The sequence below is a fragment of the Streptomyces sp. NPDC048417 genome, assembly GCF_040651615.1.
Classification (GTDB): Bacteria; Actinomycetota; Actinomycetes; order Streptomycetales; family Streptomycetaceae; genus Streptomyces.
This window is the reverse complement of sequence record NZ_JBEZKI010000012.1, coordinates 230,687-287,959: the sequence shown is the minus strand read 5'-3', so window position 1 is coordinate 287,959 and position 57,273 is coordinate 230,687. Positions and strand designations below refer to the sequence as shown.

The 57,273-nt window shown below is 70.7% G+C and carries 49 protein-coding genes and 3 pseudogenes (1 of these 52 running past the window's edge); 30 read left to right on the top strand and 22 right to left on the bottom strand.

All coding sequences use genetic code 11. The features are described from left to right. Positions 1–18, top strand: partial view of a hypothetical protein gene (locus tag AB0D59_RS20860; protein ID WP_362567164.1) — the final stretch only. Its footprint begins 123 nt before the window's first position; only the last 18 of its 141 coding nucleotides appear in the window; its start codon lies off the left edge, out of view; its stop codon occupies positions 16–18. A gap of 173 nt (positions 19–191) precedes the next feature. On the opposite strand, the gene AB0D59_RS20855 is transcribed toward AB0D59_RS20860, so the two are convergent. From AB0D59_RS20855 to AB0D59_RS20845, 3 genes and pseudogenes are all read right to left on the bottom strand, one after another. After that, positions 192–605 (bottom strand): cytidine deaminase, encoded by a 414-nt coding sequence (locus AB0D59_RS20855; protein WP_362567162.1) that lies wholly within the window; start codon positions 603–605, stop codon positions 192–194. Positions 606–626: 21 nt separating this feature from the next. Continuing rightward, positions 627–1,398: pseudogene (locus tag AB0D59_RS20850) on the bottom strand (transposase); the annotation flags it as partial. A gap of 74 nt (positions 1,399–1,472) precedes the next feature. Then, on the bottom strand, positions 1,473–2,288 hold the full coding sequence (locus tag AB0D59_RS20845) for a class I SAM-dependent methyltransferase (RefSeq protein ID WP_362567229.1): 816 nt from the start codon (positions 2,286–2,288) through the stop codon (positions 1,473–1,475). A gap of 148 nt (positions 2,289–2,436) precedes the next feature. Between AB0D59_RS20845 and AB0D59_RS20840 the strand changes: the two are divergent. Beyond that, positions 2,437–3,517: pseudogene (locus tag AB0D59_RS20840) on the top strand (transposase). Positions 3,518–3,915: 398 nt separating this feature from the next. Here the strand turns inward: AB0D59_RS20840 and AB0D59_RS20835 are convergent. Further along, positions 3,916–4,566 carry a hypothetical protein gene (locus AB0D59_RS20835; RefSeq protein ID WP_362567159.1) on the bottom strand — a complete coding sequence of 217 codons (651 nt, stop codon included), beginning with the start codon at positions 4,564–4,566 and terminating at the stop codon, positions 3,916–3,918. A gap of 79 nt (positions 4,567–4,645) precedes the next feature. Further along, positions 4,646–4,891 carry a hypothetical protein gene (locus AB0D59_RS20830; protein ID WP_362567156.1) on the bottom strand — a complete coding sequence of 82 codons (246 nt, stop codon included), beginning with the start codon at positions 4,889–4,891 and terminating at the stop codon, positions 4,646–4,648. A gap of 602 nt (positions 4,892–5,493) precedes the next feature. Here AB0D59_RS20830 and AB0D59_RS20825 point away from each other — a divergent pair. Together AB0D59_RS20825 and AB0D59_RS20820 are read left to right on the top strand one after the other, a co-directional pair. Then, positions 5,494–6,114, top strand: coding sequence for an RNA polymerase sigma factor (locus tag AB0D59_RS20825; protein ID WP_362567153.1), 621 nt, complete (start codon positions 5,494–5,496; stop codon positions 6,112–6,114). Continuing rightward, positions 6,111–7,079, top strand: a complete 969-nt coding sequence (locus AB0D59_RS20820; RefSeq protein WP_362567150.1) for a hypothetical protein — start codon at positions 6,111–6,113, stop codon at positions 7,077–7,079. The genes AB0D59_RS20825 and AB0D59_RS20820 overlap by 4 nt, the downstream gene beginning before the upstream one ends. 348 nt (positions 7,080–7,427) lie before the next feature. Here AB0D59_RS20820 and AB0D59_RS20815 read toward each other — a convergent pair whose 3' ends face one another. From AB0D59_RS20815 to AB0D59_RS20800, 4 genes are all read right to left on the bottom strand, one after another. Then, positions 7,428–7,622, bottom strand: a complete 195-nt coding sequence (locus AB0D59_RS20815) for a hypothetical protein (protein ID WP_362567147.1) — start codon at positions 7,620–7,622, stop codon at positions 7,428–7,430. A gap of 158 nt (positions 7,623–7,780) precedes the next feature. After that, on the bottom strand, positions 7,781–9,019 hold the full coding sequence (locus tag AB0D59_RS20810; RefSeq protein WP_362567144.1) for a 4-hydroxybenzoate 3-monooxygenase: 1,239 nt from the start codon (positions 9,017–9,019) through the stop codon (positions 7,781–7,783). 619 nt (positions 9,020–9,638) lie between these two features. Next, positions 9,639–10,193, bottom strand: a complete 555-nt coding sequence (locus AB0D59_RS20805) for a cupin domain-containing protein (protein ID WP_362567141.1) — start codon at positions 10,191–10,193, stop codon at positions 9,639–9,641. Between the two features lie 74 nt (positions 10,194–10,267). Beyond that, positions 10,268–11,035: an MBL fold metallo-hydrolase gene (locus AB0D59_RS20800; protein WP_362567138.1), complete on the bottom strand. Its 768-nt coding sequence runs from the start codon at positions 11,033–11,035 to the stop codon at positions 10,268–10,270. A 65-nt stretch (positions 11,036–11,100) separates the two neighbouring features. Between AB0D59_RS20800 and AB0D59_RS20795 the strand changes: the two genes are divergently transcribed. Further along, complete coding sequence (locus AB0D59_RS20795) at positions 11,101–11,754, top strand: TetR/AcrR family transcriptional regulator (protein ID WP_362567136.1); 654 nt, start codon at positions 11,101–11,103, stop codon at positions 11,752–11,754. A gap of 36 nt (positions 11,755–11,790) precedes the next feature. On the opposite strand, the gene AB0D59_RS20790 is transcribed toward AB0D59_RS20795, so the two are convergent. The 3 genes from AB0D59_RS20790 to AB0D59_RS20780 form a co-directional block, all read right to left on the bottom strand. Next, positions 11,791–12,036, bottom strand: coding sequence for a DUF5133 domain-containing protein (locus tag AB0D59_RS20790; RefSeq protein WP_362567134.1), 246 nt, complete (start codon positions 12,034–12,036; stop codon positions 11,791–11,793). Between the two features lie 186 nt (positions 12,037–12,222). Then, entirely contained in the window at positions 12,223–12,399 is a 177-nt protein-coding gene (locus AB0D59_RS20785) for a hypothetical protein (protein WP_362567131.1), read from the bottom strand. 261 nt (positions 12,400–12,660) lie between these two features. Continuing rightward, positions 12,661–13,206, bottom strand: coding sequence for an EF-hand domain-containing protein (locus AB0D59_RS20780; protein ID WP_362567128.1), 546 nt, complete (start codon positions 13,204–13,206; stop codon positions 12,661–12,663). A gap of 542 nt (positions 13,207–13,748) precedes the next feature. On the opposite strand from AB0D59_RS20780, the pseudogene AB0D59_RS20775 reads away from it, so the two are divergent. The 5 genes and pseudogenes from AB0D59_RS20775 to mgrA form a co-directional block, all read left to right on the top strand. Beyond that, a pseudogene (locus tag AB0D59_RS20775) lies at positions 13,749–14,093 on the top strand (ricin-type beta-trefoil lectin domain protein); the annotation flags it as partial. Positions 14,094–14,162: 69 nt separating this feature from the next. Beyond that, positions 14,163–14,438: a septal ring lytic transglycosylase RlpA family protein gene (locus AB0D59_RS20770; protein ID WP_362567227.1), complete on the top strand. Its 276-nt coding sequence runs from the start codon at positions 14,163–14,165 to the stop codon at positions 14,436–14,438. 67 nt (positions 14,439–14,505) lie between these two features. Continuing rightward, positions 14,506–15,651: a glycoside hydrolase family 19 protein gene (locus AB0D59_RS20765; RefSeq protein WP_362567126.1), complete on the top strand. Its 1,146-nt coding sequence runs from the start codon at positions 14,506–14,508 to the stop codon at positions 15,649–15,651. Between the two features lie 470 nt (positions 15,652–16,121). Then, positions 16,122–19,898, top strand: coding sequence for a family 78 glycoside hydrolase catalytic domain (locus AB0D59_RS20760; RefSeq protein ID WP_362567123.1), 3,777 nt, complete (start codon positions 16,122–16,124; stop codon positions 19,896–19,898). A gap of 200 nt (positions 19,899–20,098) precedes the next feature. Beyond that, positions 20,099–21,142, top strand: a complete 1,044-nt coding sequence (gene mgrA, locus AB0D59_RS20755) for an L-glyceraldehyde 3-phosphate reductase (protein ID WP_362567120.1) — start codon at positions 20,099–20,101, stop codon at positions 21,140–21,142. Positions 21,143–21,217: 75 nt separating this feature from the next. Here mgrA and AB0D59_RS20750 read toward each other — a convergent pair whose 3' ends face one another. Continuing rightward, positions 21,218–22,270, bottom strand: coding sequence for a serine hydrolase domain-containing protein (locus tag AB0D59_RS20750; protein ID WP_362567117.1), 1,053 nt, complete (start codon positions 22,268–22,270; stop codon positions 21,218–21,220). Positions 22,271–22,522: 252 nt separating this feature from the next. Here AB0D59_RS20750 and AB0D59_RS20745 point away from each other — a divergent pair, with 252 nt between their 5' ends. The 3 genes from AB0D59_RS20745 (at position 22,523) to AB0D59_RS20735 (ending at position 25,073) form a co-directional block, all read left to right on the top strand. After that, positions 22,523–23,191, top strand: a complete 669-nt coding sequence (locus AB0D59_RS20745) for a response regulator transcription factor (RefSeq protein WP_362567114.1) — start codon at positions 22,523–22,525, stop codon at positions 23,189–23,191. Beyond that, positions 23,188–24,300, top strand: a complete 1,113-nt coding sequence (locus tag AB0D59_RS20740) for a histidine kinase (RefSeq protein WP_362567111.1) — start codon at positions 23,188–23,190, stop codon at positions 24,298–24,300. Before AB0D59_RS20745 ends, AB0D59_RS20740 begins: the two co-directional genes overlap by 4 nt. A 152-nt stretch (positions 24,301–24,452) precedes the next feature. After that, entirely contained in the window at positions 24,453–25,073 is a 621-nt protein-coding gene (locus tag AB0D59_RS20735; protein WP_362567108.1) for a histidine phosphatase family protein, read from the top strand. Positions 25,074–25,194: 121 nt separating this feature from the next. On the opposite strand, the gene AB0D59_RS20730 is transcribed toward AB0D59_RS20735, so the two are convergent. After that, on the bottom strand, positions 25,195–27,951 hold the full coding sequence (locus AB0D59_RS20730) for a lectin (RefSeq protein ID WP_362567105.1): 2,757 nt from the start codon (positions 27,949–27,951) through the stop codon (positions 25,195–25,197). A gap of 442 nt (positions 27,952–28,393) precedes the next feature. Here AB0D59_RS20730 and AB0D59_RS20725 point away from each other — a divergent pair, with 442 nt between their 5' ends. After that, positions 28,394–29,881 carry an FGGY-family carbohydrate kinase gene (locus tag AB0D59_RS20725; RefSeq protein ID WP_362567102.1) on the top strand — a complete coding sequence of 496 codons (1,488 nt, stop codon included), beginning with the start codon at positions 28,394–28,396 and terminating at the stop codon, positions 29,879–29,881. Positions 29,882–29,988: 107 nt separating this feature from the next. Here AB0D59_RS20725 and AB0D59_RS20720 read toward each other — a convergent pair whose 3' ends face one another. Both AB0D59_RS20720 and AB0D59_RS20715 read right to left on the bottom strand, forming a co-directional pair. Beyond that, positions 29,989–31,143, bottom strand: coding sequence for a DUF3103 family protein (locus AB0D59_RS20720; RefSeq protein WP_362567100.1), 1,155 nt, complete (start codon positions 31,141–31,143; stop codon positions 29,989–29,991). Positions 31,144–31,425: 282 nt separating this feature from the next. Next, the gene (locus tag AB0D59_RS20715) at positions 31,426–32,154 is read right to left on the bottom strand and encodes a GntR family transcriptional regulator (RefSeq protein ID WP_362567097.1); all 729 of its coding nucleotides are present in this window, start codon (positions 32,152–32,154) and stop codon (positions 31,426–31,428) included. Between the two features lie 309 nt (positions 32,155–32,463). Between AB0D59_RS20715 and AB0D59_RS20710 the strand changes: the two genes are divergently transcribed. After that, positions 32,464–32,628, top strand: coding sequence for a hypothetical protein (locus tag AB0D59_RS20710; protein WP_362567094.1), 165 nt, complete (start codon positions 32,464–32,466; stop codon positions 32,626–32,628). Between the two features lie 26 nt (positions 32,629–32,654). On the opposite strand, the gene AB0D59_RS20705 is transcribed toward AB0D59_RS20710, so the two are convergent. Beyond that, positions 32,655–33,053: a VOC family protein gene (locus AB0D59_RS20705; protein ID WP_362567091.1), complete on the bottom strand. Its 399-nt coding sequence runs from the start codon at positions 33,051–33,053 to the stop codon at positions 32,655–32,657. Positions 33,054–33,287: 234 nt separating this feature from the next. Further along, on the bottom strand, positions 33,288–33,863 hold the full coding sequence (locus tag AB0D59_RS20700) for a TetR/AcrR family transcriptional regulator (RefSeq protein WP_362567088.1): 576 nt from the start codon (positions 33,861–33,863) through the stop codon (positions 33,288–33,290). Between the two features lie 105 nt (positions 33,864–33,968). Here AB0D59_RS20700 and AB0D59_RS20695 point away from each other — a divergent pair, with 105 nt between their 5' ends. The 6 genes from AB0D59_RS20695 (at position 33,969) to AB0D59_RS20670 (ending at position 41,681) form a co-directional block, all read left to right on the top strand. Then, entirely contained in the window at positions 33,969–35,510 is a 1,542-nt protein-coding gene (locus AB0D59_RS20695) for an FAD-dependent monooxygenase (protein ID WP_362567086.1), read from the top strand. Positions 35,511–35,543: 33 nt separating this feature from the next. Further along, on the top strand, positions 35,544–36,197 hold the full coding sequence (locus AB0D59_RS20690) for a CatB-related O-acetyltransferase (protein WP_362567083.1): 654 nt from the start codon (positions 35,544–35,546) through the stop codon (positions 36,195–36,197). A 16-nt stretch (positions 36,198–36,213) separates the two neighbouring features. Beyond that, a complete protein-coding gene (locus AB0D59_RS20685; protein WP_362567082.1) occupies positions 36,214–37,491 on the top strand; it encodes an erythromycin esterase family protein in 1,278 nt (425 codons plus the stop codon). A gap of 441 nt (positions 37,492–37,932) precedes the next feature. Further along, positions 37,933–39,726 carry an FAD-dependent monooxygenase gene (locus AB0D59_RS20680; protein WP_362567080.1) on the top strand — a complete coding sequence of 598 codons (1,794 nt, stop codon included), beginning with the start codon at positions 37,933–37,935 and terminating at the stop codon, positions 39,724–39,726. Positions 39,727–39,729: 3 nt separating this feature from the next. Further along, positions 39,730–40,776 (top strand): maleylacetate reductase, encoded by a 1,047-nt coding sequence (locus AB0D59_RS20675; RefSeq protein WP_362567077.1) that lies wholly within the window; start codon positions 39,730–39,732, stop codon positions 40,774–40,776. Beyond that, positions 40,773–41,681, top strand: coding sequence for an intradiol ring-cleavage dioxygenase (locus AB0D59_RS20670; RefSeq protein ID WP_362567074.1), 909 nt, complete (start codon positions 40,773–40,775; stop codon positions 41,679–41,681). The genes AB0D59_RS20675 and AB0D59_RS20670 overlap by 4 nt, the downstream gene beginning before the upstream one ends. 12 nt (positions 41,682–41,693) lie before the next feature. On the opposite strand, the gene AB0D59_RS20665 is transcribed toward AB0D59_RS20670, so the two are convergent. Beyond that, on the bottom strand, positions 41,694–42,638 hold the full coding sequence (locus AB0D59_RS20665) for an AraC family transcriptional regulator (protein ID WP_362567071.1): 945 nt from the start codon (positions 42,636–42,638) through the stop codon (positions 41,694–41,696). Then, the gene (locus AB0D59_RS20660) at positions 42,635–43,552 is read right to left on the bottom strand and encodes a LysR substrate-binding domain-containing protein (RefSeq protein ID WP_362567068.1); all 918 of its coding nucleotides are present in this window, start codon (positions 43,550–43,552) and stop codon (positions 42,635–42,637) included. Before AB0D59_RS20660 ends, AB0D59_RS20665 begins: the two co-directional genes overlap by 4 nt. 83 nt (positions 43,553–43,635) lie before the next feature. Between AB0D59_RS20660 and AB0D59_RS20655 the strand changes: the two genes are divergently transcribed. The 4 genes from AB0D59_RS20655 to AB0D59_RS20640 all read left to right on the top strand — a co-directional run bounded on the left by AB0D59_RS20655 (position 43,636) and on the right by AB0D59_RS20640 (position 48,537). Next, on the top strand, positions 43,636–44,838 hold the full coding sequence (locus AB0D59_RS20655) for a thiolase family protein (protein WP_362567066.1): 1,203 nt from the start codon (positions 43,636–43,638) through the stop codon (positions 44,836–44,838). Next, positions 44,835–45,506 carry a 3-oxoacid CoA-transferase subunit A gene (locus AB0D59_RS20650; RefSeq protein WP_362567063.1) on the top strand — a complete coding sequence of 224 codons (672 nt, stop codon included), beginning with the start codon at positions 44,835–44,837 and terminating at the stop codon, positions 45,504–45,506. The genes AB0D59_RS20655 and AB0D59_RS20650 overlap by 4 nt, the downstream gene beginning before the upstream one ends. Beyond that, the gene (locus tag AB0D59_RS20645; RefSeq protein ID WP_362567061.1) at positions 45,503–46,186 is read left to right on the top strand and encodes a 3-oxoacid CoA-transferase subunit B; all 684 of its coding nucleotides are present in this window, start codon (positions 45,503–45,505) and stop codon (positions 46,184–46,186) included. The genes AB0D59_RS20650 and AB0D59_RS20645 overlap by 4 nt, the downstream gene beginning before the upstream one ends. Positions 46,187–46,386: 200 nt before the next feature. Beyond that, positions 46,387–48,537: a SpoIIE family protein phosphatase gene (locus AB0D59_RS20640; protein WP_362567058.1), complete on the top strand. Its 2,151-nt coding sequence runs from the start codon at positions 46,387–46,389 to the stop codon at positions 48,535–48,537. Positions 48,538–48,600: 63 nt separating this feature from the next. On the opposite strand, the gene AB0D59_RS20635 is transcribed toward AB0D59_RS20640, so the two are convergent. Next, positions 48,601–49,785, bottom strand: coding sequence for a type III polyketide synthase (locus AB0D59_RS20635; protein ID WP_362567056.1), 1,185 nt, complete (start codon positions 49,783–49,785; stop codon positions 48,601–48,603). Positions 49,786–50,116: 331 nt separating this feature from the next. On the opposite strand from AB0D59_RS20635, the gene nhaA reads away from it, so the two are divergent. From nhaA to AB0D59_RS20615, 4 genes are all read left to right on the top strand, one after another. Beyond that, positions 50,117–52,027, top strand: a complete 1,911-nt coding sequence (gene nhaA, locus AB0D59_RS20630; RefSeq protein WP_362567053.1) for a Na+/H+ antiporter NhaA — start codon at positions 50,117–50,119, stop codon at positions 52,025–52,027. A gap of 288 nt (positions 52,028–52,315) precedes the next feature. Further along, positions 52,316–53,824: an adenosine deaminase gene (locus AB0D59_RS20625; RefSeq protein ID WP_362567225.1), complete on the top strand. Its 1,509-nt coding sequence runs from the start codon at positions 52,316–52,318 to the stop codon at positions 53,822–53,824. Positions 53,825–54,029: 205 nt separating this feature from the next. After that, positions 54,030–55,343, top strand: a complete 1,314-nt coding sequence (gene secY, locus AB0D59_RS20620) for a preprotein translocase subunit SecY (RefSeq protein ID WP_362567051.1) — start codon at positions 54,030–54,032, stop codon at positions 55,341–55,343. A gap of 130 nt (positions 55,344–55,473) precedes the next feature. Continuing rightward, complete coding sequence (locus AB0D59_RS20615) at positions 55,474–55,935, top strand: GreA/GreB family elongation factor (protein ID WP_362567049.1); 462 nt, start codon at positions 55,474–55,476, stop codon at positions 55,933–55,935. Positions 55,936–56,073: 138 nt separating this feature from the next. On the opposite strand, the gene AB0D59_RS20610 is transcribed toward AB0D59_RS20615, so the two are convergent. Next, on the bottom strand, positions 56,074–56,568 hold the full coding sequence (locus AB0D59_RS20610; RefSeq protein ID WP_362567048.1) for a DUF3566 domain-containing protein: 495 nt from the start codon (positions 56,566–56,568) through the stop codon (positions 56,074–56,076). Between AB0D59_RS20610 and AB0D59_RS20605 the strand changes: the two genes are divergently transcribed. Next, positions 56,567–56,983 (top strand): hypothetical protein, encoded by a 417-nt coding sequence (locus tag AB0D59_RS20605; RefSeq protein ID WP_362567046.1) that lies wholly within the window; start codon positions 56,567–56,569, stop codon positions 56,981–56,983. The genes AB0D59_RS20610 and AB0D59_RS20605 overlap by 2 nt on opposite strands. The last annotated feature ends 290 nt before the right edge of the window (positions 56,984–57,273 follow it).

The following is a 57,273-nucleotide window of genomic DNA, read 5'->3' as shown; positions in this document are numbered from 1 at the left end:
GCCAAGCTGCCTCGGTGAGGGGCGCGCCGTCCGGCTGCCGGCAGCAAGTCCGCGCGGACCGGAACCGCATCGAGGCCGGCCACCACGCTGCCCCCCTTCCCCGGACTTACGACTGCTGGAGATCAGTCCGGTTGCACCATGACCGGCGCCTTGTCACCGTCGGTTCTGCCGACTCGTGCTGAGTGGCACGGTTACTCGGCGTCGAGCTGGTGGTCGGCCCAGACGTAGCTTTCGGGCAGCAAGTCGGTGACAGGGACGGTTCGGACGCGGTCCTCGTCGCCGACGATGACCTTGAGGGCGGGAAAGTAGTCGAGAAGGACCTGACGGCACCGGCCGCACGGGGGAACAACCCCCCGGTCGCGGTCGCCCACGGCGACGATCGTGTCCAGCTCGTAGGCGCCCTGGGCGGCTGCCGCGCCAATGACGACCAGCTCGGCGCAGGGGCCTCCCGTGAAGTGGTAGGCGTTCACGGCCGTGATGATCCGGCCGTCCCGGGTACGGGCCGCGGCCGCCATCGTGTGGTTGTCGCCGCGGCAGCGAGTGCGCGCGACGTGCGCTGCGGCCTGGATGAGTTCGTGGTCGACGGGGTGGGTCCGCGTGGTCATCTTCTCTGCCTTCGTCAGGTGTCAGGCGACGTTGACCCGAGTGACGATGGTGTGCAAGCGAATATCGGCGGTGTGCTTGTTCCACCAGATGATGCAGCGGCGGATCATGCTGCCCTGTTCCTTGTGGCTGGCGTGGTCTGTGCCGTCCACCGTGAAGTAGCGCAGGGCGGTGAACTGGGCCTCGATCCGGTTCAGCGATGAGCTGTTGGTCGGCGTGTAGGCGGGCTCGGCGTTGTTGGCCTTGGCCCAGGCGCCGACCGAGTGTCCTTCTTGGTGGTCAGGTGCGAGGAGAGGTCGTCGAGCACGATCGCGACACGGACCCTGGACGGGTGGAGCCCGCGCAGGTAGCGGCAGAACTCCGGGAACCTCGTGCGGTTCCTCCTCGGCTTGATGTGGCCGTGGAGCTTGTCCTTGCCCAGGTCCAAGGCGGCGAACAGGTGCCGGACCCCGTACCGGCGGTGTAGGTCGCTCGGGGCCGGGGTTCGCGGTCGAGGTCCCGGTGCCTGCCGCCGCGCTCGGCCCACCGCCGCCCGGGGTGGGGCTGGAGGTTGAGCGGTCCGAACTCGTCCAGGCAGAAGACGACGTCGGGCTCACCGTACTCGGGTATCGCCTCACCGTCGGCGATCGCGTAGAGGTACTCGACGCGGGCCCTCTTGGTATCACCTCGGCGATCATCCCCACAGGCATGCCCTGCGCGGACAACAGCACCGTCTGGGCCCGGCAAAGACTCTCTGATGCGGCACCCCACTAGGGCGCGTATCGAGTCGTGATCAATCTGTGGGATTCGCCCCTCTCGGTGGGGCTGGACTGGGTCCAGTGACAGTGACCTTGACCGATTGCCACTGAAGTTGGACCGCCTGGAGGTGTTTACCAGCGGACCGCCGAGATCAGTCCGCCGGGCCGCTCCTCGCGCTGCGGCGGGGTGCTGATCGGGCGGCCGTAGGCGGCAGCGCGCTCGCGCAGGGTGTGGCTGCCGGCCTCCCAGCCGTGCCCGGCCAGCCAGCCCACCGGGTCGTCGGGCGTCTCCGAGACCCACATGGACGCCGCCGATCCCGGCACGGCGTCCGCGCCGAAGCGCTCGATCACGCCACGCGAGCCCAATGTCAGCCCCATCCGACTGCCTGCCGCCGACTGCGCACTGATCCGGGCCAGCAGCAGCTCCACCGCGTCCTCGGGCAGATAGATCAGCAGTCCTTCGGCGATCCACGCGGTCGGCACGGTCGGGTCGTGCCCTGCGGCGGCCAGCGCGCCTGGCCAGTCCTCACGCAGATCCACCGCGACGGTGATCCGCTCGCAGCGTGCGACGGCCCGCTCCTGGCGCAGCACCGAAGCCTTGAAGTCCAGTGGCGCGGCGGTGTCGACCTCGAACAGTCGGGTGCCCTCGGGCCAGTCCATCCGGAAGGCCCGGCTGTCCATGCCGGCGCCGAGCAGCACGACCTGCCGGACTCCGGACGCGGAGGCCTGCTGCAACAGGTCGTCGAGGAACTTCGTCCTGATGACGATGGAGAACGACACGGCCAGTCGACGGCGTCGCGCGGCCTCGTCATCGGGCAGCGGCGGCGAGGAGGGCCACAGGCCACCGGCGGTGGCGAAGGCCTGTGCCAGTGGGTCGCGGAACAGCGCGTTCTCCCGCTCGGTCTCCAGCGCCCGCACCCTGGCCACCCCGACCGCTGTGGCCCACACTCCCGACGGCTGCACCCGCTCCTGCTCATCAGTCACCGCGCCAGCCTAGATGATCGATTCCAAGGGGGCTGATGAGTACCGGTGGTCAAAGTTCAGTGGGAATCGAACGAGATTAGCTATCACAGGACAGGCTGGTAGATCGACTTGTATGACGAGGGCGCAACTGAGTGACAGCGAATGGGAGTTCGTTGAGCCGTACTTGCCGATCGGCCAGTACCGGCCGTACCCCGAGCGGCTGCGGCAGCAGTTCGAGGGTGTGATCTGGAGGTTCAGGGTCGGCGGGCAGTGGCGTGAGATGCCGCGGGAGTTCGGAGCCTGGTCGACCGTTTCGAACCGCTTCCGGCAGTGGCGTGGCGCGGGTGTCTTCGAGGCTCTGCTGGAGGGCCTGGTCGCGGAAGCCGCGAAGCGGGGCGAGGTGGACTTGTCCTTGGTCAGCGTCGGCTCCACCACCGCGCGCGCTCACCACGACGCTGCCGGGATGCACCTGGGCCAGGACGTGCTCGCCGCTCTGGAGGAGGCCGTCGCTGAGGAGAAAAAGAACAGGTCAAAGGGGGCGACCCTGAAGGACAGAACGGACTGGACGCAGAAGTGGATCCCGAGCGGGAAGAGCGGCGGCGCATCCGGCGCCAGCAAAAACTCCGGCTGAAGGCCGCCTTCCTCGGACGCTCGCGGGGCGGGCAGACCAGCAAGGTCCACCTCGCCGCCGACCGCAAGTGCCGCCCGCTGGCGTTCGTCCTGACCGCTGGGCAGGCAGCCGACAGCCCGCAGTTCGTCCCGGTGCTGAAGAAGATCCGGGTCCGGGGCCCTGCCGCCCCCGCACCCGCCCGGACGCAGTCGCCGGGGACAAGGCCTACTCATCTCGCGGCAACCGCGCCCACCTGCGCAAACGCCACATCAAGGCAGTCATCCCGGAGAAGAAGTTGTGCGGCAAGTACCGGCTGGACCGCAGCCGTGCCCACCCGCTCATGGCGGAGCTGCCCGACGTCGTCCATCTGCCGAACCGCGCGGACAGCCACCGTGAACTGCGTGCCGCCATCGATCTGCTGGGGCATGAGCTGCTCGCCTGCGCCGGCCCCACCTCGGGGCCGCTGCTCGCCACCGTGCGGATGCGTCGCGGCAAGCGGCGTCTGGGACGCCGAAGTCGCTGCGAGCCCCGCCTACACCGCGTTGGCCAGCCGGAAGAAGGCCGACCGGGTCACGGCCCGCCTCATCGAGCGCCACGTCCATGACCTGGCCAACCCCGCTGCCGTCGGAGAGCAGGGCGATCGTTCCCCGTCCGGCGCTACCAGCCGTTCTTGACCGACTGCCCCCGCCGAGACCCTCCGGGCCGAGCGGGAACACCGCCACCACGCCGTCGTCGGGCAGGTCATCGCCGACAGCAAAGCCGCAGCCTTCGCCCACCTGCCCATCGGTCACTTCCAGGCCAACGCCGCCTGGCTGACCCTGTGGGCCATGGCCTACGACCTGCTGCGCGCCGTCGGCGCCCTGGCCTCCGCCTTCCACGCCAAGGCCACCACCGCCACCCTGCGCGCCCGCCTCGTCCACGTCCCCGCCCGCACGTCAGCCGACAGCCGACAGCCGAGACCCCGCCCAGCGAGCACTTCGAAACCACGTCGGTGGATCGAGGCTAAGGGCTCGTCGGTGGGGCGACGACCAACTCGGTGTCCGGGTCGTGGTCGATCTGCGGGGGGCCGGCGACGATCATGGTGGCTCGGGCCCACGGCTGTTCTTGCAGCATGAACGGCAGTTCCTCCAGCAGCCAGTTCGCCACGTGCTCCCGCTGCCCGGGGAAGTCACCGTCGCGGACGGCCGTCAAGCGCTCCTGCTCATCCAGGTCACCCTGCATCCACACCGAAGCGTCCAACCACGGGGCAAGCTCTTCGCGGATGATGCCAGTGCCCTCGACCCAGATGAAGTCGGCACTCGCGGGGACGGTGATCGATCCGGGCCGGTCGTGGGCGATCCAGGCAGCAGGGCGGAAGTCCACCGCCTCCCCCCGGTGCAGGGGTTGCAGGATGTTCTCGATGAGTACGGCACCCCAGCCGAAGTAGGCGTGGTTCCAGGCGATGTCGTCGGTGTGCATGATGGCGGAGCCGGGCACGACCTTGCGCAGCCGCTCGGCCAGGGTCGTCTTGCCGGCACCGCCCCGGCCGTCGATCGCGATCACCCGTGGACGTCCGAGGACGTCGGGTGACGCATCGCGCAGCTGCCGGACGGCGTCCAGCACGGTCACCACCCGCCAGCCAACGGCCTCGGTCTCGCCTGGATGCAGACGCATCGACAACCTGTCTCCGGAAATGAGGACACGGGTCCGACCTGCTTGGACGGTCCGCCGGTCGCCTGACCTTATATCTACGTCATGGTCGAGAGGTCACGTCCGTGTCGGGCGGCGACGCCCGATCCCCTTCACCGGCCATGCCGGCGAGGACGGCGTCCCAGTCCTGGTGGAGGAATCCGGCGCAACCCAGCCCGCGCCCGGGCCCGTTGGTCTCGGCCTCGCGGACCCAGGTGGCCAGGAGACGTCCTCGCCGGTCGCGGACCGGGCCGGTGAGGACGCGGGCCAGGTCGCAGGCGGTGGCGATGTCCGGGCGGGCGACGCGCACCTCGCGGGCGGGTCTTGCTCCTCACGGCTGAGCCCGTCGCGCGGTCTCGTGATCCATGAGGTGATCTTGCGCGGTGCGGGGATGGGACCTCGTGGATCTCGCGGTAGAGCTGGGCGGCGTTGGTGCAGCTGTCGGTGAACCCGAACCGCTTTGGATGTACGAACCGCTGCTGGATGTAGGGGCGGTCGGGGGCCGAGGCGATCAGCACGTCGAGATCGGTGGTCAGGTAGCGGCGGACGGTTTTGCGGTCCAGTCCGAACCGGCGGGCAATGGCGCTGATCGTCCACGCCGTCTCCCGTAATCGGAGGATCTCCGCATGCCGTCCCGTCACCCGCTGCATGAGCGGGTGGCGCAGGTGTCGCGCCCGGGCTGCGGGTTCGGAGCGCCTGCACGGGCCTCGCCGTCGGCGGCAGGCCGCGCCGTCCGTCATTCGCCGGCTCCATGGCCAACGGCCGAGCAATGATGCACGCGTTCGAGCCGCACCGACAAAGGACGAGGCCACTCCTACGGGGAGCCACTCTGGCAGGGGGTGCGAACGGATCCGCAGCTTGATGACAAGTACAGGGTGAGACCGTCGTCCGGCGGTCGGAGACGGAGATTCCGTGAAACCGGATACCCGGCAACACGAGGAGCGCTGCGACGGCGCCCCCCAAGGTGACGGCGACAGCGACGCCCAGCTGACACGGTCGGCGGCGGGGGACGCGGCGGCGTTCACCCCGCTGGTGGAGGCGTACTCGCCCGCCCTGCACGGCTACTTCGCCCGGCGCATGCCCGGCGCGGCGGACGATCTGCTGGCCGAGGCGTGGTTGCAGGCGTTCGCCGCGCGGCGCACGTTCGCCCCCTCGCGCGGCTCGGCGCGGGGCTGGCTGTTCGGGGTGGCCCGCAACGTACTGGCCCAGCACCTGCGGCGGGCGGGGCGACAGGAGGCCGTACCGGGAGTGGAGATCACCGATCCCTGGCAGGCGGTGGACCAGCGGCTCGACGCGGCCGCGCTGGCCCCGGCGCTGCGCCGGGCGCTGGCCGAACTGCCCGTCGAGGAGCGGGAGGTGCTGCTGCTCGTCAGCTGGGAGCAGCTCACCCCCGCCGAGGCGGCCGCCGCCGTGGGCATCCCGGCGGGCACCGCCCGCTCGCGGCTGCACCGGGCACGGGGTCGGCTGCGCGACCGGCTCGCAGCAACACGCCCGGCCGGACATCACCTGAGCGTGACGGGAGACGTGGCATGAGTACGTACGACGACGTGGAGCGGACCGGCATGAGTACGCAGGACGCGGAGGAGACCGGCATGACCGAGCGGGCGGTGTTGCTGGACTTCCCCGGCGCCGATGAACTGGTGGCCGCAGGACGGGTCGAGCCGCCGTCGGCACAGGCGCTGGCCAGGGCGCTGGCGGGGATCGAGGCGGCGGCGGCCGCTCAGGAGGCCGGGCATGCCGCCGGACGCAAGAAGGGCGCTGTGGTGACCGCACCGCTGCGGGGGATGTCCGGGCGCCGCCGATTCCTCGTCGGTCTGTTCACCGCCGCCGCGGTCGCGGCCGGCGTGGTGACGTACGCGAACACCGGTGAGACACCCGCGGACACGGGCACGCGGAGCGAGGCGCGCGCGGACACCGCGTCCGTCTTCCTCAACGACGTCTCCACGGTGGCCGCCGCCCGGCCGGTCTCCTCGGGGAAGTACTGGAAGACGCATCTGACGGTCGGCGACTCGTACCTCTCACAGTCCATGGACTTCTACGTCGTCAACGACGGCAAGGCCTACAGGAAAGGGCGCCAGCCCGACTGGCAGTTCGGGCCGAAGGACCTCGACTGGAAGACCCTGGACCAGCTGACCACGGACCCGGCGAAGCTCCTCCAGCTGCTCCAGACTCCGCCGAGGCCCAAGAGCATCTCCCCCTTCGACCAGGCGGTCACCCTGCTCGGCGGGTCCCCTGCGAGCCCGAAACTGCGGGCCGGGCTGTTCAAGGCGATGGCGGGGCTGAAGGGCGTCAAGCTCGTCGGGACCGTCAAGGACAGCACCGGACGCGTCGGAACCGCCCTGGAGTTCGCGGAGGCCAAGAGCGTCGGCCGGGTGATCGTCGACCCGAAGACGAGCTCCATTCTGGAGTACACCTTCACGTGGACGGCGGGAGCCAGCAAGGGCAAGGTCACCCACCAGACGTATCTGTCGACGGGCTTCACGGACAGGATCGGCTGACACCGGACTGGCGGGAAGGTACTCGAACGACCAAGGGTGCCTGGAGGCGTACAGCGCCCCCAGGCACCCCCGGTCAGTTGTTCCTGCTCCTGACGGCGGCGGCGCGCATGGTCGTCGCACTGACGAAGTCGAGTGCCGGCAGCGGACGCCGCCCGGCCAGGCGCTCGACACTGTGCGGTCGCCCCGTGGTCGACATGAACGCCGGCCCCAGGGCGGCGCCGTTGCCCGGACCGCGAGGTGAACGCGCAGGCGCGGCGCGACGCCGGCCACTCGGAGGTACCGAGATCCCGAAACAGGGCAGGCGACCTCTCCTTGGGCCGACTTCCCCACTGCGACCCACCGGCGGCCTCAGTCGACGCCGGTGTCCGGATCCGCCGTCGCCTGAGGCACTGCGCGGAGAACTGCGAGGTCTGCGAGCGAGCAGCTGTGCAGCGCCTCCTCGGCTCCCGCGGCGACCGCGGCCTCCACGCACATCGCCACGGCCGTGAGCCCCGCGCCGTCGACTCCCGCCGGGCCCCGGCGAGCCTCGCCGCCGAGCACCACTTCGGCCGCGATGAACTCGACCCCGGCCAGATCGCAACGGGCCTCGCGCGCTTGGTCCGCTACGCCGAGTTGTACCGAGATGCCCAGCGCCTGGGACGGGGCGGGCGTGGATCTCCCGCCGCGCGGGTTCTTCGCCGGTCCGCGTGTTGCCGTCGTGGTCAGCGGCTCGTGGAGGCGGGGTGGTCCTGGGCCGGGTCAAGGCCGGTCATGAGTTCCGCGAAGGCCTGTGCGGCGGTCGGGGAGGTGAAGAGGCGGTCGAGGCGGGCGCGGGCCAGCCGGCGCAGGAAGGGGCCGCAGCGGGTGTCGTCGCCGGCGTCGTGGACCGTGCGGGTCAGCCAGTGGGAGAACTCCTGGTCGCTCCAGACGCGCCGCAGGCACCGTTCGGAGTAGGTGCGCAGGCCGGTGTCGTCGTGGTCGCGGACGTGGTCGCGGATGGCGCGGGCGAGGAGATCGGCGTCGTACAGGGCGAGATTCATGCCTTTTCCGCCCATGGGAGACACGATGTGGGCGGCGTCCCCGACGAGGTACAGGCGGCCGTACTGCATGGGGTCGTGGACGAGGCTGCGCAGCCGGAAGGTCTCGCGGTCGGTGATCGGGCCGGCGGTCAGGGCGGGGTCGGCGAGCCGGGTGCGCAGCGCGTCCCAGACCCGGGTGTCGGGCCAGGAGCCGGGGTGGTCGTCGGGCGGGCACTGGAGGTAGTACCGGCTGCTGTGCGGTCCGCGGGGGAAGTGCGCGGCGAAGCCCTGCGGGCTGACGGCCAGCAGGGGGTGGGCAGGTGGCGGGGCGTCGGCGAGGACGGTGAGCCAGCCGATGCCGTGGTCGAGGGTGTGGACGGTGAGGTGGTCGTCGGGGACGGCGGTGCGGGTGACGCCGTGCTCGCCGTCGCAGCCGGCGACGAAGGCGCAGGTGATCGTGTGCATGGTGCCGTCGGCGGAGCGGTAGCGGACGGTGGGGCGGTCGCCGGTCAGGTCGTGCAGGGTGATGTCGGCCGTCTCGTAGCGCACCTCGCCGCCGTCGGCGAGGTGGGTGGCGGTGAGCTTTTGGAGCAGGACCTGCTGGGGACACAGACGCGCCCCGGGGCCCTCGGATCCGTCGCTGTCGTCGACGAGGTGGCTCTTGCCGTCGACCCGGAACTCCAGGATGCCGTCGTGGGGTGGACTGCCCAGCACCAGGTCGGCCAGCCCCCAGGACGCGAACATCCGCACCGCGCGGCTCTCCACGATGCCGGCCCGCTGCCGCTGTGCCACGTGGTGGCGGCTGCGGCGCTCGAGGACGATGCTGTCGATGCCGGATCTGCGCAGCAGACTGGCGACGGTCAGACCGGCCGGGCCCGCGCCGATCACCACGACGGTCGCGGCTTCCGGGACCTCGTCCAACTTCCGTTCATCCTGGGCCACTTGGCACCTCCGGGGCCAGCCTAGCGCCGAGCGGGGCCGGGGGTGAGGCGGCGCGCTTCGGACCGGGGCCGCGTGGTCGTGTGGGCTCCGAGTGCCCTTCGTGCCGCCGACACCCTCGGCGACGGGCCCGCGTTTCCTGCCGCTCAGGGTGGCGTCCTTCGTCGCCGCGCCGATCAGGGCTGCGCCGGCCTACCGGCTGCCGCCGCGGCTGACCAACGGCGGCGGCTTCGGGCTGACGGCGGCCGGGCCGGCGCTGGAGCCCGTCTCGACGGCGGCTCCCGGTGGACCGCCCTGTTCGCCGGCCATGTGGTCGCCGGTGCCGGGCTCTGCCAGGGCAGTGCCGCCGCCTCCCGTGCGGCACTGCACCTGGCCGAGCCCTCACACGCCGGCATGGCGACCGGCACCGTCGACACCATGTGCCGGATCGGCCTGGCCACAGAAGGAGGAGCCGGCCCGATCCGACGCGGCCCAGGAGGTCGTGCAGCAGCACGGAACCGGAACGCCTGCGGTGGGCCGGGCGGCCATCGCCCGGCCCGCGTGGTGCGCGGTGCGGTGTGCTCGGAGGTGCCCGGGCCGGCACTCGGCCGGAGCCCGAACGTCTGTGCTGTGCTGAGGTGGCTCAGGGCTTGTCGGCGGGTCCGTCGATGTCGGCTTCCTCGGGGAGGATCACCATGTCGATCTCCTTCCGGCCGAGGAGCGGGCCCAGGGCCAGGCCGCGCTCCGGCGGCCAGAACTCGGGCTTCTCACCGGGTACGGGATCGTCCCCGCCTTCCAGCCACAACCCCTCGCCTCCGCCGGGCGTGAAGAAGGACACCATGTGCGCCTGTTCGCCGGTGCGGTTGCGGAACCGGTGCCGCGTGCCCCTCGGCACGAAGACGAAGTCTCCGGCGTTCGCCACGAAGATCTGATCGCCGTTCAGGAATTCCAGCGCACCCGAGATGACGTAGAAGGACTCGTCGGCCGCCCGGTGCACATGCGCGATCGGTCCGCCGCCCGGGGGCACCCAGCAGACGGTGAGGCCCACTGCGCCGTCGGTGGACTCGGCCGGCGCCATGGTCTCGTAGACGTCACCGGACATCCACTTGACCACGCCCTTCCCGGCGGGGACGTGCAGGACGCGCGGACGGTAGTAGGCCGCCGTCTCGGCGCCGTCGGTCGACGGTATAGAACTCATGTCGTTTCCTTCGAGGTGTTGGACGTCGTTGTGCCAGGCGGGTCGCCGCCTGGAGAACTGGGGTACGGCGCGGTTCAGCGCACTCCGAAGTGGCGTGCCTGCCGGGTGGCGGCCCGGACGCCGTCGGTGAAGGGTTCGCCGTGGCCGGGCAGCAGCAGGTCCGCCGGCAGTTGGTCGAGACGGCCGAGGGCGGCGAGCGCGGCCTTGCTGTCGTGGGTGAAGCAGCGGCTCACGATCGAGGGTCCGGTGTGACCCGACAGCCCGTCCGCGGTGACCAGGGCGTCGCCGGTGAAGAGCAGCCCGCGGTCGGCGAAGTGGTAGGCGGCGCTGCCGGGGGTGTGACCGGACAGCACGACGGCCTGCGGGGCACCGGGGACGTCCTCCAGCACCTGGTCGCCGTGGAAGACCCGCGTGTTCTGGACGGCGGGAGCGGTGAAGGCTCCCGCGCGGACCAGTTGGAGAGGCATGGCGAATGCGGCCGGCCTGCGCAGGAGGTAGGGGAGCATCGAACGCTCGGGCTTGGCATGGCGATTCACGCTGCGCGGGCCGTCGTGCAGGATCGGGGCGTCCCGATCGTGGATCCAGATGTCGGCTCCGGCCTCCTGGACGGTGTGGGCCAGGCCGGTGTGATCGAGGTGGCCGTGGGTCAGGAGCACGGCACGGATGTCGGCGACGGAACGGCCGAGGCCGGCCAGCAGCCCGCGCAGCTGGTCCAGATGCGCGGGCACGCCCGCGTCGATCAGGGTGAGACCGTCGGGGCCCTCGATCAGGTAGAAGTTGATGCCGTGATCGCCAAGGCGGTGGACGCCGGGCGCCACCTGTGTGGGCGCGGGACGGGACATAAGGACCTCCAGCAACCTGCCAGAATTCAATACAGTCGACTGTATCAAATATGGAGGGTGCACCGATGCCAGGCGAGACACCACGCCGGCCCTACAACTCCGCGCGCCGGCAGGAGGCCGCCCGCCGCAATCGCGCCGCGATGTTGGCGACCTGCGCCGAGTTGCTCTTCCGGGACGGCTACCACGCCACGACCGTGCGCGCCGTGGCCGAGGGGGCGGGTGTCTCACCCGAGACCGTGTACAAGACGTTCGGCGGCAAGCCGGGCCTGGTGAAGGCCCTGTGGGACACCACGCTGGCCGGCGACGACGAGCCGGTGCCCATGGCGGACCGTCCCGAGACGCGGGCGATCCTGCGGACGAGCGAGCCGGACGCCAAGCTCCGGCTCTATGCCGCGTTCGTGCGCGGCATCCATGAGCGGATCGCCGCGCTGTTCACCCTGCTGACCCAGGCAGGGCCGGACGTCGGAGAGGTGCTGGAGATAGCCGAACGGGAACGGCTCACCGGCGTCACCTCGTTCGTCACCCACCTCGACGAGACCGGTGCGCTGGATCCGGAAGCGGATCCGGCGCACCTGGCGGACGGCCTCTGGGCGCTGGCCGGGCCGCAGCTGTACACGCAGCTCACGGCGGGGCGGGGCTGGTCGGCCGACACGTACGAGGAGTGGCTGGCCGACACGCTCATCGCCACGCTCGCGCGGTCTTCACGCCTGAAGCCGTAGGCCTTCGACGGGGCGGCTGAGCAGGAGGCGTCGTGCCTACGCGGCCAGGGTCTCGTCCTCGCGGGCGCCGCCCTCGCGGCCGGCGCGGTAGCCCCGCAACAGGCTGTCCGCCACATGCAGGGCCTGCTCCACGTGAGTCGCTCCGGTCATCACGCACAGCGTGTACGTGGCGTCCTCGAGCAGGCGGCTGGTGCGGCCGGTGGGGCGTACGTCGTGCTCGATGCGCGCGTCGGCGAACCGGGCCAGTGCGGCTCGCAGTTCCTTCTCCGCCGGAAGAATCATGATGATTCCCACTCCCCCAAGGTCAGCTCGCGGACACGTCGGTGCCACCGCGAGGCACAGGTTGCACAGGTGGCGTCCTGCGCCACCCTTCGACGCGGAACGGCGCCGGCTGAACCTCCGACTGCCCCGCAACCGGACGTCCATACCTGCATGGTTGCGGAGGGCCGCCGCGACGGGTGGACGGTGTCACGGCGCGGTCTCCTGTCCGAGGTGCCGGAGGGCGACGCCCCGGCCCGTGCGGGCGGCACTCGCCTCCGTGTCGGCGCGGGCTTCGCCGCCGGCCCCGAACAGGCGCCGGCGGAGGAACACGGCGAGGCCGTGGGCGGCGGCCGCACCGCGCACCGTCTTGCCCCAGGACGGCACGGAACCGGCCGCCCGATCGCCCCGGTCGCCTTGGTCGCCCCGGTCGCCCCGGTCGCCCCGGTCGCCCCGGTCGCCCCGGTCGCCCCGGTCGCGCGCAACGCCCCATGTTGTCGCGCGAGTTGCATGACCCCTCCGATCCCGTGCGTCCATACATGCGTTTCAGGCTCGCCGACCATCCGGACCTGTCCGGCATCGCCACCTCCATCGGCTCGGCCGGTGACGAACCTGCCGCACAGCACCGACGAAAGCCGAGGACACCTGTCAGACCCGGGGCAGTTCACCGCACGTCAGGTTGCCGGGTTCGCCGGGGTCGTCGCTGGTCCAGAACTGGGTCCACAAGGCGGCGAACTCCGGGCGGCTGAGGTAGCCGTCGCCGTCCTGGTCGAGGCGGTCGAACACATCCCCGGTCTCGATGGCCTGTCCGTGCCATGTGTCGATCAGGCGCTTGTGCTCGCCGCGGCTGATCCGCCCGTCGCCGTTCTCGTCCACCGCGTCGAAGACGGTGTCGGCCGTGGCGGTGACAGCCTCCGGGATGGAAGGCAACAGGTCGACCATGGCAAGGAGATCATCCATGTCGATCCGGCCGTCCCCGTTCGCGTCGACAGCGGCCGACAGTTGCTGCCACCACCCTCGCATCACGCTGTCCACCCGCACCGCCAGCCCCGACTCCGCTCTCACACGCGGCAGCCGGCCCCAACGGACCGCGAGCGCTTCGAAGTCCTCCTCCTCCAGGTAACCGTTGCCGTCCGCGTCGAACGCGTCGAACATCGCCCGAAGCTTGCCCCGCTGGAACTCACTGGCCATCACATGCCTCCTCACGCAACGCTGAGGAGATGCTGTCCGCAGGCACCACTCCCCCAACGGCGCACGCGATCACTGGCCCACAGGCCGATGACTCCACCAGCCGGGCAGATGCCACGAGCGCGGGTTTAGCCCCTTGCCGAAGGCAGAACTGACGAGACCGCCGACGCCCTGGTGGTGCGGCAGCCGTATGCGCGCCGTCCTCGCACCCGAATCCCCGAATCCCCGAATCCCCGAGCCCCCGAGCCCCCGAGCCCCCGCCTTCGGCAGAGTGCCCACGCCGACGACGATCGCCTGTTCCGTCGGGGCTCTTGTCCCGGCGTTTCTCGCTGGATGCCCGCGGCTGCGACACACGGTCCGGGGCCGGTGAGTGAACACCCGAATGCCGGACGAGCGGCAGTGAGGGCACCGGCCACATCTGTCATGCCCACATCTTGACGGCCTTGGTATAGACCTTTAGCTTTCCCGATGTCAGGTCGTCCCGACGTGCGTCCTGTCGGTGTCCGCCACACCTACGTGCCCACCTCGGAAAGGCTTCCCCACCCCCCATGACTGCTCGCTCTTCCTTCCTCACCACCGCGTTACGCGGTACTCCTCTCATAGCCCTGCTGGCCTTGTCGCTCAGCCCGTTGACCGCGACACCGGCGGCCGCGGCGACCGGCACGGTCACGGGCCTCGCCGGCAAGTGCCTCGACGTCGCCGGCGCCGGCTCCGCCGACGGCACCCCGGTGCAGCTCTACGACTGCAACGGCACCAGCGCCCAGCAGTGGACCCCGGGCACCGACAACACCCTGCGCGCCCTGGGCAAATGCCTCGACGTCACCGCCAACTCCACCGCTGACGGGGCCAAGGTCCAGCTGTGGTCCTGCACCGGCGCCGCCAACCAGCAGTGGAACGCTCCCGCGGAACCGGCTGGCGAACAATGCTGGGCCACGCACTACGGTCCCCAGCCGCCCGGCGCCCTGACCGCCAGCGGCGAGGTCTTCGACAACAACGCCGACACGGTCGCCACCTCCCTCTCCCGCCAGCCTCAACTGCCCTTTGGTACGCACATCCAGGTCACCAACGTCGCCAACGGCCGGTCCCTGACCGTTCGGGTCAACGACCGTGGCACGTTCGTCCAGACTCCGCAGGAGCCCAAGTGCCTTGATCTGACCGACGGCGCGTTCAGCCGGCTCGGTGGTGTCCTCGACCCCGATGCCGGACACATCGTCGTGACGCAGCAGGTCCTCGACTGAGGCGTCCGCCTCCGCAGGCCGGTCACGCACTCTCACCCCCCTCGTCCCACGTCAGGAGCAGCTCTCCATGCGCCTTCCTCTTCTCGTGTCCCGCCTCCGCGGGCGCAGCGCCCTCGGCCGGCTGACGCTGGGCGTCGTCCTCGCCGCCGTGCTGTCCGCCCTGTTCGTCGTCACCCCGGCCCAGGCGGCGACCGGCCAGATCACCGGGCTGGCCGGCAAGTGCGTCGATGTGGCCGGCGCGAGCAGTGCCAACGGCACCGCCGTCCAGCTCTACGACTGCAACGGCACCGCAGCCCAGACCTGGTCCAACTCCGGCGACGGCACCCTGCGCGCGCTCGGCAAGTGTCTGGACGTGACCAGTGGCGGCACCGCCGACGGCACCACGGTCCAGCTCTACGACTGCAACGGCACCGCAGCCCAGCAGTGGGCCGTCAGCTCGGCCAACGACATCGTGAACCCGCAGGCCAACAAGTGCCTGGACGTGACCGGCAACAACTCGGCCAACGCCACCCGGCTGCAGATCTGGACCTGCTCGGGCGCCGCGAACCAGAAGTGGAGCGCCCCCGCGAGCGGCGGTGGCGGCGGCAATCCCTCGGGCTTCGTGGTGAGTGAGGCCCAGTTCAACCAGATGTTCCCGAACCGGAACTCGTTCTACAGCTACAGCGGCCTGACCGCCGCCCTGTCGGCCTACCCGGGCTTCGCGAACACCGGCTCAGACACCGTCAAGAAGCAGGAGGCCGCCGCCTTCCTCGCCAACGTCAGCCACGAGACCGGCGGGCTGGTGTACGTCGTCGAGCAGAACACCGCCAACTACCCGACGTACTGCGACTGGAGCCAGTCCTACGGCTGCCCGGCCGGACAGGCCGCCTACTACGGCCGCGGCCCCATTCAGCTGTCCTGGAACTTCAACTACAAGGCCGCCGGCGACGCCCTGGGCATCGATCTCCTCAACAACCCCTGGCTGGTGCAGAACGACTCGGCCGTGGCCTGGAAGACCGGCCTGTGGTACTGGAACACCCAGTCCGGCCCGGGCACGATGACCCCGCACAACGCCATGGTCAACGGCGCCGGCTTCGGCCAGACCATCCGCTCCATCAACGGCTCCCTCGAGTGCGACGGCCGCAACCCTGCCCAGGTCCAGAGCCGCGTCGACGCCTACAACCGCATCACCTCGATCCTCGGCGTCTCCCCCGGCAGCAACCTGTACTGCTGATCACCTCCTGAGCTCCCCTCACAGCGGACCGGTGGAATCCCCCACCGGTCCGCTCGTGCTTCCGCGGCCGGTTCTTCGGGGGCGGCCGCGGCTGATACCCGCCCCAGGACGACCGGTACCCACACAGCGCGGGCAAGCCGGAGAACAGTTCCGGGAGCGTGGCGACGCGAGCTGTTCGACGAACGACCTTGTCGCATACGAGACATGGACGCACCGACGATCGCGCGAACTCCCCCCGACCGGCGCCTCGGGCGTGCACGGTCGCCTCGCACGGCGGCGTACGAGCGTCGATGAAACGATGCGCCAGCCTATTGACGCCGCTCATCAACTTTCATACATTTCCACCGCATTAACGTTTTGAAACGATTCAATAACCAGCTCGCCACCACGACCGGAGGGGAATTCCCCGTCCGTGTCCGCCGCCCACCGAGCCGTTCTGCTTCGCCCGACGCGCGTGAAGGAGTACTCCGTTGGCCACTCACACCACACCCCCCACCCCCGGCTCAACCGGCTCGCCCGACTCCGGCTTGCGCACGCCTCCCGAGGACTCCCCGGTCAGCCGACGCGGCTTCCTCGGTACGGCGTCAGCGCTGGCGGCGGGTGCTCTCGGCGCGGGAGCCGTCGGCACGGTCGCCGGGCGCGCGCAGGCGGCCACCGGAACATCCCCGGTCGGGCCCGTCGGGCTGTCCCCGGCTCACTGGATCTGGTACCCGGAAGGAGATCCGGGTTCCGACGCCCCTGCCGGACACCGCTACTTCCGCACGAGTTTCACTGTCGCCGAGGGCGAGGTGACCGACGCGCAGCTCGTCGTCACCGGCGACGACTCCGTCGACGTATGGCTCAACGGGAGACCCCTCGCCGGCTCCCCCAGAGTCACCCGGTCCTGGCGTGACGCCCTGTACGTGGACCTGCGCACCGCCGTGACCGCGGGGACCAACACCATCGCGCTGGCGAGCCGAAGCGAGGGTGGCGCGGCCGGCGTCATAGGACGGATCCGCGTGCTGACCACCGGTGGCACGACCGATGTCGTCACCGACGGCCGCTGGACGGCGGGCAAGGACGTGCCCTCGGGATGGGAACAGCCCGGCTTCGCCGACGACGGCTGGCCGGCCGCCCGGGATCTCGGCGCCTACGGTACGGCCCCCTGGTACTCCCGGGTCGCCGCTCCTGACCTCTCGTCCCCGTCCCCGCTGAGCGTGGCCGCCTGCACCGTGGAGCACCGCGCCCTCCCCCTGGGCGTGGACGCGGCACACCCGCGCTTCGGCTGGGTCCTCGACTCGACGGAGCGGCAGCAGCGACAGGGCGGCTATCGGATCCAGGTCTCGGCCACGGCCGACGGCTCCGGTGACCTGTGGGACAGCGGGCGTGTCGCGTCCGACCGGCAGATCGACATCGCCTACGCCGGCGGGCCCCTGAAGAGCCTGACCCGCTACTTCTGGCGGGTGCGCGTCTGGGACACGCAGGGCCGGGCGGCCGCCTGGAGCAAGCCGAAGTGGTTCGAGACCGGACTGCTGGCACCCGCGCGGGAGTGGTCCGCCGCGTTCATCGGGCGGCCTCCGGGCCCGGATCTCTCGGGGGCCACCTGGATCTGGTACCCGGAGGGCGACCCCGCGTCCCAGGCACCCGTCGCAACCCGCTGTTTCCGGCGTACTTTCACGCTGGCGGAGGCACCCGCCGCCGCGAGCCTGATCGTCACCGGGGACGACACCGCGGACGTCTGGGTCAACGGCACCCAGGTGAGCACCTCACGGCGCGTGACCGACTCGTGGAAGAGCGCCGCCACGGTCGATGTCACCGCGCATCTCAAGAGCGGCGACAACACCCTCGCGGTCGAGAGCCGGAACACGACCCTCTCTCCGGCCGGACTCATCGCCAAACTCACGGTGGCGGGCGGCGCGACCGTGGTCACCGACGATGCGTGGAGGACGCACCAGGACCCTCCCGCAGGCTGGCAGAGTCCCGGATACGACGACAGCGGCTGGCCCGCCGCACGCGCGCTAGCCGCCTACGGCAGCGGTCCCTGGGGATCGAATGTCCAGGTCGTGGGGCCCGCGCCGATGCTGCGCAAGAGCTTCAGTGTGCGGGGGCGGGTCGCCTCGGCACGGCTGCTGACCACCGCGCTCGGTCTTCACGAGACCCGGCTCAACGGCGCGAAGGTCGGCGACGACGTGCTGGCCCCCGGGTGGACCGACTACGCGAAGCGCCTTCAGTACAAGGTGTTCGACGTCACCGCGCACCTCCGGCGGGGGACCAACGTGCTCGGCGCGTGGCTCGGCAACGGCTGGTACTCCGGCAACCTGGGCTTCGCCGGCAGCCGGCACTACGGCACACAGCCGTTCTACGGCGCACAACTGCTCATCACCTACACCGACGGATCCACCCAGCTGGTGGCGACCGACCACAGCTGGAAGACGGCCACCGGCGCGATCAGGGCGGACGATCTGTACCAGGGCGAGACCTACGACGCGCGCCTGCACGTCGACGGCTGGGACTCGCCGGGCTTCGACGACAGCGGCTGGACCGCCGTCGCCGTTCACGACGGGCCCGTCCCGCGACTGGTGGCACAGGTCGACAACGGCGTCACCGTGCAGCATGAATTCCGTCCGGTGTCGGTGGCCGAGCCGCAGCCGGGGGTGTGGATCTTCGACATGGGGCAGAACTTCGCCGGCTGGAACCGCATCGCGGTCCGCGGCGACGCCGGCACCACGGTCACCGTCCGGCACGGCGAGGTCCTCAACCCCGACGGCACGCTCTACACCACCAACCTGCGCGCCGCCCAGGCCACCGACTCCTTCACCCTCGCCGGCACCGGGAGCGTGGAGACGTACGAGCCCCGGTTCACCGTCCACGGCTACCGTTACGTCGAACTCAGCGGCCTGCCGTCCGGTTTCCGGCCCGACGCCACCGCCGTCACCGGTCGCGCGGTGTGGACGGACGCCCGGCAGCCGGGCACGTTCAGCGCGTCCGAGGCGCTGCTCAACAAGCTCCAGCACAACATCGTGTGGGGCGAGCGCAGCAACATGCTCTCGATCCCGACCGACTGCCCCCAACGCGACGAGCGTCTGGGCTGGACGGGTGACATCACCGCCTTCTGCGCGACCTCCACCTTCAACCTGGACACGCACGCCCTCCTCGCCAAGTTCGTCGACGACCTGGCGGACGCCCAGCAGGCGAACGGCGCCTTCACGGATGTCGCGCCCGCGGTGATCGGCGGCTCCGGCACGGCCGGCTGGGGAGACGCGGGAGTGGTCATTCCGTACACGTTGTGGCAGCGCTTCGGCGATCTGACCGTCGCGGACCGGCACTTCACGGCGATGGCCCAGTGGGTCGACTATCTGCGCGCCACGGCCGGCGGCGACCTGATACGCGATCAGCAGACCTACGGCGACTGGCTCAACGTCAACGACAACACGGCCCAGGACCTCGTCTGCACGGCCTACTTCGCCTGGTCGGCCCGCCTGGTGTCGCGCATGGCGGCCGCCACCGGCCGCAGCGCCGAGGCCACCGCCTACGGGCAGCTCGCCGACCAGGTCGCGGCCGCCTTCCGCACCCGCTTCGTCTCGGACGACGGCACGGTCCGCGGCAACACCCAGACCGGCTATGTGCTGGCCCTGGCCTTCGAGCTGCTGCCCGCGTCCCTGGGCCGGGCCGCCGCGGACAAGCTCGCCGCAAAGGTCGCGGCCACGGACGGACACCTCAGCGTCGGCTTCCTCGGCGTGGAGAACCTCCTGCCCGTGCTGGCGGACCACGGTCATCTCGAGACGGCGTACCGGATCCTGCTGCAACGCGACTTCCCCGGCTGGGGTTACATGATCGACCACGGGGCCACCACGATCTGGGAGCGCTGGGACGGCATCCGCACCGACGGCTCGTTCAACGACCCGGGCATGAACTCCTTCAACCACTACGGCCTCGGCTCGGTCGGCGACTTCCTCTACCGCCAGGTCGGCGGCCTCGGCCCCGCGAGCCCTGGTTACGCCTCCCTGCGCATCGCGCCGCGGCCCGGCGGCGGCGTGACGTCCGCCGTCAGCTCGTACGACACCCCGTACGGAAGCGCGGCGAGCAACTGGGCTGTCTCCGGCGGCCGGCTGAGGCTGCACGTCACCGTGCCCGTCAACACCTTCGCCGACGTCACGGTGCCCACCTCACGGCCGGAGTCGGTCGTCGCCCCGGCACAGGCCGTCCCGACCGGCCCGGCGCACTACCATCTGCCGGCCGGGCACTACACCTTCACGGCGGTCGTCTGACCACGCGGAACGTGTGCGGGGACAGGCGCACCCGCCGTCCCCGCACAACCGCCACGGCTCGCTCTGCGAGACGCTCTTTGAGAAGTGACACCGATGAATGCGATGTGCGTGAGCTGTTGGACTCGGGAATCGAGCCAGGGCACAGTAGGCACGTTCGCCCCCGAACGGCATGAAACCCACTGTCACCTGCGGAGACCCCCATGAACCACGTCGCGGACCCCGAGCGGTACAACGGCACGATGCGCTACCGGCGCACCGGGCGCTCGGGCCTCGACCTGCCCGTCCTGTCCCTGGGCTACTGGCACAACTTCGGTGACGACCGTTCGTTCGAGAGCCAGCGGGACATCGCGCTGCGTGCCTTCGACCTCGGAATCACCCACCACGACCTGGCCAACAACTACGGGCCGCCCTACGGCTCGGCGGAAGTCAACTTCGGGCGACTGCTGAAGCAGGACCTCGCGCCGTACCGGGACGAGCTGGTCGTCTCCACGAAGGCCGGCTGGGACATGTGGCCCGGCCCCTACGGCCAGGGCGGTGGCTCCCGCAAGTACCTGCTGGCCTCCCTCGACCAGTCCCTGCAGCGCACGGGCCTCGACTACGTCGACATCTTCTACTCCCACCGCCTCGACGCGAGCACGCCCCTGGAGGAGACGATGGGCGCGCTGGACACCGCCGTCCGCCAGGGCAAGGCCCTGTATGTCGGAATTTCCTCCTACGACGCCGAGCGCACCCGGCAGGCCGCCGCGATCCTGCGGGAACTGGGAACGCCCCTGCTCATCCACCAGCCGTCGTACAGCATGGTGAACCGCTGGATCGAGACGGACGGACTGCTCGACGCGGCGGAGGAAGAGGGCTTCGGCGTCATCGGGTTCACGGCGCTCGCCCAGGGCCTGCTCACCGGGCGCTACCTCGACGGCATCCCGGAGGACTCGCGGGCCGCCGCCGGCACGTCGTTCGACACGGACTGGCTGTCGGACGACATGGTGAACAGGCTCCGCGCACTCAACGCCATCGCCCAGCGCCGAGGGCAGACCCTCGCGCAGATGGCACTCGCCTGGGCGCTGCGTGACGAGCGGGTCACCTCGCTGGTCATCGGCGCGTCGCGTACCGAACAGCTCGAGCAGAACGTCGCCGCGCTGGAGAACCTGGAGTTCACCGCCAAGGAGCTGGCCGAGATCGATACGTACGCCGTCGACGGCGGCGTCGACCTGTGGCACGACGCCCGGACCGGAAAGATGAACTGAGGCCACACACGCGTCGGCCGACGGCTGTGCGACGGCCGACGCGACCTTGGCGCCGGCGGCCTCGTCGGCGCGCGGTCAGGCGAAGGCGAGCGAGCGGAACGTGTCGCGGACATGGATGAGGAATCCGTAGTCGCTGGTGCAGTAACGCGTGTTGGTCAGCAGGACCGCCCAGCGGCCCTGTTCGGGGGCCAGCCATGCGCCTGCCGCGCCGGAGCCGTAGTGCTCCCAGATGTCGTCGGTCCCGGGGCCCGTGCCCGGGACCGGGCGCCAGAACAGTCCGCCGACGGGCGTGAGTTCGCCCGTCTGAATGCGCAGCGACTCCTGGATCCAGGCGGTGCCGAAGCCCGGTTGCCCGCCGTTATGTCTGGGCCGGAGCAGGTGGCGAAGGAATGCCGCGAGGTCGGGGAGGACGGAGAACACTCCTGAGGTGCCGCAGACTCCGCCGAGCAGGCGTGACGGCAGTCCATGGGCGGTACCCCGCAGGCGAGCCCCGGTGATGTCGTCGCGTTCGGTCGGCGCGCACCGGGCGGTCGCATCCCCGGGCAGAGGTCCGTAGCGGGTGCGTGTCATGCCGAGGGGCTGCCACACCTCGGTGGCCGCGAGGACGTCGAGGCTCTGGCCGGAGAGTTCCTCGGCGAGCCAGCCGAGGACGAGGGCGGCGCGGTCGGTGTACTCCACGGCCTCCCCCGGCGGGCGGCGCACGGCATCGTGGAGGACACCGTCGCGAATGTCCTGGGGGTCGGTGCCGTACAGGTTCAACAGGTCGGTCCGGGTCGGGATGCCCGCCGTATGGGTGAGCAGGTCGCGTGTGCTCACCCGGCCCAGCGGGTGGCCGCGCACCGCGGACCAGAAGTCACCCAGTTGCTCGTCGAGGTGCAGCTTGCCGACTTCGACGAGGGATCCGATGGACGACCACACCGCCAGGATCTCCGTGAGATCTTCGACGTCGAAGACGGTGTCGTGCCGCATCGGTTCGTCGGGCCGGTCGGGATCCAGGACCCCCGGGGTGCCGAAGGTCATGTTTCCGGAGGGGTCGCCGACGGCCCAGACGGCACCCGGGTAGACCTTGTCGCGGGCGCCTTCGCCGACGACACGGCGGATTCGGTCGATGTCGAGGTCGAGGGCCATGGTCTCCCGATCTGTCCTGGGCCGTGTGGTCTCCCGTCGCTCAGCGTAGTGAGGCGAGCGGGGAGGTCCTGGCTGCGCCACGGCGAGCCGGCCGCGCTGTTCGCCGAGGCTGCGCGCCTGCCGCCGGGCCGGCGCCGCCCGCCGACCGGCTGAGGTCGCGCCGCCAACCGGCGGGTTCTGCGGGCCGGTCGCCCGGCGGCCCGCTCCCTCGGGGGTAGGCATCGACCCGGGCACGCGACGAGCGGAGCGCACATGATCCGGGTACTGGTGGTCGACGACGAGGCTTTGATCCGTACGGGTTTCACGCACATCCTCCAAGCAGCCGACGACATCGAAGTCGTCGCGGCGGTACCCGGCGGCCAGGCCGTGCGCACGGTACGGGAGCTGAGCCCCGATGTCGTCCTGCTCGACATCCGGATGCCGGACGTGGACGGGCTGACGATCCTGGCCGAACTCCGCCGCATGCCGAAGGCCCCGGTGGTCGCCATACTCACCACGTTCGACACCGACGAGTACGTGACGACCGCCCTGCGTTCGGGCGCCGCCGGATTCCTGCTCAAGGACACCGATCCCGAGCAGCTTCCCTACCTGGTGCGTACCCTGGCCGAGGAAGGGACCGTGCTGTCGTCCAAGGTCACCCGACTGGTGGTGGGCGGCTACCTCGACAACAACGTTCGCGAGCCCACCGCCGTCCGGCTGACCGCTCGCCTCACCGAGCGCGAGCGGGCCGTTCTGGTCCTCATGGCCGAAGGACTCGCCAACAACGAGATCGGCGAACGGCTGCACCTGAGCACCGGCACCATCAAGGGCCATGTCACCAACGTGCTCGGCAAACTGCGGGTGAGCAGCCGTGTCCAGGCCGCTCTGATCGCCGAGCGCGCGGGCCTGCTCACTCACCCGCAGGACGAGGGCGCCCGATGAGCCTCCGCCAGCCGCGGGCCGCGCTCATGGACATCGGTCTCGTCGGGATGGCGCTGGCGGACGCATGGGCTCACGTCGACATCGAGGACCGGCCGACCACTGCCTGCGCGTTGCTCGGCGCCCTCGCCCTGGTGCTGCGTCATCGGCTGCCCTTGACGACCTTCGTCCTCACGCTCCCCACCGGCCTGGTCACCGACGCGGTGGTCGCCCCCACGGTCGCGCTGTACACACTGTCCTCCCTCAACCGCCACCGCTTCCTGTTGGGCGGCTGCGCGCTGCTCTACGCGATCATCGACTTCCTGCCCTGGCCGTGGTCGTCGCTCGATGCCACCGAGCTGTCCCAGACGAACAGCCTGTTCCACCTCAGCTACACGCTGGCCACCGCCGCCGCTCCCGTTTTCCTGGGCCAGCTCGTCCAGGCCCGACGCGAGCTTTCGCTGCGGCTCGCCGACATCTCCGAGGCCCGCAGGCAGGAACGGCTGCTGACCGCTCAGAGCGTGCTGGCGAAGGAGCGCGCCCAGCTTGCCCGGGAGATGCACGACGTGGTCTCCCACCAGGTCAGTCTCATCGCCGTACAGGCCGGAGCGCTCCAGGTGGGCGGCCGGGACGCCGAGACGCGACAGGCCGCGGCCACGATCCGCCGACTGAGCGTGCAGACCCTGGAAGAGCTGCGGCACATGGTCGGCGTGCTGCGGGCGTCCGGCAGCAGGCCCACAGAGCTCACCCCGCAGCCTTCGCTCGCCGACCTGGAGCACCTGCTGGAGGCCGGCGGCATCGAGGCGAAGCTGGAGATCGATGTGCCCGAGGAGCTTCCGCCCACGGTGCAGCGGGCGGTCTACCGGACCGTCCAGGAAGCGCTGACCAACGTCCGCAAACACGCCCCCGGCGCCGCCGTGACCGTCCGCATCGGGCTCAAGGAGGGTGTTCTCTGCGCCACGGTCACCAACACCGCCCCCACCCGGAGCGCGCTCGCCCTGCCCAGCGCCCATCACGGCCTGGCGGGTCTGGCCCAGCGGGCTGAGCTCCTCGGCGGCACCGTCACCTCCGGCCCCACGGATCAGGGTGGCTACGAGCTCCGGCTGGAGCTGCCCCATGAGCCCGACCGGTGAGCGCCGCCGGCCGGTCGGCGGGGTGGTTTCGGACACCTGGCGGATGGTGCCGCAGGGGGGCCGGCACCGACTGTGGAGCACGTGAGGCACGACGTGCCGGCAGCCGTCCACACCGTCTGGTGCCACGCCCGGCCAGGAAAGAGGTAGGTCCCATGTCGATCCACCTGACACTTCTGTGCGCGCCCGGCGGTGACCCCACTCTGGATCCGCTCCTCGGCGACGCTCATCTGAGCGAGGACAGCATGCACATGGCAGACGCTGCGAGAGCAGTGCTCTCTCCCCGCGAGCCGGCCATCCGGGCGCCTTCGATCCGTTGCTCGGAGACTGCTGACGCCATGGGTCTCGTGGCGTCGTCCGAACCCATGCTGCGCGATCTCAACGTGGGCAGGTGGTGCGGTCGCACTGTCGGCGAAGTCGCCGCGACCGACCCCGACGGGTTCACCGCCTGGCTCACGGATCCGGATGCCACGCCGCACGACGGAGAGTCCGTACGACAGCTCTGCCGCCGGTCGGCGGACTGGCTGAGCAGCGTGGCGCCGCACACGGGCCACACGGTGGCCATCACTGAGGCGGCCGTCATCCGGGCCGTGCTCATCGACGCGCTGGCCGTACCGGCAAGAGCTTTCTGGCATCTCGCGGTGCCGCCCCTGCGCGCGGTCTTCCTCACCTGGCGTGGCGGCTGCTGGGACGTCCAGTTCGGCGGCGTCTCGCCCCAGGAGCCCCGGCGTCGCCTTCTCTCTCGACGTGCGACGCTCGCGGTGGGCAGCGCCTGACCCGCGCGGTCCTTGGTTCTCGCCGGACGCGTTCCCGTGTGTCCCGGCCGATCGCTCCGGACCCCCGGGAACGCGCCACACCGAGGCATACGAGGGGGCTGTCAGCTCCCCCGCTGACGGCTCAGCTCGGCAGTTTCCAGTTCTGGGCCGCCGTGCCGTTGCAGGTGTACAGCTGAAGCTGGGTGCCGTTCGTCGTCGAGGAGTTGGGGTCGTCCAGGCACAGCTTGGACTCGGGGTTGACCAGCGACCCGTTGGTTGCGGCGGTCCACTGCTGAGCGCCGCTGCCGTTGCAGGTCCACAGCTGGATCAACGTGCCGTTGGTGGTCCCGCTGTGATCGGCGTCCAGACACTTGCCGAGGGCCCGGATCGATCCGTCGCCGGCGATGATCCAGTCCTGGGCGTACGTGTCGTCGCAGCCCCAGATCTGGACGTGGGTGCCGTCGGAGGTACCGGAGGACGCGTCGTCCACACACAGACTCGAGGCCACCGCGGAGGAGAGCGGACCGATGCGCGGCGAAGCCGGCGCCGTGGTGTCCCCCGCGTACGAGGGCGGAGCCGCGGTGGCCGCCGTCGCCCATGACGTGTTCGCGCTGGTGCCCAGCGTGAAGTCCAGCGTGCCGCCGGACGTGATCGCCGTGGTGGGAGCGTAGGCGTTGTTCCACGCCGTGCCGTTCCACGCCGCGGACTGGACGTAGGGGGCGTTGTCGGCGGCGCCGTTGCCGTTGACCGTCAGCGTCCTGCCCGAGGGAAGGGTGACCACGGCTTGGGTGAACAGCGGTGATCCCAGGGCGAGATCGGAGGTTCCGGGCGTCTCGGGGAACATGCCGAGCGCCGACCACACGTACCAGGCACTCATCGCGCCGAGATCGTCGTTGCCGTCGGCCAGGCCGCCCGGGGTGTTCGACCAGATCTGGTCCTGGATCGCCCGAACCGTGCCCTGCGTCTTGTAGGGCTGGCCCGTGTAGTCGTACTCCCACGGGAGCTCGATGCTCGGCTCGTTGCCGACCCAGGCGTAGCCGTCGGCACCGGTGTAGCTGCGCAGCACGGTGTCCAGGTAGTGGTTCATCGCCGTGTTGCCGCCCTTGGCGTGCGCCAGGCCGCCGACGTTGAAGGGAACCATTCCGGTGTAGATCCACGAGTCGGCCTCGACCATGTCGGTGCCGCTGGTGGGGTCGAAGCCGCCGGTCCACGAGCCGCCCGCGTTTCGGGGTTCCACGAAACCGGAGGCAGGGTTGAGCACGTTACGCCAGTCCTGCGCGCGGTTGGCGTAGGTCTTCTGGTTGGCCGTGTCGCCGAGCGACCCGGCCATCGCGGAGATCGCGAAGTCCGCGGTGTCGTACTCCAGGGTGGTGGCCACCGGCCCGTAGAAGTTGCAGCAGCCGTAGCTGCCGTCGTGCGGCATGTATCCCGGCGAGTTCAGGTAGGCGAGACCGGGACGGTCGTTGTTGGTCGTGCTCGCCTGCCTGACCATGTCGGCCAGGGCGGTCGTGGCGTCGAAGCCCCGGGCACCGAAGGCGTAGTAGTCGGCGAGGATGGCGTCCGCCGGGTCACCGACCATGACGTACGACTCGCCGTTGTTCTCCGACCACTTGGGGAAGATCCCGGTCTGCGTGTAGTCGTCGACCATCGACTGCGCGGTGTCCGAGGCGACCTGGGGAGCGACCAGGGCTTCGAGCTGGGCCTGCGAGCGGTAGATGTCCCAGCCGGAGTAGTTCGCGTACACCGCGCTGTGGCCGGCGTCCACGGTGTGCGTCTTCCCGTCGAAGCCGTAGTACTGACCGTTGGCGTCACTGATCACGTTCGGGTGCAGCAGCGAGTGGTAGAGCGCGGTGTAGAAGCTCTGCTGCTGCGCGGCCGTTCCGCCGGCGACCTGCACCTTGCCGAGCGCGCTGTTCCACGCGTTCTGTGCCGCGGTGCGGGTCGCGTCGAAGTCCCAACCGGTGTTCTCCGCGGTCCGGTTGACGACCGCGCCCGCGACCGACACGTAGGAGATGCCGACCTTGGCCTGCACCACCGGGTTGGACGTGGTGTTGAAGGTGACGTAGCCGTTCGAGGCGGCGGCTGTCGGGGCGGCGCTGTCCTCGTCGGGGTTCTGGCCGTGCAGGACCGGCTGGTTGGGCTTCTCGGCGGCGTTCTTCGACGCCTTGGCCGACGCCGAGGGGGTGGCGGTCGACGCCTTGGCGACCGAGCTTCCCTGCGAGGCGAACGGCTGGTCGAAGACCATGTCGAAGTACACGTTGTACGTGTTTCCCGCGCCGCAGAAGTGGCCGCTGGTCACCTGCCCGCTCACCTCGGTGCTCGACACCTTGGTGAACTGTGTGGAGGTGGCACCGTTCTGACTGCCCGTCAACTTGAAGATCAGGTTGGCCTGGCTGGTCGAGGGGAAGGTGAAGCGCGCCATACCGCTGCGCGTCGTGGTGGTCAGCTCGGTGGTCACCTGGTTGTTGAGCGCGACCTTGTACGATCCGGCGGACGCCGACTCGTTGGCGTGGGAGAACGCGTCCGACGCACCGGTGTTCACGGCCCCTGTCGTCGGCAGCACCGGAATGTCACCCGCCGCGCCGCAACCGGGCCCGGCGATGTGGGTCAGGCTGAAACCCGTGATCGACGTGTCGTTGTACTCGTAGCCCCCACCGTCGGGACGCGACGGAGTGTCCGGGCTCCACTGCACCATGCCGAACGGGACGTCGGCTCCCGGGAAGTCGTCGGCCTGGTTCGACGTTCCGATGAACGGATTGACCAGAGTCGCCGGCGAGGTGACGAGCGCGGCCTTCCCGGCCGCCCACGCAGGCGTGCACAGCCCGGCCGCGGCGAGCGCCGCAGCGGCGAGGAGACCGATCGCAGCGGTTCCGGGAGGTCTCGACAGTCGTGTGATCACGGGGATTGCTCCTCTACTCGTGAGGGGAGGTCAGACAACGTTGTCTTCGCGTCGGAAACGCGACCCCGGGTGAATGAGCGACGCGCCGAGATGTCTTGATCACCAAAGGTTGACAACGTTGTCTAACCGTGGAGACGAGGTGCCTGAGATGCGAACGCTTCGACGGGACCCTGGGCTGCGGGCGCCCGGGGAGCACGGCGGGAACTCTTCGTGAAGCTAGCCACAAGGCAGGGGCATGTCAACGACTGCTGCAAGGTGGTCCCCTGAGTGCGAGGCGACGGCCCGTTTCGCGCACGCCGTCGCATTACCGTGGGGGCGTCGTCGCACTCGCCCGAGGTACAGATGTGGTGACATCTCCGGCAGCCGTCCGGCTGAACCGCGGCCGCCCGCCGGACCGGGCGGCAACCTACGGTGGCGCACCCGGCGCCGAGGGAGGCAGTACATGATCGACGTCGTGTTCGGAGCCGACGTTGGCACCTCCAGCACCAAGGGCGTGGTGGTCGACACCGCCGGCCGCATCCTGGGCGAGGCCGTGCGCACGCACGTGGTCGACCGTCCCCGGCCGGGACACGTCGAGATGGACGCACAGGTGTGGTGGGACGAGTTCGTCTCGCTCGCGGCCGAGTTGCTCGATCGCGACGACGTCGCCGTCCGCGCCGTCGGAGTCAGCGGCATGGGCCCGTGCACCCTTCTGGTCGACGACGCGGGAGAGCCGCTGCGTCCGGCGCTGCTGTACGGGGTGGACACCCGCGCCGACGAGCAGATCACCCGGCTGAACCGGGAGTTGGGGTCCGACACGGTCTTTCGCAGGTGCGGTTCGGCGCTGTCGTCCCAGGCCGTCGGGCCGAAACTCGCCTGGATCCGCGAGCGGGAGCCCGAGGTGTGGGCACGCGCCCGCCGCCTCTTCATGCCCGCCTCGTGGCTCGCCCACCGGCTCACCGGCGCCTACGTGCTGGACCTGCATTCCGCCAGCCAGTGCACCCCGCTGTTCGACATCCACCAGCAGCGCTGGATCCCGGAGTGGGCCGAGCACATCGCACCCGGCATCGAACTCCCCCCGCTGCGCTGGCCGGGCGAGGAGGCCGGCCGGGTGAACACGCCCGTCACGGGTGTCCCGGCCGGGACGCCGGTCATCGTGGGGACGATCGACGCCTGGAGCGAGGCCATCAGCGTCGGCGGCCACGGCGTCGGCGACCTGATGCTGATGTACGGCACCACGATGTTCCTGGTGAACACCGTCGACCGGCTCGTGACCAGCCCGTCGATGTGGTCCACGGTCGGCGCCCTGCCCGGCACCCGTTGCCTGGCCGGCGGCATGGCCACCTCCGGAGCCGTCACCGACTGGCTCGGGCACCTCTTCGGCGACGCCGACCTCGGCGTGCTGTTCCACGAAGCGGCCGCCTCGCCCCCGGGTGCGAACGGCCTGGTGATGCTGCCGTACTTCGCCGGGGAACGCACACCCGTCATGGACCCCGACGCCCGGGGCGTGATCGCGGGCCTGACGCTGGGTCACACCCGGGGCGACCTGATGCGGGCTGCGCTGGAGGCCACCGCCTACGGTGTCCGGCACAACGTCGAGACGATGCTCGCGGCCGGCGCCGACATCCGGCGGGTCGTCGCGGTCGGCGGCGGCACCCGGGGCGGGCTGTGGCCTCGGATCGTCAGCGACGTCACTGGTCTCGAACAGATCGTCACCCGCACGACCATCGGCGCCAGCTACGGCGCGGCCTTTCTCGCCGCTGGGCTGATCGGCCGACCGGACATCGCGGCGTGGAATCCGGCGGAATCGTCGGTCCGGCCCGATCCCGCCACCGCGGGTGTCTACGACCGCCGGTTCACCCAGTACCGGGCCCTGTACGAGAGCACCACCGCGGTCACCCACGCCCTGGCCCACGACCAGAACACCGGCCGTGAAGAAGACGCCCCGTGACGTCGCCTCCCCCGCCCGGCCGTCCGAGCGCGCGGACGGCCGGGTCCCCGGAGCGGACCGGCCCGTCCACCGACGTACGGCGGCCGGTCGGCGCTTGCGTGCGAGGTCTAGAACTCCTCGACGAAGTAGGGCTCGACGGTCATCCAGCCGTTGCCCGAGGCGCCGTTCAGCCGGCCCGAGGAGTTCTGGGCGAGGGTGTACCAGGACTCCACGTAGTCGGGGTCGTCGGTGAACCAGCTGTCGGGGATCGCGCTCAGGACCGCGTTCACCAACGGGATGTAGGTGCCCTGGTCGGTCACGGTGAGCAGCGCCGTGGTGATCGCCTGCGCCAGCGCACGGTAGTTGGTGCCGTCGTCGTCCTCCATCATGACGACGTCGGCCAGGTTGTACTTGTAGTTCGACCAGTTGACCAGGATCTGGTTCGGGTAGTAGACGGTGCCCTCGTCGTCCAGGTAGGGCATGTCCACCGAGTCGACGCGCGCCGTGCCGTCCTGGCCGAATCCGGTCACCAGCGAGAACATCTCGGCGGCGCCCTTGAACCAGGGCTCCTGGTCGTCGTTCACCTCGACGGCCGTGACCTTGGTCGCCCACCAGCCCGCCGTGCTCGCGGCGTCGGCGCTGTTGGCCGCCTGCGACGGGAGGGAGGTCAGCCCCTTGTCGGCGAAGGCCTTCCGCAGCACCTTCAGGCCGGCCCGGTGAGCCTTGGTGACGTCGATGTCCAGGACGTACAGCGGGCGGTCGGGGATGCGCGCGGTGCCTACGGCGTGGGCGTGGCCCTGACTGTCGTACGCCGTGAGGGCCTTGGCGTTGTCGTCGGCCGCGACGGCGATCCAGGGAGTGGCTTCGGCGTTCAGGTGCGACCGCATGGACGGCGCGCCCAGCCGAATCCGCAGCAGCGACCCGGTCGACGCGGGCAGGCCCTTCAGGCCCGCGATGCGACGGTCCGCGGCGGAGACGGAAGCGAGCAGGTCCCTGCCCTGCGGAGCGGCGGTCCTGCCCGCCAGCGCCTGGAGGTCCACGTCCTCGGTGCCGAGCACGGCCGCACGGACCTGCTCGCGCCACTGCGGGTCGCGCAGCGAGGCGGACAGCGCCCGGGCGATCTCCTGCTCGGTCGACCGCACCGGAGACTTCCGGACCGGCGTGGCCTGGTCCCCCGTGTCCCGCGTCGGCAGGGCGATCGCCGGCTGGACGGTGCCGCCGATGACCGCGGACAGCATCACGCCGATGAGGACGCCGCGTCTCTTGCTCGATCTGCTCACCATGCTCCTTGTGTTGTTGGTCGCCGCCGCGCCCACGGTGAACGGGCGGCCGTCCTGGGGGGTGCTGGGCCCGGATCGCCTCGGGCCCCTGAGGGGTCGCAGCCGCGCACCCGGCCCCGCCCCGCCGGGCGTTCACCAGGGCGCGTCAGGATTGACCTGGACATGACAGTCGAAGAAACGTGGGCTGAACGGGCGCCCGCGCATGATCGGGGCCGCGCCGCTTCGCCGCACCCACCTCGCCTCGACGGGAGCCGGCGGCCCCGGAGTCGTCGCCGGGAGGCGCGGCTAGCGGGGGCTGTCGGCGGTCGGCCGTCCGCGTGGACTGCTGAGCGAACCGAGCATGATCTTCTCGGTGCCGGCCAGATACTTCTCCGCCGCGCGCCGTGCCTCCTCGCCGTCCCGGGCGACCACGGCCCGTACCACCGGCGCGAGCCGGTCGGTCGCCCGCGCCGCGTCCTCGAACGGCGCCCGCAGCGAGGCCCGTACCGGAAGGTAGGCATTGAACAACGTGTTCGTGAGGAGCAGATAGACCCGGTTCCCCGTGGCCCGCGCCAGTTCGCGATGGACTTCCGCGTCGGCGAGCTGGACGGCGTCGGCGTCCGGGCCGTCCGCGACCTGACGCAGCAGGTGTTCCAGCCGCCGGGCCTGTCGTTCCGTGCGCCGGTCGGCCGCACGGCCGGCGATCAGGGTGCCGATCTGCCGCCGCACCTCGAAGACCTCCCGCAGCCATGCGGGGTCCTGTGCGGCCAGCATCGGAAGCAGGTCGGCGCCGCCGACCCGCAGGTAGTCCAGGATGCGCGTGCCGATGCCGTGCCGGGTGCTCAGCAGTCCCGCCTGCTCCAACCGGGTCAGCGCGTGCTTCAAGGTCGTACGGGTGACCCCGTACCCGGCGGCCAGCTCCCTCTCGGGGGGCAGCAGGGATCCGGGTTCGTGCGTGCCGCTCAGGATGTCGTCACGCAGCCGTGCTTCCAGCAGGTCGACCACGGTTCGGCGCGGAATGCTTTCGACGGCCACGGAGGATCTCCCAGGCTTCGGTCAGTGGTTCAGCGGCTCACTGGTCTAGTGGCCCACTGGTTCAGCGACTTCTTGGTCTAGTGGCTCAGCCACTGCCTCAGTGAACCAGCCCCCCGACCGCTACGTCAATTACCTGATGGCACCCAGGAGTTGGGCAGGGGTACGCGCGTAGAGGACCGAGGCGCGGACGAGCGGTGTGGGCCCGAGCCTCCTCTGGAGCCGCTCCGTCGGCGTGGTGTCGGCATGGCGCCCGTGCGTCGCCCCGTTCGGGCCGCGCCGAAGGCGACCGCCCCGTGACCACCCCGCGTCATGCCGGCCGCCTGCTGCTCGCCGATCCCCACGATCGCGGTCGCTGTCGCCACCCGTTCGATCTGCGCGACGATGCAGGGGCCGGCGGGCACCAAGGCGGTGGACGCCTCGCTGCCGCCGGCACGCATGCCGCTCCCGGAGCCGATGCGGCAGCACGGTGTGTGACGGGGGCGCGGGTGCCCGTTCGCGTCCTAGTCCTGCCGCGGTGCCAGGGAGCGCACGACGTCGAACTCGTTGCCCTCGGGGTCGGCCATGACCACCCAGTTCCGGTCTGAGCCCTGGCCCACATCCGTCGTGGTGGCGCCGAGGCCCAGCAATCTGGTCACCTCGTCCTCGGTGCTGCCGTCGATCGGGCTGACATCAAGGTGAAGCCGGTTCTTGACGGTCTTGCCCTCGGGCACCTGGATGAACTGCAGGGTGGGCGGCATCTGACGGGCCCGGATGTCCTCGACCGTCGGTACCCAGGAGCCGATCTCGACCTTGCCCTCGCTCCGGTCGATCACCTTGAAGTCCAGGACCTCGCACCAGAAGGCCGCGAGCCTCTCCGGATCACGGCAGTCAACGGTCAACTCGGTGAATCTACTTGTCATGACTCTCCCAGCTAGTACAGGTCTGCGCAGAACAGTATTCGGGTGCTGAGGGGCTTGAAACGTCGAGCATTGTCATCTTCACCGGCGTGCTTGATGGCGACCGGGCCACTGCTCAGGTCCTCGCGAACCTGCTGCTCGGACACCGCGAGCGTCCCAAGATCGGCATGGGCACGCGCGCTTCGAGGCCGTTCGGACGTGGACGGCCTGATGGAACCCGGAATCGGGCGACGGGCTTCATGAGGGATTCCCCATGCCGGTGAAGAGGGCGTGGAGGACACGGTCGACGTACTCGTGGGTCAGGGGTTCCTGGGTGACCAGGAACTGGAAGTAGAGCGGGCCGGAGAGGATCGCCATGGCCAGGCTCAGGTCGAAGGCGGGCGACAGCTGCCCTTGGTCCTGTGCCTTTTTCAGCCGGGCGACGGTCATGGCGGCCTGCGGTGCGATGAAGCGCTCGTTGAGGGCGGCGGCGACCCGGGGGTCGTACTGGGCCTCGCCGATCAGGGCCTGGTACAGCGGGCCGAAGGGCGGGTTGGCCAGGAGGTCGACGGCCGCGTGGATCTGCGTGCGCAGATCCGCGACGATGTCACCCGTGTCGGGGTAGTCCAGGTCGGACTTGTGCAGTGAGAGCAGGGAGTCCAGGAACAGGGCGCCCTTGGACGGCCATCTGCGATAGATGGTGTGCTTGCCCGCGCCGGCTCGGGCCGCGATCGCTTCGATGCTGAGCTTGGCGTAGCCGATCTCCTGGCCCAGTTCCAGCGTGGTCCGCATGATGGCCTCGGTCCGGCCGGCGCCGCGAAGAGGGTCCGTCATGCAGTCATCCTATCGGCACGGCACGTGCCGTGCTTGACGAGTTGCCGACTCATGCACTTCCCTTGCGGAACGGCACGGCGCGTGCCGTGCGACGGGGGAGGTTGCATGGATGCCGACGTGATCATCGTGGGAGCCGGTCCGGCCGGTCTGATGCTGGCGTGCGAACTGCGCCTGGCCGGGGTGCGCCCGCTGGTGCTGGAACGTCAGTCGCACCGCCGGGACACCCCGAAGGCCGGTGGCCTCGGCGGACGGATCCTGGAACTGCTGCGCTACCGGGGCCTGCTGGAGCGATGCGAGGCCGCCTGCACCGGCCCCGTACCGGCCCCCCGGTTCCCGTTCGGCGGCGTCCACCTCGATCTGACCCGGCTCGACGATCCTCCGCTGCACGCGCTGCCGCTTCCGCAACAGCGGCTCGAAGAAGTGCTCGGCGAACGCGCCGGTGAACTCGATGTCGAGATCCGTCGCGGGCACCAGGTGTCCGGAGTCGTCCAGAGCGAGGCGGCGGTGACCGCGGAGGTACTCGGCCCGGACGGTCCGTACCGGGTGACCGCCCGGTACCTGGCGGGCTGCGACGGCGCCCGCAGCCGGGTCCGCGACGCGGCGGGTATCGCCTTCCCCGGCACCACCTATCCGGAGGTCAACCGGCTGGCCCAGGTCACCTTTCCCGACACGGTGACCGTGCTCGGCAACGGCGATCTCGACGTCGCCGGCTTCGGCACCGTCTCCGGGGGCTTCACGCGGACGGACCGCGGCCTCCTCGGCGTCGGCGCATCGCCCGACTCACCCGTGGTCTCCCTCTACACCACCGAGGACGAGACCGACGAGTACGACGACGACACCCCGATGTCCCTGAGCGAATTCCAGGACAGCCTCCGTCGTGTCCTGGGCACGGATCTCCCTGTGCGTGCAGCGATCCGGCTGTCGCGGTTCACCTTCAAGGCCCGGCACGCCGAGCACTACCGAAAGGGGCGGATCCTGCTGGCCGGTGACGCGGCGCATCTGTTCCCGGCGACCGGCGTGGCGATCAACGCCGGCATGCTCGACGCGGTCAACCTGGCCTGGAAGCTGGCCGCCGACATCCACGGCCGGGCCCCCGACGGTCTGCTGGACACCTACCACGACGAACGGCACTTCGCCGGAGCGCGCACCATGCTGCACACCCAGGCCCAAGTAGCGCTGCGGCGCGGCACCGACCCGGCCGCCGAGGCGCTCCGCGAGGTCTTTCAGGAGCTGCTCGCCGACGAGCAACCACTGCGCCGCATGGGGGCGCTCGTCGCCGGCTCCGACATCCGCTACCCGATGCCCGGATCGTCCGGCAGCCATCCGTTGGCCGGAGCGTTCGTCCCCGACCTCACCCTGCACAGCGACCGGGGAGTGACCGGCGTCGGCAAACTCCTGCACACCGCACGGCCCGTCCTCCTGGACCTCGCCGACCGCGAGGACCTCCGCCGGGCGGCCGGCGACTGGCGCTCCCGCGTCGACGTCCACACCGCCAAGACCGACGACCGCCCTGCCGACGCCCTCCTGATCCGGCCCGACGCGCACATCGCCTGGGCCGCGGCCGTCGACGAGTCCCCCGACGACGCCGTGCCGGCGCTGCGCGAAGCGCTCACCCGCTGGTTCGGCGCCCCCGAGAACCACGCGTGACGTCCTCGCCCTCCGGAAAGGAAGCGTTCCCAGATGGCGCCCGTTCCCGCCGACCCGACCCTGCTGCATCCGATGCCGGACCAGCCTCGGGTCGTGCTCCTCAGGCCGCTGGTGACCTCACCGCTGATCGAGGTCGGGGAGTTCACCTACTACGACGATCCCGATGACCCGACGGCCTTCGAGAACCGAAACGTCCTGTACCACTACGGGCCCGAGAAGCTCGTCATCGGGAAGTTCTGCGCGTTGGGTGAGGGCGTGCGGTTCATCATGAACGGCGCCAACCACCGGATGGACGGCCCCTCGACGTTCCCCTTCCCGATCATGGGCGGTTCCTGGGCCGACCACTTCGACCTCATCACCGGTCTGCCCGGACGGGGCGACACCACGGTGGGCAACGACGTCTGGTTCGGGTACAGGACCGTGGTGATGCCCGGGGTCCGCATCGGTCACGGAGCGATCATCGCCTCCGGCTCCGTCGTCGTCGACGACGTCCCCGACTACGGCATCGTCGGCGGCAACCCCGCGCGGCTGCTGCGCCGCCGCTACAGCGACGCCGACGTCGAGCGCCTCCTCGCGCTGGCCTGGTGGGACTGGCCGCTGCCGCACCTCACCGAGCATCTCCGCACGATCATGTCCGGCACCGTCGACGACCTGGAGGCCGCGGCACCCGGCCCCTGCCCGCACTGAGAATCGAGCCGTCCGCATGCCCCGTTCGTCCCCCGGGACCCCGTTCACCGACTGGCTTCGCGAACGCGCCGTCCCGCTCACTCACCTCGACCCCGCGGCTCCGCTCGACGACCTGACACCGCTGCGCGACATCATCGGAGCCGCCCGCGTCGTCGCGATCGGCGAACACTCCCACTTCATCGAGGAGTTCGCACTCCTGCGCCGGCGCATCCTGCGGTTCCTCGTCGAACGCTGCGGCTTCACCGTCCTCGCCTTCGAGTACGGCTTCAGCGAAGGCTTCCCCCTGGACGCCTGGGCCCGGGGTGAGGGAACCGAGGGGGACCTGGCGGGCCACCTCGCCACGGCGATACCCGTGGGGCTCACCGAGCCCCTGCAGTGGGTCCGCCGGCACAACCGCACCGCCTCACCACCGGTGCGCTTCGCCGGGGTCGACATCCCGGCGGCGGGTGGTTCCCTGCTGCCCGCCCTGGCTCCGGTCGCCGACTACCTGCGCCGCGTCGACCCCGAGACCGCCCCGGCGGTCGAGACGGCGATGCGGATCGCCGCATCGTTCGCCGGGGGCTCCGCGGCCGTGGCCGCACCCGCCTGGGTGCGCCTGCCCGCCGCCGAACAGGACGCCCTCACCGCGATCCTCGCGCGCCTGCTCGTCCGGTTCCGTGCGCTCGAACCGCTGTACGCCACCCGCGGCGACCGGCACGACCACGACGTCGCCCTGCACCGTCTCGAAGGCGCCTGCCACGCCGACTACACCTTCCGCGCCATGGCCGGCCTGTTCGCGGGGGACGGCCTCACCGCGGACACCTCGGCCCGGGACGCCTACATGGCCAGATCGGTCCTGTGGCACCTGGAACGCCTCGATCCCGGTACCCGGACCGTCCTGGTCGCCCACAACGCCCACATCCAGACGACGCCCATCTCCTTCGACGGGCATCTCACGGGGCTCCCCATGGGGCAGCAACTGCAACGTGCGCTCGGCGACGACTACTTCGCCCTCGGCCTGACCAGCGTCACCGGACACACCGCGGACATGCACCGCGACGAGAAGGCACCCTTCGGTTTCACCCTCGGCGACATGGCGCTCAAAGCGCCCGAACCCGCAAGCGTCGAAGCCGCCTTCGCCGACGCCGGTCTCGGACTCGGCATCGCCGATCTCCGCAGGGCACGCACGGAGGCTTCCGACCGCCCCGACCGCATCCGGCTGCAGGGCACCTACGTGCGCACCCCCGTCATCGACGCCTTCGACGCCGTCCTCACCACCCCTGTTTCCACCGTCACCACGGACCTCCGCATCTGACGATCGGACGCGTAGTGCGGCCGGCCGGGCCTGTGCCGGTCGGGTGATCAGCGGGGTCTGCGAGGACGGGCGCCTCGGTCGCCCGTTTCGCCCGGCTGCGCGCGTTCACGGGCGAGCACCGCCTCGCCCTGATCGAGCGGCACACCGAGCGGCCGCGTGCCCGGGATCCGGCCGCGGCGTCTGTCGGCGTCCCTCGCGCGACCTGCTCGTCGAATCCGGCTCTGCAGCCCCGTGCCGGACCACTCCCCACGGCGAGTTGCCGAACTGCTCGAAGCTCAGCGGCAGCCGTGCGTCCAGACACCGCGGTGCGACCCGTCTTTCGTGGATCCGCCATCTCTTGGTGTATCCGCCGACCTCGCCGCCGGGCTGTTCCGTCCCGTCCGAGTCGGTCTCAGACTGGCGCTGCCGGCAACGCCGCCGGATCGATGAAAGGTCAGCACGATGCCCATGTTCAACGACGGGATGTCCGAGACCGAGCTGCCGGCCGACTCGGCCGTCACGACCGACGTCGTGATCGTCGGTTCCGGCCCCGCGGGCGCCTCCGCGGCGCTGCTGCTGGCGACGCTGGGCGTCGACACCATCGTGATCACGAAGTACCGGTGGACGGCGAACACCCCCCGTGCGCACATCACCAACCAGCGCGCGATGGAGGTCTTCCGCGATCTGGGCATCGAAGGGCAGGTGCTGGCCGACGCCACGGACCACTCGCTCGTCGGCGACACGGTGTTCTGCACCAGCATCACCGGTGAGGAGATCGGCCGTATCCACACCTGGGGCACCCGGCCGGACCGGGAGGCGGACTACCGGCTGGCGTCCCCCTGCCTCACCGTGGACATCCCGCAGACGTATCTCGAGCCGATCCTGGTCCGCAACGCGACGCAGCGGGGCGCGCAGACCCGGTTCTCCAGCGAGTACCTGTCCCACACCCAGGACGCCGACGGCGTCACCGTGCGGGTGCTGGACCGGCTCACCGGGCACGAGTACGGCATCCGCGCGAAGTACCTGATCGGCGCGGACGGTGCCCGCTCCAAGGTCGCCGCGGACATCGGTCTGCCCTTCGAGGGCGCGATGGACATCGCGGGCTCGATGAACATCACGTTCAAGGCCGACATCAGCCGCTACGTCGCCCACCGGCCGTCCGTCCTGTACTGGGTCATCCAGCCCGGCTCGAACGTCGGCGGCATCGGCGCCGGGCTCGTGCGCATGGTGCGCCCGTGGAACGAGTGGCTGATCGTGTGGGGCTACGACATCGCCGGGGAGCCCCCGGTCGTCGACGAGGCCGCTGCCGTGCAGATCGTCCGCAACCTCCTCGGGGCGCCCGATCTGGAAGTGGAGATCACCGGCACCAGCCTGTGGGGCAACAACGAGATGTACGCGACGCGGCTCCAGCAGGGCCGGGTGTTCTGCGCGGGCGACGCCGTGCACCGGCACCCGCCGAGCAACGGCCTGGGCTCCAACACCTCCGTCCAGGACGCGTACAACCTCGCCTGGAAGATCGCGGCCGTGCTCAAGGGGCATGCGGGGCCAGGGCTGTTGGAGACCTACACGGCCGAACGGGCTCCCGTCGCCGAGCGCATCGTCCAGCGCGCCAACAAGTCCAGCCGCGAGTTCATCGACATCTTCGAGGCACTGGGCGTTCTCGGGGCGCCGGACGAGGCCTCGATGACGGCCGCCATCGAGGAACGCAAGGCCAACACCCCTGCCGGGGCCGCCAAGCGGGCCGCGCTGGTGCGCGCGATGGAGCTGAAGAACTACGAGTTCAACGCACACGGTGTGGAGCTGGGCCAGCACTACACCTCGACGGCCGTCGTCCCCGACGGCAGCGAACTGCCCACGCCCGCACGCGATGCCGATCTGTACTACGAGATGTCGACCGTCCCCGGCGCGCATCTTCCGCACGCCTGGGTCGGGGACAGCGCACACCGTCACGCGCTGATGGACCTGGCGCCGTACGACCGTTGGACGCTGCTGACCGGCATCGCGGGCGAGGAGTGGGAGCAGGCGGCCGAGAAGGTCGGCGAGGAGTTGGGCGTCCCGCTCGAGACCGTCGTCATCGGTCCGGGACGTGAGGTGACCGACCTCTACTACGACTGGGCCAAGCTGCGCGAGATCGACGAGAGCGGCGTGCTGCTGGTGCGGCCCGACAAGCACATCGCGTGGCGTGCCATGGAGCTGCCCGAGAACCCCGCAGATCAGCTGCGTGCTGCTCTGCTCTCCGTCCTGGGAAGGGACTAGACCGTGCGGTTCGTCCACGACACGCTGCCGCAGCGGGTGCGGTTCGCCTCCGGCGCGGCCGAGGAGGGCCTGGCCGCGGAGGTCGCCGCGCTCGGCGCACGGCGGGTGATGGTCATCGCGGGGGCGGCCGAGCGGGAGCTCGCCGATCGCGTCACCGCCGGGCTGCCGGTGGTCCGCCGGCACGACGACGTCGTCATGCACGTGCCCGTCGAGGTCGCCCTGCGGGCTCGGGCGGCGGCCGCCGAAGGGGACGTCGACGCCCTGGTCAGTGTCGGCGGCGGCTCCACCACGGGCCTGGCCAAGGCGGTCGCGCTGACCACCGGGCTGCCGATCGTCGCCGTCCCGACCACGTACGCCGGCTCGGAGGCCACCGCCGTATGGGGGCTGACCGAGGACTCCGTGAAGACCACCGGTACGGACGCGAAGGTCCTGCCGCGTGCCGTCGTCTACGACGCCTCGCTGACGCTCTCCCTTCCGGTCGGGCTGAGTGTCGCTTCTGGTCTCAACGCGCTCGCCCACTGCGTGGACTCCCTCTGGGCACCGCGGACCGATCCGATCAACCAGGCCCTCGCCGCCGAAGGCGTGCGGGCTCTGCGGGCGGGGCTGCCGCTGGTCGTGAAGGACCCGCAGGCCCTGGACGGCCGGGAACAGGCTTTGTACGGCGCCTACTTGGCCGCCGTGGCGTTCGCCTCCGCCGGGTCCGGCCTGCACCACAAGATCTGCCATGTGCTGGGCGGCATGTTCAACCTTCCGCACGCCCAGACCCACGCGGTGGTCCTCCCCCACGTCCTCGCCTTCAACGCGCCTTTCGCCCCTGACGCCGAACGGCGACTGGCCGCGGCCTTCGGCTCCCTGACCGCCGTCGAGGGGCTCGCCGGGCTCCGTGACCGGCTCGGTGCGCCGCGCTCGCTGCGCGACCTCGGCATGCCCCGGGACGGTGTCGCGGCCGTGGCCGAGGCCGTCGTGGCCGCCGCGCCCGCGGGCAATCCGCGGCCCGTCACCCTCGACGCGATCACCGATCTCGTCCGCAACGCCTGGGAGGGCCGATGAGCGCCACCCCCACTCCCCGTACGTCCGTCCCGGCCGAGCAGCAGGAGCGTGAGGAGCAGATCACCCGCCAGGTGCTGGCGTCCTTCGGCGACTGCACCGACCCGCGGCTGCGCGAGATCATGCAGTCACTGGTCCGCCACCTGCACGCGTTCGTCCGAGAGGTCCGGCTCACCGAGGGCGAGTGGAGCAAGGGGATCGAATTCCTCACCCGTACCGGTCACATCACCGACGAGCGCCGCCAGGAGTTCATCCTGCTGTCGGACGTGCTCGGAGCCTCCATGCAGACGGTCGCGGTCAACAACGAGGCGTACGACGACGCCACCGAGGCCACCGTCTTCGGCCCGTTCTTCGTCGACAACAGCCCCGAGATCGCCCAGGGCGGCGATCTCGCCTTCGGAGCCGCCGGAGAACCCTGCTGGGTGGAGGGCACCGTCACCGACTCCGCCGGAAAAGCCGTGGCCGGGGCGCGGATCGAGGTGTGGGAGGCCGACGAGGACGGCTTCTACGACACGCAGTACGGGGACGACCGGATGGCGGCGCGGGCGCACCTGTTCAGCGACGCCGACGGCCGCTACCGGTTCTGGGGGCTCACACCGACGCCCTATCCCATTCCTCACGACGGGCCGGTGGGAGCACTGCTGGCGGCGACCGGCCGTTCGCCCATGCGCGCCTCCCACCTGCACTTCATGGTCAGTGCTCCCGCGCTGCGCACGCTGGTCACGCACATCTTCGTCCGCGGTGACGAACTGCTGGACCGGGACTCCGTGTTCGGGGTGAAGGAGTCGCTCGTCAAGGACTTCGTGGCTCAGCCGGCGGGTACGCCCACGCCGGACGGACGCGACCTCGGCGAGCGGCCCTGGTCCCGGGTCCGCTTCGACATCGTGCTGGCACCCGACGGCGCGTGATCCCGCACCCCGCTAGGACCGTGCGCGCGCCTCGCGCAGGACGTCGGTGGCGCGCAGGCCGTAGCGTTCCTTGAACCGGTGGGAGAAGTGGGCGGCCGACGCGAACCCGCAGCGCGCGGCCACCTCGGCCACCGTCGCCTCTCCGTCAGTGCTCAGCAGCGTGCGGGCTCGCTCGAGGCGGCGGTGCAGCAGGTACCGCGGCACGCTCGTGCCACCCGAGGCGAACACCCGGGACAGGTGGCGCTCGCTGATCCCGATGCCGCGGGCGATGCGGGCCGCCGAGAGCCCCAGGTCGGCCAGGTGGTCGTCGATGTAGGTCTTCGCGACGGTCAGGTGGACGGTGGAGAGGGAGGGGGCGCGGCCGCTCGCGGCGGACACGAGCAGGTCCAGCACGGCGTCCTCGTCCACGCTCGCGGCCATGGAGGACTGGGGTGGCAGTGCCCGGGCGACGAGGGTGGCGAGAGTCCGGGTGTGGACCGCGTCGGCGTCGATGACCAGCGGCTGCGGCAGGGAGTGCGGCGCGCCGAGCTCACGCCACACCGTGTGGGGGATCTTGACCGCGAGTTCCTCCAGGCCGTGCGAGAAGCCCCGGATGAAGGGCTGGTCGGCGTCGCAGACCAGCAGCTGTCCCGGACGCAGCAGCCGTACGCCGTCGTCGTAGTAGAAGAAGGCGTCACCGGCCAGGGTCAGATAGCAGGCCACGGCGTCCGAGGGCACGCGGCGGATCTCGGCGTCGGGTCGTTCGACGACGTGGGGGCTGCCGAGGACCCGGGCGAGATGTGCTCTGGGAAGCTGGAGGTTGATCTCCGTCGCGTCGAGGGCGGTGTCGTGCAGGGAACGGCAGCGCAGCCCGATCAGGGCCTCGGCGTTGTGCTCTTCCCACAGGGCGATGCGTTCCGCCTCGGGAAGACCGGTCGTACTGAAGCGCACCGGAGCACCGGTCGTGCCGCTCGTCATCCCTCCAGCGTAGAGGGCGGGGCTTCCCGGTGTTCAAGGCCGTCCACGCACTCTTTGATCACAGCAGCGACCTGATCGGTCGCGGGGGTGGTGCGCCGGGCATGGCTCGCGAGGACCAGATCGACGGATTCCGTCTGGGTGAGGGGCACGTAGGCGACGCTGGCGAGGCGGAGGCTCTGCACCGGTGAGGGAACGAGGGCGACGCCGTGTCCGGCGGCCACGAAGACGACCAGGGTCGCCGTCTCCCCGACCTCCATCAGCGAGGTGGGCTGGAATCCGGCGCGCCGGCATGCGGCCAGGACCCGGCCGTACATGGAGGATCGCGAGGAGTGGATGACGAACGGCTCGTCGGCCAGGGCCTTGAGCGAGATGCGTCGCCGGGCCGCGAGGGGATGGTGCGAGGGGAGCACGGCCAGCAGGGATTCGGACCGCAGGGGTGTGGTGCGGATGTCCTCGTGGTCGGCGGGGCCGCGCAGGACCGCCAGGTCGTAGGTGCCGGCGAGCAGTCCGTCGACCAGGTCGGGGGTGAGGAGTTCGCCGCGCAGGTCCATGGTGATCCTGGGCAGCCGGGCTCGTACGGTGCGTGCGACCTGGGGCAGAAGGTCGTAGGTGGCGGTGCCGATGAAGCCGGTCGAGACCCGTCCGGCGTGGCCGTCGGCCAGCTCTGTCATGTGCCGGCGGGCGCGCTCCTCCTCCGCGACCAGGGTGCGGGCGTGCTCCAGGAGGTGATGTCCGGCCTCGGTCAGGGCCACGTGCCGGGTGGAGCGGGTGAACAGTGTGGTCCTGAGCTCCTTCTCCAGCTGTTTGATCTGCTGGGAGAGGGCTGGTTGAGCCACGTGCAGGCGGGTGGCCGCCCGTCCGAAGTGGCATTCCTCGGCCAGCGCCAGGAAGTACCGGATCTGTCGCAGCTCCATACGCCGATTCTATAAGATCAGCTTATCAATCCATGCAGATTGGGTCTTGGACGCACCGCAGTCCGCGCTCCTACCGTGGCGGCATGACCGACAGTTATCTCTACTCGGCGGTGCGAACCCCCTTCGGCCGCTTCCGGGGCGCCCTCTCGGAGGTCCGGCCCGACGACCTCGCGGCACAGGTCATCGGCGGGGTCCTCGCCAAGACCCCCGCACTGGATCCCGGACGCATCGACGACGTCGTCTGGGGCAACGCCAACGGCGCCGGCGAGGACAACCGCAACGTCGGCAGGATGGCCGTCCTGCTCGCGGGCCTGCCCACCTCGGTGCCCGCGACCACCGTCAACCGCCTGTGCGGATCGTCCCTCGACGCGGCACTCATCGCCTCGCGCGGCATCGAGAGCGGCGACGCGGACATCGTCCTCACCGGTGGAGTCGAGTCGATGACCCGCGCCCCTTGGGTTCTGCCCAAGCCCGGGCGCGGCTTCCCCGCAGGGGACGTCACCGCCGTGTCCACCACGCTCGGCTGGCGCCTGGTCAACGAGCGCATGCCCAAGGAGTGGACGGTCTCCCTGGGCGAGGCGAACGAACAGCTCGGCGACCGCTTCGCCATTTCCCGCGAGCGCCAGGACGCGTTCGCCCTCCGCTCCCACCGGCTCGCGGACGACGCCTGGAACGCGGGCTTCTACGACGACCTGGTCGTCCCCGTCTCGGACGGCGAATCCACCGTTCTGGAACGCGACGAGGGCATCCGCCCCGGGTCCACCATGGAGAAGCTCGCCACGCTCAAGCCCGCCTACCGGGCCGACGGCCTCATCACGGCCGGGAACGCCTCGCCGCTGAACGACGGTGCCTCCGCGGTGCTGCTCGGTTCGGCCGCGGCCGCCGACCGCATCGGCGTGGATCCCCTCGCCCGCGTCGCGGGCCGCGGCGTGGCCGCGGTGGATCCGCAGATGTTCGGATACGCACCCGTCGAGGCCGTGAACAGGGCACTCAAGCGCGCGGGTATCTCCTGGGCCGACGTCGACGCCGTCGAACTGAACGAGGCGTTCGCCGTGCAGGCGCTGGCGTGCCTGGACGCCTGGGATGTCGACCCGGCGATCGTCAACACCAAGGGCGGGGCCATCGCGCTCGGCCACCCTCTCGGTGCGTCCGGTGGCCGCCTGCTGGGCACCCTCTGCCGCCGTCTGCAGGAATCCGGCAAGCGGTGGGGCGTCGCGGCGATCTGCATCGGTGTCGGCCAGGCCCTCGCCGTGGTGCTGGAGAACGTCGCCGGGGGCAGCAGGTGACCACGCAGCTGTGCGCTCATGCGGACGAGGCGGTCGCCGACGTCCAGGACGGCTCCACGGTGCTCGTCGGGGGCTTCGGCATGGCGGGCATGCCGGTGGCTCTGATCGACGCTCTGATACGGCAGGGGGCCACGGACCTCACGGTCGTCTCCAACAACGCCGGCAACGGCGACACGGGCCTTGCCGCGCTGCTGGCCGAGGGACGGGTCCGCAAGGTGATCTGCTCCTTCCCCCGCCAGGCGGACTCCTGGGTGTTCGACGACCTCTACCGGGCCGGCCGGATCGAACTCGAGGTGGTCCCCCAGGGCACTCTGGCAGAACGGCTGAGGGCCGCCGGAGCCGGTATCGGCGCCTTCTTCTGCCCCACCGGTGTCGGCACGCTGCTCGCCGAAGGCAAGGAGGTGCGTGAGATCAACGGCCGCCTCCATGTGCTGGAGTACCCCATCGGCGGTGACCTCGCGCTGATCGGCGCTCATCGTGCGGACCGGATGGGCAACCTCGTCTACCGCAAGACCGCGCGGAACTTCGGTCCCGTCATGGCCACCGCGGCCACCACCGTGGTCGCCCAGGTCCGCGAGATCGTCGAGACCGGCGAGATCGATCCCGAGACCGTCGTGACGCCCAGCATCTTCGTCGACCGTGTAGTACAGGTGGCTGATCACTCATGACCCGGACCTCCCCGACGACCAGCGGTCAGGGCCCGCTGGGCAAGCACGACATCGCCGCCCTGATCGCCCGTGACATCCCGCAGGGAGCCTTCGTCAACCTCGGCATCGGCCAGCCGACCCTCGTGGCCGACCACCTCTCCCCCGGTTCCGGCGTCGTTCTGCACACCGAGAACGGCATGCTCAACATGGGCCCCGCCGCGTCGGAGGACCAGATCGATCCGGACCTGACCAACGCGGGCAAGGTTCCCGTCACCGAGCTGCCGGGCGCCGCCTATTTCCACCACGCGGACTCCTTCGCGATGATGCGCGGCGGTCATCTGGACATCTGCGTCCTCGGCGCCTTCCAGGTCTCCGCACGCGGCGACCTGGCCAACTGGCACACCGGCGCGCCCGACGCCATTCCCGCGGTCGGCGGGGCCATGGACCTGGCCATCGGGGCGAAGAAGGTCTTCGTGATGATGAACCTGTTCACCCGGGACGGAGCGCCCAAGCTGGTCTCCGAGTGCGGCTACCCGCTCACCGGCCTGGCGTGCGTGGACCGCGTCTACACGGATCTGGCCGTCTTCGACATCACCCCGGACGGGGTCCGTGTGCGGCAGACCTTCGGCGTCGACGTACCCGAACTCGCCGAGCGCCTGGGTCTGCCGCTGCGGACCGGCGCCTCTGAACAGCCCGCTTGAACACGGTCGGCCGCCGGCTCCGGGGAGTGCGCGGCAGGGCTGGCATCCGTTCACTGTGCGCGTTCGTCGCGTGATCCGCCGGTGTGGGCGAAGCGGGCCCCGGTGATATTCAATGAGGTGTGCGGTCAGGGATCTCGGGGCCCCGTCGCCGGGTCCGAGCACGGCTCCGGCGCTGCGTCGGCGATTGCTGAGAGTGCCACATGGACTCCACACCATCCTCCTCGTCGTCGTCGCCGTTCGACATGGTCAGCAGCGCGCTGGGGCGTTACGTCCCCCGTGGCGGAGCGGAACCGGCCGCCGGGCGCGGCGAGCGCGGCACGCGTCTACGCGTGCCCGACGGACCGGCAGCCGGCCGCCAGGATCAGATACTCGGCGTGATCAACCTGGACCGGGATCTGAGAGTGATCCGCTCCAATCTGGAGGCCCCGGTGTTCGCCGGTCTGGACGCCGTGCCCGGGAGTCCTTTCGTCGATCTCCTGCCCTCCGGGGACGTACCGACGGTCACCCGTCGGTTGCGGCAGGTTCTGGAGACCGGTGAGGCGCATGTCGCGCGGATCCAGCGCCTGCGGCGCCGCGACGGGTCGGAGCTGGTGGTGTCGCTGAGCATCCTGCCCGCCGCGGTGCCTCAGGAAGGCCTGACCGTCTCCGTGATCGCCATGGCCAAGAGGCTGCACCTGTACGCCGCCGAGACCGCGATCGGCACCTCGCTGGACATCGGCGAGACCGCGCAGTCGCTGGCGGAGTCCTTGCTGGCGTGGGGAGACGTGGCCGCCGTCGACCTCGACTTCACCGTGTGGACGGGTGAGGGAGTCACCGGGCAGGCGCAAGGGCGCATCCGGCTGCGGCGGGCGGCCCTGGTGCCGAACCGGGCGTGGCCCGAGGGCTATCTCACTCCGGGCGACGATCTTCCCGGCGACGCGAGTCGCCTGCTGGCGCAGGCGGTGCGGCGGGACGACGCCCCGCAGGCCATCGTCATACCCGACCGGAAGGCGGTCGAGCGGGTCCTCGGCAGTCCGCGACTGATACGTGCCCTGGTGCCCGGCGACCGGTCGGCGGGTGTGGCGTGCATACCACTGGTCCTGGACGGCGAGCCGCCGGTCGTCCTGGGCCTGGCCGAGATCTGGCGGCGGGCCGGCAGCCCCTTCCGTGACAGCGAGCTGTTCGACCTGCAGGAACTGGTCGCCAGGACCGTCCATCACGTCGACCTGGCCCGTCAGCACCAGCGCGAGCACAAGCAGGTGCTGGCGTTGCAGCGCCGGCTGCTGCCCCGCATGGGCGGCACCACCATCGAGATCGCCAGCGTCTACCAGCCCGCCACGCCCGACAGCGCGGGGGTCGGCGGTGACTGGGTGAACAGCTTTCCGCTGCCGGACGGTCGTACCGCGCTGGTGGTGGGTGACGTCGTCGGACATGGCCTGGGAGCCGCGGCGACCATGGGCCAGCTGAGCATGGAGGCCCGCGCACTGCTGTCTGCGGGGCTCGCGCCCGACGAGGTACTGGAGCACCTCGACGAGACCGTGACGTTGCTGGACGACACGGAGTCGGGGCTGGCGGCCGGCTACAGCGCCCTCGGTTCGACCTGCTGCATCGCCCTCTACGACCCGGTCAGCCACAGCATGGCGCTGTCCAGCGCCGGCCACCTTCCCCCGGTCCTGGTGTCCCCGGACGGGCGCGCGGGCCCGCTCGCGATCCACCCGCATCCCGGTCTGGGCGCCGAGTTCGCACTGCGAGAGCCGTTCGACGTACACACGTTCGATGTTCCCCCTGGTTCTCTGCTCGCCCTCTACACGGACGGCCTGGTGGAGGATCCGACCGTGTCGATCGACGACGGCATCGGCAGACTGGCGGACGTCGTGTCCGCGGTGCACCCCTGGGACGCCCTCCAGCAGGCCGCACGGCACGTGGTCTCCGCGCTGGCACCCGCGCACCAGCGCGACGACGTGACCCTGCTGCTGGCGCGGATGATCGGCTACCGCAAGGAGGACACCGCGACCTGGCGGCTGCCCGCCCGCGACGACGCGCCCGCCCGTGCCCGCGTGCTGCTCTCCGCGCTGTTGCGGCGGTGGCACGCCAGGGACGACACCCGGGACAACGTGCTGCTCCTGGCAAGCGAGCTGGTCACCAACGCGGTGCGCTTCGCCACCGGCCCCGTCACGGTACGGCTGATCAGAGCCGGCAACAGCCTGCTGTGCGAGGTGGGGGACACCGGCAACGGCAGGCCGCGTCTGAGGCGGGGCGGCCTCTACGACGACCGGGGTCGCGGCCTGTACGTCGTGCACAGGCTCAGCACGCGGTGGGGCGTGCGGTGGACGGACACCGGCAAGGTGGTCTGGGCGGAAGTCGCGAGGTGACGCGGGTCGGCCGTGCGCCGCGCGGCCGGTGTGGGTCCGTACGGCCGCCACCCCTCCTTCCGGCTACAGCCACTCCCCTTCCAGGGCGGTGGCGGTGAGGCCCGGTGCCGCCGCGTACAGGACGGCGCGGCTGCCCGACTTCTGCCCGGCGTCGTAGGCCCGCCGCATGATGTCGAAGACGGCGGCGCCTCCGCGGTTGCCGCTGGTGTAGCTGTCGCGGCTGTAGTCCAGCAGCCCCGACGGCCACGCGTCGGGCATCGTCTGCTCCATGTACTCCAGCACCCGGGTCCCCCCGGGGTGCGCCAGCAGCACGTCCGGGTGCCAGGAGTCGGGGGCGTCCTCGTAACGGAGGCGCAGCCACTCCCACATCGCGGTGACCGTCTCCTGCACGGCGCGCGGCCCACGCCGGTCCATCACGAAGTGGGTGCCGTCCGCCCGCGTGTCCAGGCGGTGCAGGTCCTGGGTGCCGGGCAGGGTGTGGTGCCAGGCGGCGTCCAGCCGTAGCACCGATTCGCTCCTCGGGCGGCCCGTGACCACGGCGGCGACCGCGGTGTCCGCGAACAGCAGCCGGACGATCAGGGACTCAAGAGTGTCGTCCGCGGGCTGGTAGGTGGTGCTCAGCGCCTCCGAGATCACGACCAGGACCACCCGGTCGGGGTCCGCGGCCACGAGATCGGCCGCCAGCGCCAGGGAGCGGGTTCCCGCGATGCAGGCCCACTGCGTGGCCGGCAGCAGCATCACGTCGTTGCGCAGCGAAAGCCTGTTGGCCAGGGCGACGTCCAGCCCCGGCAGCGCGGGGGTGGTGGAGTGACTGGTGATCAGGCAGTCGATGTCCGCGGCGTCCAGCCCGGCGATCTGCAGGGCTCCGCGCGCCGCATGCTCCCCGTAGGACTGCACCGCCTCCCAGGCCGGCGCGGTGCGCTCCTGGACGGTCTGCGGCGCGGGTATCGCCTCGAGCGCGGCGATCGCGCGGTCCACGTCCTGCCGGGTGAACCCTTCACGCGCCAGTGCTTCTTGGGCCGACGCGCTGCCGACGGCCTGCAGGCCACCGCCCTTGCCGGGCGCTACGGCGGCGTCCAGCGGCAGCATCCACCCGCGGGTCTCTATGCCCGTACTGGCCGCGATTCCGTCGATCCGCGGCGTCCACGTCGCATGCGGATGCCGGTCGCGCACCTCCGCCACGATCTGGCTGGTTTCCACGGCGTACTCTCCGTGAATCACGGCAGGAGGGCAAAGGAAAGCGGACATAACGTGTCCTTCCGGGAGGATTGGGGAGGCTTGTCGCGGGCGCTGTGCCATGGGTCACTTCAGAACGGCACGCCCAAGACATCGACAGCAGGCTCCAGTTCAGGAGCCGATCGCCGCTTCGAGCATGGACGCCAAATGGACATTTCCGCTGTGATGCAAACAACTCAGACCACCCTCGACGGGCGTGACAACGCACACACCTCTCGGACCAGGGCTTCCAGGACGGCTCCGGGCGCCTTACATGACGCGCCGCCAGCAAGGAGCCTCAGGTCACTGTCGCCGGTGTCGAGTCCCGGCCGCCCATCACCTGGCCGGCAGTGATAATCGGCACGTGAGCGGCTACGAGTCCACCGAGGCATCCCAGGGACTGGCAACGCAGAGCAAGACGCGCTGGCGTTCCTTCGTGCAGACCGAGACAGGCAGTGCCGTCCTGCTCCTCGGCGCGGTGGCCGTCGCGCTGTTGTGGGCCAACATCGACATGCACTCGTACGAGGCCGTGTGGCAGGCGCACTTCACGATCGGCTTCGACACGAAGCACCTGTCACTGACCCTGCACGAGTGGATCAACGCCGGGCTGATGAGCCTGTTCTTCTTCGTCGTCGGCCTGGAGGCTCGGCACGAGTTCGACATGGGGGAACTGCGTGACCGGCGCTGGGTGCTGCTGAGTGCGGTGGCCGGCCTGGGCAGCATGGTCGTTCCGGCCCTGATCTACTTCGCGTTCAACGCGGGCCGGGACTCGGTGCACGGCTGGGGTACGGCGATGTCGACGGACACCGCTTTCGCGCTGGGCATCCTGGCCGTACTCGGGTCGCGGCTGCCGGCTTCCCTACGAGCGTTCATCCTGTCCATCTCGGTCGTCGACGACCTGGTCGCGCTCCTGGTGATCGCGGTCTTCTACAGCGACGACATCCACCTGCCCGCGCTGCTGGTGGCCGTGGGCACGCTGCTGGTCATCACGCTGCTGCGGCTGGCACGGGTCCGCAAGGGGCGGTACTGCGCCGTCCTGTCGCTGGTCGTCTGGGTGGCACTGCACGAGGCCGGGGTGGACCCGGTCGTGACCGGACTCGCCGTCGGCGCGCTGGTCGTCGCCTACCCGGCACCGCGCGAGGATCTGGAGCAGGCCAGCCGTCTCTTCCGCCTGTTCCGGGAGCAGCCCACACCCGAGTTGCAGCGCTCGGCCGTACTGGGCCTGACCGCGGCGATCTCCCCCAACGAGCGGCTGGAACAGAAGTTCCTGCCATGGGTGAGCTTCGGCATCGTGCCGCTGTTCGCACTGGCCAACGCCGGCATCGAACTGAGCGGCGGGAAACTCGCCGACGCGTTCACCTCGCCGATCACGCTGGGCATCGTGTGCGGCTGTGTGGTGGGCAAGATGATCGGGCTCGTCGGGTCCATGGCAGCCGCACGGCTGCTGTCGGGCGGGAGGCTGCGGCCCGGGGTCGGCTGGGGTTCGGTCACCGCCGGCGGAGCGATCGCCGGGGCGGCTTTCACGGTGTCCCTGCTGATCGCCTCACTGGCCTTCGAGGGCGAGGAACTGGACCAGGCGCGCATCGGCATCCTCGCCACCCTGGTCGGCGCCTTCGCGGTGAGCTGCGCGGTCACCGGTGTGATGAACCTGCTGCCGGCCGCCCGCCGGGCCCGGGCGCTGCTGGGCAACGCCGATCCGCTGACCGACCTCGCGGTCGCCGTCGACGCGCGCCATGACCGTATCCGCGGACCCGAACGGGCAGTGGTCACGCTGGTGGAGTACGGCGACTTCGAGTGCCCGTACTGCGGCCAGGCCGAGGCGGTGGTGCGGGAGTTGCTGGGCAGCGACGCAGACGTGCGTTACGTGTGGAGGCACCTTCCCCTGACCGACGTCCACCCGCACGCGCAACTGGCGGCGGAAGCGTCGGAAGCCGCCGCTCGCCAGGGGCGGTTCTGGGAGATGCACGACCTCCTGCTGGAACGGCAGGACGCTCTCCAGGCACGCGACCTGCTGCGCTACGCACAGGAACTCGGGCTGGACATGGAGCGGTTCCGGCAGGACCTGGAGCGGCACCGTGGCGCCCCCCGGGTGGCGGAGGACGTGGACTCCGCGGACCTCAGCAGCGTCTCCGGTACACCCAGCTTCTTCATCAACGGCCGACGTCACCACGGTGCCTACGACATCCAGACTCTGGCGGCGGCCGTCGACTACGCCCGGCAGCGGGCGCTGGCGGAGCACGCGAGCGTCAGCCGGCCGAATCCGGCGACGGACTGAGCGACCGCACGTCCCGTAGACACCGCGGGTCACCAGCGCCCGCGCCCGAGACCCATGCGGCCGGTGCGCACCCGTACGGCGCGGTCGGCCTGTGCGGGCGGCCCGGTCGCGGCTGCGCCCGCGCGGGTGACTCCGTCGTGCTCACCGCGCGGCGGCCGGGACCGACCGGGATGATGTGATGATCATCCTGATGTGACGACCCCTGACGGCCCCCGGGCCGCGCACCCCTCACGCCGCACGGCGCGCTCCGCCGGACTCGGTGCCCTGTCCCTGCTCTGCCTCGCGTCCCTGTCGGCGGCGCCGCCCGCGACCGCGCACACCGGGGCCGTCCCGGGCGTGCCCCGGCCGATGACGGCCGCGGAGGCGCGGACGGCCGCGTACCTGGAGTCGATCCGCAACGACCCCAGGCTGCTGCACGGCTTCTTCCGGCACCTGCCCAAGGGCGGCGACCTGCACAACCACCTCTCCGGGGCGGTCAGGACCGAGTACCTGATCGAGCTGGCCGCCGAGGACGGGCTGTGTGTCGACACGGCCACGCTGACCGCCGTCGTACCGCCGTGCGGCCCCGGCACCCGCCCGGCAGCCGACGCCCGCACCGACCGCGACTTCCATGAGGCGATCGTGCGCGCCTGGTCGATGCAGGACTTCCCGCCGGACCAGAACGGTCACGACTACTTCTTCGACACCTTCAACAAGTTCGGCGAGGTGCCCTGGCGCCATCGCGGAAAGCTGCTCGCCCAGGTCGCCGACACGGACGCGGCGCAGAACCAGTTCTACCTGGAAACCATGATCACCCCGGCCTCCGACGGCGCCAGGCAGCTGGCCGCCGAGGTCGGCTGGGACCCCGACCTGGCCGCGCTGCACGCCAGGCTCGTGGCCGGCGGCAGGCTCGACAAGGTCGTGGCCGACGCCCGCATGGAAGCCGACGACGGTGACGCCGAGTTCCGTACGGCCGCCCGCTGCGGCACCAGCCGTCCCCGCCCCGGCTGTGCGCTGACCGTGCGCTGGATCTCCCAGGTCAGCCGCGGCAGTTCGCCGGAGCGCGTCTTCACGCAGCTGGCCCTCGGTATGCGGCTCGCCGAGCGCGACTCCCGGTTCGTCGCCGTCAACCTCGTCCAGCCCGAGGACTGGGACAGCTCGCTGGCGAACTACAGCCTGCAGATGCGCATGCTCAACTACCTGCGCACCGTCTACCCCCGGGCCCATGTCACCCTGCACGCGGGCGAGTTGTGGCCCGGGCTGGTCAAGCCCGAGGACCTGAAGTTCCACATCGAGCAGGCCGTGAACGTCGCCGGCACGGAGCGGGTCGGCCACGGCGTCGACCTGGTCCAGGAGGACGACTGGCAGCAGACGGCCCGTACGATGGCCGCCCGCCAGATCGCCGTCGAGGTGCCGTTCACCAGCAACGCCCAGATCCTCGGCGTGCGCGGCGCCGAACACCCCTTCAACACCTACCGTTCCTACGGCGTACCGGTCGTCCTGGCGACCGACGACCCCGGTGTCTCCCGCATCGACGTCACCCATGAGTACCAGTACGCCGCCCAGACCTACGGCCTGACCTACCCCGAGCTGAAGGACCTGGCCCGCGCCTCCCTCGAGTACGCGTTCCTCCCCGGCCGGAGCCTGTGGCGGGGCAACCCCACCCGCGACGGCTACCGCCCCGCGGCCGCCTGCACCGGCCAGTTGCCCGGCAGCGGCCGTACCCCGAGCGCGGAGTGCCGCCGACTCGTCGCCGGCAGCCCGAAGGCCGGCGTCCAGTGGCGGCAGGAGGCTGCCTACGCCTCCTTCGAGAGGTGAGTCACCATCGCTCCCGGGCCGATGCACACCCCGCAGACATGCGCCCATATGTCGCAAATTCCGTTGAACAGGTGTCGGGCGACGCATGTGGAGTCATTCATGTGGGGCCCGAACCGATCAGGACGGCGGCACCAGCCGTCGTATCGATGTCCTGTCGTCATCGCCGACCCCGACGGCCCATGCGCGAAGGGTTGCAGGAGAGACCGTGCTCACCGCGTTCGTCAATGCCTTCAAGACGCCTGACCTGCGTAAGAAGCTGCTCTTCACACTGGGCATGATCGTGCTCTACCGGGTCGGGACCCACGTCCCGATCCCCGGCGTCAATTACAAGGCCGTCCAGACATGTGTGAACGAGGCCTCCGGCAACCAGGGACTGTTCGGACTGGTCAATCTCTTCAGCGGGGGCGCGCTGCTCCAGATCACGATCTTCGCGCTCGGCATCCTGCCGTACATCACCGCCAGCATCATCCTTCAGTTGCTGACCGTGGTCATCCCGCGTCTGGAGGCCCTGAAGAAGGAGGGCCAGGCGGGCACGACGAAGATCACGCAGTACACCCGGTACCTGACGGTGGCGCTCGCCGTCCTGCAGGGCACCGGCCTCGTCGCCACCGCCCGCAGCGGCGCCCTCTTCTCCGGCTGCTCGGTCGCCGCCGGCATCATTCCGAACCAGTCGATCTTCACCACCGTCACGATGGTGATCTGCATGACCGCCGGCACCGCCACGGTCATGTGGCTCGGTGAGCTGATCACCGACCGCGGCATCGGCAACGGCATGTCGATCCTGATGTTCATCTCGATCGCCGCCTCCTTCCCGTCCGCGCTGTGGGCCATCAAGAAGCAGGGCACTCTGGCGGACGGCTGGATCGAGTTCGGCGCCGTCATCCTCGTCGGCCTCGCCATGGTCGGCCTGGTCGTCTTCGTCGAGCAGGCCCAGCGCCGGATCCCGGTCCAGTACGCCAAGCGCATGATCGGCCGCCGGTCCTACGGCGGCACCGCGACCTACATCCCCGTGAAGGTGAACCAGGCAGGCGTGATCCCGGTCATCTTCGCCTCCTCGCTGCTGTCCATCCCGGCCCTGGTCGCACAGTTCGCGGGCGGGGACTCCGTCTGGAAGCGGTGGATCACCCAGAACCTCACCAAGGGCGACCACCCGATCTACATCGTCCTGTACTTCCTGCTCATCGTGTTCTTCGCGTTCTTCTACGTCTCCATCTCGTTCAACCCGGAGGATGTCGCGGACAACATGAAGCAGTACGGCGGCTTCATCCCGGGCATCCGGGCCGGGCGGCCGACCGCGACGTACCTGTCGTACGTGCTCAACCGGATCACCTGGCCGGGTTCGCTGTATCTGGGGGTGATCGCCCTCGTCCCCACCATCGCGCTGGTCGGGTTCGGGGCCAGCCAGAACTTCCCGTTCGGCGGCACCAGCATCCTGATCATCGTGGGTGTCGGCCTGGAGACCGTGAAGCAGATCGAGAGCCAGCTCCAGCAGCGCAGTTACGAGGGCTTCCTCCGCTGAGCCGGGGCCGGGGCGGGCGGCTCGGCCGCATCACATTGACGTACATATCGGTAATATCAGTGCAGCGTGTTATCCGTACTCCGACTTCGGTCGTTCCGTCACCGAAGGTTCCGTCACCGAAGGAGCGGACATGGGTGGGCCCGAACCGATCAGCGCCGAGGGTCGTCGCGCCCTGGAACAGCAGCTTGCCGATCTCCACAGCGAGCGGCAGGGCGTCGCCGCGACGCTGCGCGGCGACGACTCCCCGGGCGACCACGCGGACGAGGCCGACGAGTTGCAGCGGGCCGACGACCTCCGGCGCCTGGACGCCCGTATCGAGGACATCACGCTGCGGCTGCACCAGGCGGCGGTCGCCGGACCGGCTCCCGCCGGCGTGGTCGGTGTCGGCAGCACCGTCACGGTGCGGTTCACGGACGGCGCGGTGCAGAGCGTCGAGATCGGCGAGATCGCCTCCGCCACGGACGAGAACCTGGTGACGCAGGACAGCCCGCTCGGGCGCGCACTGCTGGGCCACCGTGTCGGCGACACCGTCAGCTTCGAGACGCCCCAGGGATCCGCGGACGCCACCGTGGTGTCGCTGGGCGGCTCCTAGGCCGAGGCAACGCCTGCTTCTGGAGCGGACCGGTCCTGAGCAGTGCCCGTGGCAGGGTGCAGGGGGTCGCGTGGCTGCCAGGCGCCCCGAGGTGATCCGCCGTAGGAAGGGGAGCCACTCCCGACGACGCTGTTCACGTCACTCCCCTTGGCCGGCGTCCGGCCGGACGGGGACCGCATGCTCGCTCGGTTCGGGCGGCTTCCTGCCCCGCAGGGAGCCGCACCTGGCGGACAGGTGCCGCACCGCGTCGGTGACCCAGGCCGGGGTGCGGGCGCGCAGGTAGCGGCGGGCGCGGCTGCCGGCGCGGTCGATGGCCAACTGGGCGTTGGCGCCCGCCTCGGTGGGACCGAGGTCGTCGGTGAGGGAGATTTCGAGGCCGCCGTTGTACGGGGCGGTCAGGTTGTACAGGAAGGTGGTCAAGGCTGCCAGACACGAGCCCAGGACGACTTCCAGGGTGATGACGGTGAACGCGATGGTCAGGAACGTGCTCAGCCGGGGCAGGGCGTCCGGCGCGAGGATCGCGGCCAGACCCCAGGCTGCGGCCGAGGCGACGACGGTGAGGACGCCGAGACCACCGAGGAGCAGGAAGCTCATCACCGTCACGGACCAGGGTGCTGCCTCCGATATGCGCATGCGCATCGCCCGCGGCCGAGGCGAAGGGCCCCTTGCGGGGCGGCGGTACGGGAAAGTGTCGCGCGCGGTCGGCGGGTTCGACCGGCTTGCCGCGTCGCGCAACGACCCGTCGGGCACCGGCATGTCGGGCGCGGACGTGTCGGGCACGGACCCCTCGGGCACGGACGTGTCGGGCACGGACCCGTCGCGCACGGACCCGTCGGGCACGGGCGTGTCGGGCACGGGCGTGTCGGGCACGGACCCGTCGGGCACGGGCGTGTCGGGCGCGGACCCGTCGGGCGCGGGCGTGTCGGGCGCGGGCGTGTCGGGCGCGGGCGTGTCGGGCGCGGGCGTGTCGGGCCGAGAGCGGAGTGCGCGGGCGGGCTGGGGCGCGGGCTTTCCCGCGGCCGGGTGGCCCGGCACCGGCTCATCCTGAGCGGCGGCGGTCGCCGCGGTCTCGCCGCGACCGGGGGCGCCCGCGTGCGGCGCCGGCGGCACTCGCTCCTCGTGGAGTGCCGCGCGTGCGGGGGCAGCCCCTTCGCCGGCGCCCTTGCCGTGGGCCGAGGTTCCCGGCCCTTCGACGGACTCGGTCCGCCTCCTGGTGTGGACGGTGCCGTTGAGCCCGGGGGCGGCCCGCTTGCGGGAGGCGTTGCGGGTCCTGCGCTTGGCGCGACTCATGCGTGTCTCCCTGCGTGGCCTGGCAGTCTCACAGGGGCTCTTCCCGCA

Bases quoted from the DNA above. Each gene is read 5' to 3' on its own strand.
- AB0D59_RS20855 (WP_362567162.1), bottom strand. From the start codon at position 605: ATGACCACGCGGACCCACCCCGTCGACCACGAACTCATCCAGGCCGCA.
- AB0D59_RS20835 (WP_362567159.1), bottom strand. From the start codon at position 4,566: ATGCGTCTGCATCCAGGCGAGACCGAGGCCGTTGGCTGGCGGGTGGTG.
- AB0D59_RS20820 (WP_362567150.1), top strand. From the start codon at position 6,111: ATGAGTACGTACGACGACGTGGAGCGGACCGGCATGAGTACGCAGGAC.
- AB0D59_RS20805 (WP_362567141.1), bottom strand. From the start codon at position 10,193: ATGAGTTCTATACCGTCGACCGACGGCGCCGAGACGGCGGCCTACTAC.
- AB0D59_RS20800 (WP_362567138.1), bottom strand. From the start codon at position 11,035: ATGTCCCGTCCCGCGCCCACACAGGTGGCGCCCGGCGTCCACCGCCTT.
- AB0D59_RS20795 (WP_362567136.1), top strand. From the start codon at position 11,101: ATGCCAGGCGAGACACCACGCCGGCCCTACAACTCCGCGCGCCGGCAG.
- AB0D59_RS20790 (WP_362567134.1), bottom strand. From the start codon at position 12,036: ATGATTCTTCCGGCGGAGAAGGAACTGCGAGCCGCACTGGCCCGGTTC.
- AB0D59_RS20765 (WP_362567126.1), top strand. From the start codon at position 14,506: ATGCGCCTTCCTCTTCTCGTGTCCCGCCTCCGCGGGCGCAGCGCCCTC.
- mgrA (WP_362567120.1), top strand. From the start codon at position 20,099: ATGAACCACGTCGCGGACCCCGAGCGGTACAACGGCACGATGCGCTAC.
- AB0D59_RS20750 (WP_362567117.1), bottom strand. From the start codon at position 22,270: ATGGCCCTCGACCTCGACATCGACCGAATCCGCCGTGTCGTCGGCGAA.
- AB0D59_RS20745 (WP_362567114.1), top strand. From the start codon at position 22,523: ATGATCCGGGTACTGGTGGTCGACGACGAGGCTTTGATCCGTACGGGT.
- AB0D59_RS20740 (WP_362567111.1), top strand. From the start codon at position 23,188: ATGAGCCTCCGCCAGCCGCGGGCCGCGCTCATGGACATCGGTCTCGTC.
- AB0D59_RS20735 (WP_362567108.1), top strand. From the start codon at position 24,453: ATGTCGATCCACCTGACACTTCTGTGCGCGCCCGGCGGTGACCCCACT.
- AB0D59_RS20725 (WP_362567102.1), top strand. From the start codon at position 28,394: ATGATCGACGTCGTGTTCGGAGCCGACGTTGGCACCTCCAGCACCAAG.
- AB0D59_RS20720 (WP_362567100.1), bottom strand. From the start codon at position 31,143: ATGGTGAGCAGATCGAGCAAGAGACGCGGCGTCCTCATCGGCGTGATG.
- AB0D59_RS20710 (WP_362567094.1), top strand. From the start codon at position 32,464: ATGCCGGCCGCCTGCTGCTCGCCGATCCCCACGATCGCGGTCGCTGTC.
- AB0D59_RS20705 (WP_362567091.1), bottom strand. From the start codon at position 33,053: ATGACAAGTAGATTCACCGAGTTGACCGTTGACTGCCGTGATCCGGAG.
- AB0D59_RS20700 (WP_362567088.1), bottom strand. From the start codon at position 33,863: ATGACGGACCCTCTTCGCGGCGCCGGCCGGACCGAGGCCATCATGCGG.
- AB0D59_RS20695 (WP_362567086.1), top strand. From the start codon at position 33,969: ATGGATGCCGACGTGATCATCGTGGGAGCCGGTCCGGCCGGTCTGATG.
- AB0D59_RS20690 (WP_362567083.1), top strand. From the start codon at position 35,544: ATGGCGCCCGTTCCCGCCGACCCGACCCTGCTGCATCCGATGCCGGAC.
- AB0D59_RS20685 (WP_362567082.1), top strand. From the start codon at position 36,214: ATGCCCCGTTCGTCCCCCGGGACCCCGTTCACCGACTGGCTTCGCGAA.
- AB0D59_RS20680 (WP_362567080.1), top strand. From the start codon at position 37,933: ATGCCCATGTTCAACGACGGGATGTCCGAGACCGAGCTGCCGGCCGAC.
- AB0D59_RS20670 (WP_362567074.1), top strand. From the start codon at position 40,773: ATGAGCGCCACCCCCACTCCCCGTACGTCCGTCCCGGCCGAGCAGCAG.
- AB0D59_RS20665 (WP_362567071.1), bottom strand. From the start codon at position 42,638: ATGACGAGCGGCACGACCGGTGCTCCGGTGCGCTTCAGTACGACCGGT.
- AB0D59_RS20660 (WP_362567068.1), bottom strand. From the start codon at position 43,552: ATGGAGCTGCGACAGATCCGGTACTTCCTGGCGCTGGCCGAGGAATGC.
- AB0D59_RS20655 (WP_362567066.1), top strand. From the start codon at position 43,636: ATGACCGACAGTTATCTCTACTCGGCGGTGCGAACCCCCTTCGGCCGC.
- AB0D59_RS20645 (WP_362567061.1), top strand. From the start codon at position 45,503: ATGACCCGGACCTCCCCGACGACCAGCGGTCAGGGCCCGCTGGGCAAG.
- AB0D59_RS20640 (WP_362567058.1), top strand. From the start codon at position 46,387: ATGGACTCCACACCATCCTCCTCGTCGTCGTCGCCGTTCGACATGGTC.
- AB0D59_RS20635 (WP_362567056.1), bottom strand. From the start codon at position 49,785: ATGTCCGCTTTCCTTTGCCCTCCTGCCGTGATTCACGGAGAGTACGCC.
- AB0D59_RS20615 (WP_362567049.1), top strand. From the start codon at position 55,474: ATGGGTGGGCCCGAACCGATCAGCGCCGAGGGTCGTCGCGCCCTGGAA.
- AB0D59_RS20605 (WP_362567046.1), top strand. From the start codon at position 56,567: ATGCGCATCGCCCGCGGCCGAGGCGAAGGGCCCCTTGCGGGGCGGCGG.
- AB0D59_RS20610 (WP_362567048.1), bottom strand. From the start codon at position 56,568: ATGCGCATATCGGAGGCAGCACCCTGGTCCGTGACGGTGATGAGCTTC.